Below are 57,671 nucleotides of genomic sequence, written 5' to 3' on the forward strand. Positions count from 1 at the left end.
TCATTTCATCTTATTCACAGCGAGCGGAAAGATGGATTCCTAATATCCCAAACTCCCATTAATAAAATTTATCTTCCCAGTCAGGGTTCAAACTTTCAATAAACTCCATTATCTTTTTTCGGCTCCATCCTTTAGTCTGCTTCTCTCTTTGTATAGCATATCCAACATCGTCCGTCCAGTCGGAATACACCAATAAATGAAGGTATCTCATTACTTTCTTTTCATGGCTTCTGCCTTTTCTTCGAACTCTTCGGTAAACACAATTTCCCACGGGCGGTAACGGATCGTCCACCCTTTCTTCCCTAATCTGTTATGAGATAGCATCCGTTGTTCTAAATTGGAGGTGTACCCGATATAGATTTTTTCATGACTTGGTGAGTAGAGCACATAAACCGTAAACATAAATCCCCTTTTTTCCCTGAAAATAAAAAAGCCCTCTGAGAAAATCTCAGAGGGCTTTAAATAGTGGCGGGGGTAGGATTCGAACCTACGTCCGCCAGCCAGCGGATAGGAGCCCGACGAGCTACCCATATTTTTTGTCAACACAATTCCACACATACTCACGACCTTTGGATGATTTCAACTGCTTTTCTCTTTGCATGGCCTCCGCCTTAGTTTCAAACTCCTCAGTAAACACAATTTCCCATGGGCGGTACCGAATCGTCCACCCCTTTTTACCCAACTTGTTATGAGATAGCATCCGTTGTTCTATATTGGAGGTGTACCCGATATAGATTTTTTCATGACTTGGTGAGTAGAGCACATAAACCGTAAACATAAATCCCCTTTTTTCCCTGAAAATAAAAAAGCCCTCCGAAAAAATCTCAGAGGGCTATAAATAGTGGCGGGGGTAGGATTCGAACCTACGACCTTCGGGTTATGAGCCCGACGAGCTACCAGCTGCTCCACCCCGCGATGAAGACTTTAAATATACGACTAATTTCAACCCGATATCAACATTAATTTCATAATTCTTACTAATCTTTAACCGTATGATTTAGTAATTTGAAAAGAAAAATCAGCCTTAACTATTGTTTATGATCTCAACTGAAAAAGCCATTGAATTAGAAGATAAATTTGGAGCCCATAATTATCACCCTTTGCCTGTGGTATTGGCAAAAGGAGAAGGAGTTTTTGTTTGGGATCCTGAGGGAAATAAATACTATGATTTTCTCTCCGCATACTCTGCCGTCAATCAAGGGCATTGCCACCCAAAAATAACAGAAGCCTTAACGAATCAAGCTTCTACCCTTTGCCTCACCTCGCGTGCCTTTTATAATAATGTATTGGGTGAGTATGAGCAATACATAACTGAATATTTTGGATTTGACAAAGTGCTTCCCATGAATACCGGAGCCGAAGGTGTTGAAACAGCAATAAAGATTTGCCGAAAGTGGGCTTACGAAAAGAAAGGTATCCCAGAACAAGAAGCAAAAATCATCGTTCTTGAAAATAACTTCCATGGCCGTACTACCACCGTCATTTCTTTTTCCAACGATCCGGACGCCCGTAAAAATTTTGGCCCATACACTCCCGGTTTTATAAAAATTCCTTACAACGATATTGATGCGCTTCAGGAAGCCCTCAAAGATCCAAATGTTGCCGGTGTTCTTGCCGAACCAATTCAGGGCGAAGCCGGGGTTGTGGTCCCGGATGATGACTACATCCCAAAAATGGCCGAGTTATGTCGAGCCAAAAACGTGCTTTTTATGGCTGATGAAATTCAAACCGGTATTGCCCGTACCGGAAGTCTTTTAGCTGTATGCGGAAATTGCAGCTGCAAAGGAAATTGTGAAAGACAACAAAGCTATACCAAACCTGATATCCTGATTTTGGGGAAAGCTTTATCAGGCGGCGCCTATCCTGTTTCTGCTGTATTAGCAGATGAGCATATAATGGAAGTTATAAAACCCGGGCAGCATGGCTCAACCTATGGCGGTAATCCACTGGCTTGTAAAGTGGCTATTTCAGCCCTCAAAGTAGTTCGGGATGAAAAACTTGCTCAGAACGCCCGAACACTTGGTGAACTCTTTCGCTCAGAGATGGAGAAACTGGTTGAAAAATTTGACCTGTTTGTTAAAGTGAGAGGCAAAGGACTTTTAAATGCAGTAGTAATCAATGACACTTCTGAAAGTGAAACGGCCTGGAAATTTTGTGTGGCTCTAAAAGATAACGGTCTTCTGGCTAAACCAACTCATGGTAACATCATCCGGTTTGCGCCGCCCTTAGTTATGACTGAGAATCAATTAATGGAATGTGTAGAAATCATCAAAATGACTGTTTTAGAATACTAATTAGCCCGATAAATTTTTATATCTGGTTTTTAAAATCACATTTTACCTATGCTACATTGTTCTTCTTTTGAAATAACCTTTTAATGAGGCCGTTGGAGAAAAGAAATAAACTCTTTCATCAAATTATTATATGAAGTCGGTTAGTCGTTACCTCTTTTTTTCACTTCTTATTATTCTAATTACTGGATGTAATAATGAGTATGTCGATAACATTGATCGGGGATTGGGATATAATTATCGCCCCGGCACTCCTGAGATTCGGCTTTCCTCTACTGGCATCATTGATCCTGACAAGGGAGAACTCATTATTGTAAACGTTGATGCCGTTCAGGGTAGTTTTATTTACAAGTCCAAAAATGATTCGTTAACAGCAAATTTCTATTTAGAAATTACAATACTTGAAGCTAATAATAATGAAGTCATACACCGTTCAGCAGAAAAAAAAGTTATTCAATCGATGGAAAATTCCATCGTTAACAGCCAAAAAGTTATAAGTTTTGCTAAAGAGTTTGAGGTAGCACCGGGCGATTATAAAATACATGTCTTGGCATCTGATGAAGTTTCAGGAAAAGAAACATTCCGAGAAACGACGGCTTCAATCCCCGATAAAAAAGAAGAAACAAGTTATATAACGGAGATTAGAATACTTGGTAAAAACTCTGCTGACACTGACAATGAATTTAATGCTCTTACGCTTTTCTATATCCCGGCGAAATATGATTCCCTAAGGTTTGAATTTCAGGTGACCAATAATAAAGCCGATGAACCTGCTGATATTGAAACCAGGTTAATGAAATTCAAATATGATACCACCGTTGCAAAACCAATGCATTTCAATAATTACCACTCTTCTGATATATCTTACGAGGGTATAGATTATGATGAATATGACATTGTACAATCTTCTGTTCGAATGTTATCTCAAACTGGCACCGTAAATTTAGAGTATAATTACGATTCTTTAGAAAAAGGTAATTACAGATTAGAAGCCGTTTTAAATAAAGGAACCGATCGAGAAGTATTTAAGGCAAGAGATTTTAGTATTAAATCATATTCTTATCCAAGTATTTCCAAAGCAGATGAACTCGCAAGACCATTAGTTTATATAATGACAACAAGTGAATATGAAAACCTAATGAGTCTTACCACCAACAAAGAAATCAAAAAAGCGGTTGATCGGTTTTGGTTGAATAACATAGGAAACAGTAACCTTGCCAAAGATGTAATTAATCTCTATTACAACAGGGTCGAGGAAGCAAATAAGCAGTTCTCGAATTTCAAGGAAGGATGGAAAACTGATCTCGGAATGGTTTATATATTATTTGGCCCACCTTGGTACGTTAATAAAAGTTTGAATGAAATGGTATGGTCTTACACCTATAACACTTCAGATCCTGAGAAGAACTTTGCTTTTGAGGCCCCAAAAATGAACAGCAAATTTTACCCTTTCTACAACTACTTACTTCAAAGGCATTCGTACTATTATGAAATTCAGTATCAGCAAATCCAAAATTGGAGAAGTGGGAATATTTTGCGTTCCAGGTTATAGTTTAACTTTAAGTGTCTCCCACTAAATTTTACCTATAAAAAAACCCCACACTGTTCTGTGTGAGGTTTTTTAAACAACTATAAGTGTTTTTAATACTAGTTACTGACTTTAGTCAAGGAATAGGAATATGTGCCAAACGTTCCTGCTGAAACGGTATGTTCAGCTTCTCCGTTGATGACTTTGTTTTCAGCATCAAAGGACCCTGTCCCTTCTACTCGAACATTCCCATAAGTTCCAGAAACCCATGCGGGTTCCTCTGCAAAACTTACATTAAAGTTCAATGGATCTGAGTCATCGAATAAAAACTCGAAATCAACTCCTGTTCCAATAAAGTTTTCGAAAATAACAATATTTTCATTTTCTGAAGATGCAACTGCACTTACTGTTCTGGGTTCTGAATCTCCAAACCACCATGGGTATACTAACTCATAGGTTCCTTCCCATTCTGATTGCTCATAAGGAAAAAATTGACGTAGAGTAATTGAAATTGTAGAGTTAAATGATGCTACATTTTCAGATGTTATTCTAAATGTCAAAGTTGGTGCTTCAGCTACACCTGCTTTAATTACAGTAACTGGAAATGATCCTAAAACTTCATTATTTGAAATAGTAAATGAATTAGAATCAAGCCTGTAATCTTCTCCCTCAACAGCAGTTGTTAGGCTGTCAACAACTTCAAATGTGAAAGATCGATCTCCGTTGGCTGGTGAGAGTAAAGATACACCAACCTCAAATGTTTCTTCTTCCTCTTCAGCAAATAAAGTTGTTTCATCAGTATTAAACTTTACAAGGTTTTCACCATCGTAAAAACTTCGTTCTTCCTCGGTATCGAGTACATCACAAGAAATACCTATGATTGTGATACCAAGTATAAGTGTAAATAATTTTAGTGCTTTCATTATTCTGAATACCCTGGGTTTTGAATCATATTATCGTTCGCAAATATCTCATTCTGTGGTATTGGTAATACAAAGAATGGACTTGATGCTTCGAATCCATCACTGGCTGTGGCGTTATCGATATCATCTTCTATACGAGTTACAGGCAATCCTGCTCGCTTGAGGTCGTAATATCTGTGACCTTCGTAAGCCAATTCTAATCTATACTCTAATCGAATATCATCTAAAGCTTCATTACTTGAATTATAAGTCACTGTAGGTGCATTTGAAGCGTATCGATTAGCTCTCAGTGTATTGATATCAGCTGCAGCTGCGCCAAGATCTTGCTGAGCACCGTCCTGTGCATATGCTTCAGCACGAATTAAGTACATTTCTGCAACACGCATCATCTTTATATCAGCTACATTCTTCTGTCCGGATATTTTGTTGTACTTCTGAACTTTCACAAACCCTTCTTCAACTACTTCAAAGTAACTCGCAAAGCGAACGTCATTATCAGTATCGTAAAGACCTGTGAGCTCATTAGATGCATAGAAAAATACATCTGAGTTTGTAGCTCGTTCAAAAATACTAATGGTACCATCAGATGATGTTAGACGAGGCAGTTTGAAAATAACTTCACCTTCAACAGAATCATCCCATAAGCTTGGGAACGTACTTGCATCTGTTAGTTGCACATTGTTGATCACTTCAGTAGCATAGTCAATAGCATCTTGCCATTGTTCTGTGTACTGAGCAACTCGTGCACGCAGGCCTTTTAGTGCCCAGGCGTTCAATCTTTCATTGGAAATATTTCCAGATCCGCTTCCATATCCATAACCTTCGAGAATAGCTTCAGCTTCGTTGAGATCTTCGTTAAGAAGAGTAAAGAAATCCTGCTTGGTATCTCTGGCAGGTTGGCTTATCTGTGACTCTAACATATAAGGCACAGCCAATCCTGCGTTATCAGGATAGTCATAATCTGCGAAGTTCCTGTAAAGCTCAAAGTGCTGGTATGCTCTTAAAGCTAACATCTCTCCACGGACTCTGTTCAGGATATCTTCTTCATTAGCCGTTGCTGCTTCTATATTTTCAGCAGCAGCTAATACTCTGTTAACACGGTCAATAATTGCATACGAATTTGACCACAGTCCGGAAACGGTACCGTCACCGGGAATAATGTTGTGGTTAAAAATCTGCATACCCTGACCTGTATTGGTAGAGGCACGTCTCAAATTATCTGTGATCAATGCATTTAATGCATAAATATTTTGACCACTGATTGCAGCATAGGCACCTAAAGCACCTTGCTCAATATCATTCACTGTACTAAATGCATTCTCTGCACTTAGTTGGTCATATGGTGAAGTCGCCAACTCATCCTCGCAAGAAACGAAGAACAGCGCCAACACCAATACTGTTATATTGATTTTAAAAATCTTCATTATAAATAATTATTTAAAAGTTTATGTCAATACCAGTTGTGAAAATCCTTGGGGTAGGATATTCATACTGTGCAATGTTATTGCTGTCTTCAGGGTCAAAGCCTGTAAATTTCGTCCAGGTATATAGGTTCTGACCTTGAACAAATAATCTTACTCCAGAAACCTGGTTGTTAAATACGCTTCCAGGTATTCTGTAAGAAACCATTAAGTTTCTGAATCTTAGATAGGATGCATCTTCGAGGTCTTTTGAGCTAAACTGACGGGCATACTGATTTGACTGAATATCAGTAATATCACCCGGTTCTTGCCAGATATCCAACATCACGGTGCGCTGATTAAATCCGGCAAAACCATGATTTTCATTAAAGAACGACTGATTATTGAATCGTGTGTAACCTGAAGCAAAAGTGAATTGTGATCTAAGCGAGAAGTTCTTGTAAGATGCATCTACACCAAATCCACCGGTTCTTGGAGGTAACCATGTTCCGAAGGTAGCTTGAGAAAAGTCACCGGAAAATTGTGTGGTTACATTTCCTTCTCCATCATAATACAATGGTGCTCCGGTAGCAGGGTCAACACCGGCCCAGCCTACAACATAATGAGTTCCCAAAGGAAGACCTTCTTTAATAATAGATGTTCCCAGTTCGAACTCATCTACCTGTCCAAGATCCGTGATCTCGTTCTGGTTGTATGAATAGTTACCATTTACAGAAATAATTGCATTCGTTGAGCGGTACACATCTGCTTGTAGGCTAAGTTCAACTCCTCTGTTTCTCATTGAACCTGCATTCACTTCAAGAGATGTAAATCCTGATGTTCTTGAAAGTGACTGGTTAATGAAGAGGTCTTCAGTAGCTTCGTTATATAAATCTACAGTACCTGTTACACGGTTATCTAAAACGGCGAAATCAAAACCAAGATTTGCTTTCTTGGTGGTTTCCCATTTCAGATCATCATTTCCTGGAGAGGAAGGTACAATGGTAGAGTTACCTACATAACTTCCAATACTGAAAGTAGCAACTCTTTGGTAGTTACCAATACCAAGCTGGTTTCCTGTTTTTCCGTAACTGGCACGAACAACCAAGCGATCTAAATAATCGATATCGCTCATGAAATCTTCGTTAGTAGCTACCCAAGACCCACCAAGTGACCAAAGAAGTGCATACTGATTTGCCTCACCGAATCTTGAAGATCCATCACGACGTACAGAGGCTTTAAGATTGTATTTGTTGTCATATGAATAGTCAATAATTCCGAATAGTGACCATAGTGCACTGTCCGAAATTCCACCACCAACACCAGGAATTAATCCATTGTCCGGAGATCCAGGGGTAATACTGGCCGGAGTACTGCCAAGTTTATCACTCAGGCCATATCCTGTGTATCCAAATGAATCGAAATACTGCTTAATGAATTCATTACCTAAGAAAACATTAACAGTATGAATATCATCAAAGGTATTAATGTATTCCGCAGTTGTTAAAGAAACAATTCGGGTAGCACGGTTGTTGGACTTTGATAAAAGTCCTGAACCACCCTGAGAAACAAGCTGACCTGCATATGAAGTTGGATTAATCCAACGGTCAAAATCTCTTTCACGGTAATCTAAAGATAGGTTTGTGCCAAAACGGAAATCACTGATGTCATAATTGATAAAACCTTTACCAACAAATTTGATTTCATTTCTGCGATTTTCGTCATTCTGAGTACGGTCATATGCATTAGCTCCGGTTTTACCACCGCCAGATAATATATTTCCATCCTCGTCAAATAATTTCTCATAAGGATTAGCAAGATAAACAGCAGCAAAAGGGTTAGATAAAGCTACGCCATTTTCAGATTCGATAAATGTTGACTCACTGTAACCACCCTGCCCGTTAAACCCTACGGTAATGTTATCTGAAACATTAGCATCCAAGTTTAATCGAAGTGTATATCTTTCCAATGCAGAACGTAAACCAACACCTTGTTGATCAAACATACTTCCTGAAACATAGTATCGAGTACGATCATTACCACCGGCAAAACTTAACTGATGATTTTGAGTAATTCCGTTTCTAAAAAAGACATCCTCCCAATCAGTTGATTGAGCAATAAGTTCCTGCCGTTGCTCCTCAAGAACAGCAGGGTCAACACCGGCATTTGCAGGGTTATCTGGAGAAATTGCCCAACCTGTGAAACCACGCAGAATCTCTTCAAATTCAAGTTTCTGCTCTGTATTCATCATGTCAAAGTTTGGCTCACCTACGGTACTTACACCATATTGGCCACTGTATGTAATTTCACTTTGATTTGACTGACCCCTTTTTGTTGTAACAACAATTACACCGTTGGAACCACGAGAGCCGTAAACAGCAGTAGCACTCGCATCTTTAAGTACTGAAACAGACTCAAAATCACTTGGGTTTAAGGTTGCAAAGTCAGAGGAGTTAATAGGTACTCCATCGACTACATATAAAGGAGTACTGCTACCTGTAATAGAAGCAGAACCCCGAATTCTTACCGTTGCGGCAGAACCAGGTTGTCCCGATCCACTTGTGATATAAAGCCCGGGACTTTTACCTTGTAATATCTGGTCAAAAGAAGCGAGCGGTACACTTTCAAGCGATTGGTTAGTAATGGTTGAAATGGAACCGGTTATTTTGTCCCTGCTTTCAGTGGTGTAACCTGTAACGACTACATCCTCGAGCATTTGGACATCCGGTGCTAATTGCACATCAATAGTATTTTGATCTGCAACAGTTACTCTTTTAGGTATATATCCTAAAAATGAGAATATTAATACATCTCCGGTTGAAGCCTCGAGTGAGTATTCACCGTCAATATTGGTAGTAGTTCCTCTTGTCGTGCCTTCTATCTGAATGGAGGCAGCTACAATAGCTTCTCCAGTCTCTGCATCACTCACAACTCCTTCTATAGTACGGGATTGCGCGAATACACTTGATGAATAGATTAGACTCAACAAAAGGACAAATTGTAGCTTTCTAAACATTATTTTGCCTTTTGTTTTTGTTAAAGTTTTATAATACTTGTTTTTTTTATCTATAAATTTATAGAAAATCAATAGGTTCATATTAAATACATTCTTGATAAAAAGTCAATCGGATTTTTTACAATTGGCTTTTTGATGAATTTTATATGCATTTAATTTATTAAAATTTTAAAGCCATACTGAATTAAACTAAAACCAAGCAATTTTAATATGGACGCTATATGGTATAACCATATCATTTATAACTAAGTTTCCGGCTTTTTATTTTAAATTAATTCTATACCATAAAAGTGACTGGTAAATATAAATCGGCTTTTAGATGTAAACCTATGTGTCTCATACTAAATTTTTAATTTTATTAAACATAGTATTTGCTATGACATTTAGAATAAAACTGCTTTTAATCTTCTTTATCATAAGCTCCTGTTCAGACTTGAGTGTTGAGAACCTTAATGAACCTAATTCTGAAAATGCTTTAAAATCAGAAGCGAAACTAACGGAAGAGTTAAATGATACTTTCCGGATTTGGTACAATCAAATTTACAGTTTTGTTCAACTGAGGCCTAAATACTATAACGAAGGAACAGTACTCATAAACTCCTGAACAAGATTAACGCCCGAAAAAAAAAGATTCTGTTCCTCATACGGAACAGGAAATAAGTGATGCTTTTCATCATAAACGTATGATTGAGCTATATGCTGCTACATTAAATTATTCCTTATCACTTTGAGTACCGGTATGCTCAAATCCAACCCCTAATAGCCTCTATTTTAACTTTAGTGAATTTAAACGCTATTGAGGCACTCGGCCTGATTTGGTAGCTTCTGAAAAAAGAAACATAGAGAAAATTTATATGCGAGATAAAATGACAATCACCCCCGATCAGGTTCGATCCGTTTTAAGTAAACACATGCTCACCGATGGTTATGAGATGGTGCTGGATCTTGAAGAAAGTGAAGGTCCTTATTTATACGATTCCAAATCCGGGAAACGTTATCTCGACTTCTTTACATTTTTTGCTTCTAATCCGTTGGGGATGAATCATCCTAAATTGGCCCAGGATGAGGATTTTGTTCAGAAACTGGCTCGCGTGGCCATTAACAAGCCATCTAATTCAGATATCTACACCAAGGATATGGCGGAGTTTATGGAGTCTTTTGATCGGGTAGGTATTCCTGATTATATGCCCTACTCCTTTTTTATATCAGGCGGGGCGCTGGCCGTTGAAAATGCTATGAAAGTGGCCTTCGACTGGAAGGTGCAGAAAAACTTCCAAAAGGGATATAGAGAAGAAAAGGGACATAAAATTCTTCATTTTGAAAAAGCCTTTCATGGCCGTTCAGGATATACCCTTTCTGTCACTAATACCGTGCCCAACAAAGTAAAATACTTTCCTAAATTTGACTGGCCACGTGTTATAAGTCCCGCTATGACCTTCCCTGCCACCAAAGAGAATATCGCTGAAACTGAAGCACAGGAAAAGCTCGCAATTGCTCAGGCTGAACGGTTTTTCGAAATCCACAAAGATGATATTGCAGGGATTCTTATCGAACCTATCCAGGGTGAAGGAGGTGACCGCCATTTTCGACTCGAGTTCCACCAGGCATTACGAGATTTAGCTGACAAACACGAAGCTCTTCTCATTTATGATGAGGTGCAAACCGGAGTCGGTATGACTGGTAAATTTTGGGCACACGAGCATTTCGTTAAGCCTGATATTTTGGCCTTTGGCAAAAAAGCGCAAGTCTGTGGAATATTAGCCAATAAACGCGTAGATGAAGTCAAAACCAATTGCTTTCATGTCTCCTCCCGTATCAACTCTACCTGGGGTGGGAACTTGGTAGATATGGTTCGCTTTGGGCGAATTCTGGATATCATCGAAGAAGAGAATTTGGTAGAAAATGCTGCCGAAGTAGGACAGTATCTGCAAACCAGATTGAATGAACTTGCTGATCAGCATGAATATTTCACCAACCCGCGTGGCAAAGGATTGTTCTGTGCTATTGATCTGCCGGATGGCCATTCCCGTGATGCCGTAATCAAAGAATGTATCAACAACGGGTTAATAATCCTTTCCTGTGGCCCCAATACCGTTCGCTTCCGGCCTCCATTAACCATTACTACCGAGCAAATTGATGAGGGTCTCAACATCCTCGAAAAAGCATATAAAAAATGCTTGGATGATTGTCCGGTGGCGAGCTAATTGTTTGCTTAATTAATGCTCTATAATCTTGGACCACACTTTCCTCTCCAAAGAGGGGCAATTCTTGCTACTGCGTGCTTTCTTATCGAAAGCAAACTTTGTTGCCATGGGCAAGATACCTGTGTCCCTTTGGAGGGACAGGAAGAATGAGCCTGCTCATTACTTCCGGGGAGGATAGTAATGACTACTCAAAATGTAGGCCAGACAACACTTATACCAGCTGATGACTTTCCGGCTGAATTACAACTTCATTCATAACGGAACCTGAGGGCTGATTTACAGCATTATATACTACTTGAGCAACTTCTTCAGTTGTTAGCATCATGTCTTTTTTCACGCGCATATTCACCCGCTCATCATCCCAAAAAGGAGTATGCACGCCACCTAAATACAGCAGAGAAAATTTAGTTTTCCCTCTTCGCTGCTCCTCAATTAACGCTTTGGTAAATCCCTGGATAGCAAATTTTGAAGCCGCATACACGGATGCATTTTTCATCACATATTTACCCATCGTCCCGGGAAACATGACCACTGAAGTGGGTTGATCTTCTTTCATATGCTTCATCACTGTTTGAGTTACTAAGAAAGTGCCATACACATTTACGTCAATAATTTCTTTGGCATCGGCCGGATCAATGTCCATAAAGGGCTGGATTAAACCTTGCCCAAAGGCGTTGATAAGCACATCAATTTTCCCTAATTGATTTTCGATTTCGGAAGCCATCTTCTTAACAGCAGCAGAATCAGTGGCGTCGGTTTCTATTGCGAAAGCCTCTCCTCCATTGTCGTTGATTTCTTTAGCTATTTCTTCTGCTTTGGCTTTATTGCGTGCCGCTAAAACAACTTTAGCACCCTCTTTACCAAATCTCTTTGCTGTCGCTGAACCAATTCCGCCGGAGCCTCCGACTATGAGTACAATTTTATTTTTCATGATGTGAATATTTTTGATGAATAGTCACACATTAAAATCACAACTCTATTTTATTCGTTCCGTTTAGTCTAATTTTCGATAATTAATTCGCCAATTTAAAGCCCACGTTTTACCCCCATCAATCGAAGATTCCCAATCCCACTTCAGCGAATCGGGGGTGATATCGTAAAACACCATCCGTTGGGTAAATAAAGTATCCGAGCCCATTTCCTGAATATCCGTTTGAAAAATACGGTTATCTCCCTCCACTTTTCCGGTGAAGTCAAAATATCCTCCCTGATTATCGGCCCATGCTTGTTTCCAGGTATTGGTTCTGGGATTATAGACCGAAATACTTGTTCCTTTATACCCTTCCATTTGTCCCTCATCTACTTGAAAATGTTCCTGTATCACAGTGCAGTCAAGGGTTTTTTCAATGAAATTGGAACCTCGCCCCATGGTGCCATCTGCTTCTTCCCAACTCACTTCCCATTTTCCGACCCAAAAATCGAAATATTCTTCCGATTGAAGTTCAGCTATACTGGTTTGTGCCGAACACGTGAAACTTATACATAGTACAAATAATAGAGTGGAAAGAAACCTCATAATACATGCCTCTGCTCTAGTTTGAATTCACCATTGAAGCCTAATAAACGAGTTAAGACGTACAATTGCTATGTATTACTATAACCTTTCTTTATGTTCATATAGGCTTAAAAGACAAATATTTTATTGTCTTCCCCTTTTCTAAATGCATCTCTTCGTAATACGTTATAATGCCTATTTTTGGGTCATTCGGCCTGTTTTTATGAACATTCGGCTCGTCATCAATCAGCTCCAATCCCTCTTCCTCAATCACATCTTTAGTGTATTCATACAACACATCGCTGTCCGTTTTTAGATGTATGACGGCGCCGGGCTTCATTACTTTACGATAGTGCTTCAAAAATTTGGGGTGAGTCAGGCGTTTTCTCTCTTTTTTAAGATACGGATCAGAAAATACAATCCAGGCTTCATCCACTTCATTTTCCCCAAAAAATTGATCCAGATGATCTATATAGCACCTTAAGTATCTTACATTGTCCAGATTTTTTTCAAGCGCTTCAGTGGCTCCTACCCACAATCGGTTCCCCTTGATATCAAGCCCCACATAATTTTTGTGAGGTTCCAATTCTGCAAGACCCACTGAATATTCTCCCTTTCCACAAGCAAGTTCCAATACTATGGGTTGATCGTTTTCAAAAACTTCGGTATTCCATTTTCCTTTCGGGGCAGGATTATCGTCATCAAACTCTGTATAGATGAGCGTATTATCGAGCTTGGGGAGCTCTTCCATCCGTTTTTCTTTAATCTTGGGCATGCAAAAATGTCAGTTTATCTCAAATTTATAACGGGAAAATTAAGGGTTATTCAGCTTCTTTTTATTGAAATACCCTATTATTTACTCCCCTTAGGACTTTGCAACTATGGAGAAAGTCGTTTTATATCCCATTTGTTACCTACCTTTTCATACCTGATGCGGTCATGAAGCCGACTTCTTCGTCCTTGCCAAAATTCAAAATATTCGGGAGTAACTTTGTACCCACCCCAACTTTTCGGCTTAGGAACTTCTCCCTCATTGTATTTCTCTCTCATTTCTTCAAAACGATCTTCCAAAAATTCCCGGTTAGGTACTACTGAACTTTGATTTGAAGCTAAAGCTCCAAGCTGACTTTTGTACGGTCTTTCTTTAAAATATCCTTCGCTTTCCTCGGTAGATATTTTCTCAACTGTGCCTTCTACCCGCACTTGCCTTTCCAGTTCCAGCCACAAAAAGCATAAAGCAACGTGTTTATTAGATTCTATCTCTCTTCCTTTGTCGCTTTCGTAATTGGTGTAGAAAATAAAATTATCATCCTCGATGCCTTTCAACAATACCACTCTGGAATGAGGTTTATTCTGCATATCCACTGTCGATAAGGTCATTGCATTGGGTTCAGGAACCTTAGCATCCGCGGCTTCTTCCATCCAAACTTCAAATTGTTTGACCGGATTAGCATCAACTTCCGACTCATTCAACGCATTCTTTGAATAATCTTCCCGAAGCTTCTGAAGTTCTTCTGTATTCATTCACTTATCCAAAATATTCCGGTTCGTTGCCGGGTTTCCATTTGATATTACAGCCAATACTTGGAGTTTGTTTATCTTCAGGAATAGTTCTGCCATCAAGAACAGCATCAAGGGCATTCCTAAGATTCTTTCCGGTAACCGGCTTATCATTTTTGGGACGGCTGTCATCAAACTGTCCACGATAAACCAGTTTTCGGTTTTCATCGAATACAAAGAAGTCGGGAGTGCATGCAGCTTTATAAGCTTTTGCTACTTCCTGATCTTCATCATATAAATATGGGAAGGGATAATCTTTCTCAGCCATTTTTTCCGGACTGTCTTCCGGGTATTTATCTACATCATTAGAACTGATGGCTATAAATCCAATTCCTTTACCGATATATTCGTTCGCGACGCTTAAAAGTTCATCTTCAATATGCATTACATATGGGCAGTGATTACAGATAAACATCACCACAAATCCTTTACTTTGGTCGGCATAATTCAGTGAAAGTTTGCCGCCATTCACACTCTCCAGAGTAAAGTCCGGTGCTTCCGTTCCTAATTCAAGCATTGTTGATGGTGTTGCAGACATAATGCTCCTGACTTTTTACAATTAATGGTTTTAACTTAAGTACATGGATACTGTTACAAAGATATTGAATGATCGAGACAAAATTTTGTTCGAAAAAGCACTAAAGTTTTACTTCTATGCCAGACAACAAGATATACGCAAGCTTAATTCACAACTCCGAGAGCGATTTAATTACGCAGGACAGGTAGCTTACTCGCTTATTGTCACATACCTGCGGGAAGATAGCCTAAAGTTGGAATACATGGATTTTTTGAATGAGGAACTAAAAACCATGCGAGCTTTAGATAATAGATTATTGGAGCCGCTAATGATTAAACCTCACGAAATTGATGAAATTGAATTTAACCAGGAAGTCTCAATCAAAGTTTTTGATGAAGATAACGGGAGAAATCTTCAGATCCGCTACAACCCTAATACATCCACAGCTGTCTTAGAACCTTTGCAATAGCAGTAAATTTCACTTTTACTCTCCGGTCGGTCCGGCGACTGATGCTTCATCCCAAATAATTCCTCTTTTCTTCAATTCGGTGAGAATAAGTTCGGTCACATCACTTTGAAAAGGAAACTCATAACGAATATCAAGAACATAGGCTTTAACATTTAGCTTTAAGATAAACCTGCGTTGATGCATCTCATTTTGTGTCATGATGCTAATTGGCTTTTTCAGAAATACAAATCGCGAAGACACTACCGCTTTGTAAGCAATCTCTTTCACTTCTTCTACAGGTGCATCAGCCGGTAAAAATATCTCGGTGATAACCTGGCAGTCAAGAGCCCCTGAGTTTGCATTAGATACAGAAGTACGGATCAATTCTCCGTTAGGAATGGTAACTACAGAATCTCCCGGAGTCACAATTCGGCTGGACCGGAGCCCAATTTGTTGCACTTCTCCGTAATGCTCTGCAAACTGGATTTTATCACCAACCTGGAAAGGGCGGTCTAAGATCAACATCACCCCGCCAAATAAATTCTTGAGTACATCTTGGGAAGCCAAACCCACTGCTATACCTACCGATGCCATTACGGTAACTATGGTTGCGTAAGGCGGCTGTATGATTCCCGCTATAGCTATATAAATAGCAAATGACCATAACAGCACCCTCAGAATGGGAATCATGCGCTTAATGCGCAGTCGATAACGGGAAACTTTCTCTGAAAGATTATCCAACACCTTACTAATGAAGATCGTAACGTAGTACGTTGCAATAAAAAAGAAAATAATAAAGACTACTTTTTCCCATGAAATCAGTTCTTCAATCTGGGCTAAAGCTTGTTCTGTTTCTCCAAGCTGTGCGGTATCGGCTGAGGCAGATTCACTACTTTGATTTTGAGAGAAAAATTGAGCTAAAGAATCCAACCTGACAAAGCGCTGATCCAAAAGGGAGTCAATTTTTTGTATGAGCAAGGAATCACTGTATTGGGCAACGTTTTCCGGCGAATCGGAATCCTGCACATTTCCACTATCAGTTTGGGCGAATACTCCTGAAGGACTGGCTGCAATTAAAGCAGCCAAAAATAATAAATAGGATATGTTTTTAAAGTTACGCTTCATGATCAATGAATATAATTCGATTTCTTCAATACCCGAACAACTTGCCGGTATATAAGGTGATTGAGCAAATACCCGTGTTCTGTTTTATAGATAATGGAACGAGAAGCTAACCTGGACATCGTTAGTTTGCTCTCTCTCAATGGCTGATGAAGAATTTTGGAAAGTTCTTTTGGCATTAGCAAATCGTGAACCACAAAGGCAGCCAAAGCAAATAAATCTCCGCTTTCTAATTCTTCAATTCTGCTAATTGTCCCAAAATTGAAAGGTTTTATATAAAAGTGAGTATCGTCAAACTCATCAATTGATCTAATCCAATAAATTAAAGCGACCGATGAATTGCCTTCACTCAGTTTGGCAAGTCTCTCAAAATATTTGTCCCGAAGATACTCCTGTGTCTTCTCTTCATTATCCATCAGCTTTCGGTAACTTCGGCTTTTTTTAGTGGTTTCATCCGTTAAGAATTTAAGCTGATACCCACTCGACATGTGTCTCTTTAAGATAAGGTCCTGTATTTGGTTGGGTGAAAGATTATCGGCTTCTGCGGTATGGGTAAAATAGTCTCCTATATTCAACACTTTATCCAGGAAAAGCCATCCATACCGCGTACTTGTTGTGATCCATAAAATATTCTTATTGGTCTCTGATATCAGAAATAGCAGGTGCTCCATCGCTTCAAACCCGGAAATATTTCTTATAAAACAATTCTGCATGTTTTCAAGAATCACAACAATTCGTTTTTTCTTCCTCCCTATAGCCTCAATAAGTTCTTCTACGTTAGAGGTATCATCTATCTTAAGAGCTTTACTTATTTTTTGAATTATCTTATGAGCCTCCCAAATTGTTTCTTCAAAATTGATGGTAATAACCTCGTTCTTTGTCAGGACTTCGTTAGCCAGCATTTTAACAAACAAGGTTTTACCGCTCCCTTTTTCTCCCACTACCGCAAATGTGGATGGAAAGTTATTTTGCCAAAGTTCATATCCTTTTTTAAATCGATCAAACTGTTCCGGCCGGCGAATAAAAAACCGCTCATCTACTTCTTTATGGAAATCAAAAAGCCGACGATAAATAAAAGGCAGCTCAGCTATTTTCTCATCGGTCTCAGAAAGAAAAGTAGCCAGGTCTGTCTTGTCACTCTCCAGCTTTTCTTTTTCAACGAAGCCTAAAAACTTCTGAACAACCGCAGCATATTTCTTTGTCTTTTTCCAAATGAAGCGAGTGAAAAGTTCTATTTTCTCTGCAAATGCAGCCCACTTGGACTGTAATTTAGTTTTCCAGTCGGTAGCAGTTTCTTTTGCTTTATACTGGGCGCCGGCAATTCGTACTTCATTAACATCCTGCTTATCAAGCAAGTTGGCCAGTTTTGTTAACGCAAAATCCGTCTTCTCAGATAACTTGTGCTCTAATTCATGTTTTTTCTTTTGAACAGTCTCAATAGACTCATCCAATTTATTTCCAGCTCGCTGAAGACCTTCCTTTGCCACTTCCAAAGGATCTTCTTCATCCGTTTTTTTTACTTCATCGACTATCTCAAGGTTGGTAAAAATAATTTCTGAAATTTCCTTGAGCTGCTGATAAACCTCTGACAGAAATTCTTCCGGCTTTATATTTTTTGGTAAAAACTCTTTGGCCACATAATTATTGATAACACGCTGCACCAATGTTTGCCATTCAACTTTATTGAATTCATATTTTGGAGGAAATTGTGTCATATCCAGCCTTTCGACAAGCACAGCCTGCCCGGGTTGATCTTTGGTCCACTCCGGTATAGCAGATGTAAATCGATCCAATTTAGTTCCCAATACCGCATCGTGCATTAATTCACTGATGGGTTTCAGTAAAATTGCCTCGCAATGTTCTTTCATCCCTTGTTGATGCTTTTCACTCAGCTCGCGGACTTCTTTGGAAGTTTGCTCTTCCGACCTGTCAAATATGCCAACTGCATCCTCTAATAGTTCTTTTAACTTTAACTGGCCCTGCTCAATATTAGAGTTAAAAAACTCATTTAATGACGAACTAAATCCATTTACCCGTTCCATTACCTGTTTGCATAAACGGGTAAACCCAATCGAAAGTAACAATCGGTTTACGGTAGCTGATTTTAATTCATTCCATGTCTCTTCATTTTTTTGAAAATCTGTGGCAACTTGATTTTGATGTTCTTTAATTTCCTGATCCGAGTAATTATCCATCGACCATTCAAAAGTACCTGTCTTGGATAATGATTTTTTTATGTCTTCCGAAATGGATTGAAGCCTCTCGTCCAACAATCTATCGTATTTCTTTTGTAGCCTTTCCAACTGATTAATGGCCTGTTTAAGAAATATTATTACATCTTCTTGGCTGGGGTTGATGTAGCGCTCATTAATCTCTCCTTCACTTTCTTGATCTTCAGTGTTTCTAACTAAACCCGTGGAATGAAGTATGTACGCATCAGCTTCCAGTGCAATCTCTACTTCAAGCCTGTGCAGTTCATTATTCCACTCCCTGATCCATTCTTCTACACTATAAAACTCTTTGCGAATCAGGTTTTTTAAAGGGATTTCCTGCTTCCAAGGACTTGGCGCTTTAGCCTCACCACCAAATAATTTCCTGATTCCACCCCCAATTCCCGTCACTGTATTCTGCCCGACACGAATACCCCTTTTCAGTAATTTCCCAGACTTAACATACAGTGAATCGTCTTCGCCCCCCTTAAAGCGCTCCTCCTCCTGAACTAAACTTATTTCTTCCTCAATATCTTTTGTTATTTCTGATATCTGAGAAATCCAGGAGACTTCGGCTTTTTCAATGGATTCATTTTCTTTCTTATTCTCCGAAAGATCTGCCATCAAATTATCCGCATAATATTTGATGGCTTCTTCTGTATTTCCTTCTTCAACTTTTTGCAAGGTTTGGCTAATGTATTGCTTTGTTTTTTTAGCGTCCTCATTAAGCAGATCTACTAATACCAATCGAAGTTCTCCCAACCAAACTTCATGGAGCTTATTGAAAATATTTCCCCTTTTATCGTCCACCTGCATATAAATTACTCGTTTGTATGATATCTTTTTTTTGTAGGACTCAACATCGATAATGTCAAATTACTAATTATTTAGGCTAACCTTTTTATAAAAATTTCAGCATTACTTTATCCTTTTTTTTGAACTCTTTCAATGGTTTACAGAATATCTTACATTAAACATATCATCTATACAGACATATGAGTCATTTGAACCAATACTACAGGTAAATTATGCGCATTAATTCCATTTCTAAAGCGCTCGCTTTGTTATTTATCTCGTTATTTGTTTGTACAAGCATACAGGCTCAAACTCAGCTTCAGCGCATTTCCAATACAGCCCGAAGCGATGGTATGGGCTATGTAGTTCGCTATCACATGACGGCTCCTGTTGATTCTTTTGAAATAACTCAGCCATCTCATGATCTCATCCAATTGGTTTTATATTCCCAGGAAATTGATACTTCAGGAATTAAACTGCCCACAGAAAGTGAAAAGCTAAAGGAAGTTCGCCTTTATGATTTAGATTATGGTTACGGCGTAGATATCTACCTTGATACCGAAGAATATTTCAAATCGAATGCTTATTTAGACCAAAATGGTAAAGATCTTCTTGTTCCACTTACAAGAACTACGGAAGAAGAAATTAACCAATACACACAGCAATTCGTGACCCGAAACTGGTACGAAGAAATTGTATCCGAGGACGCTTTTGATGTTTCAGCCCCGGCAAGCAGTGCCAGCGATGAGACTTACAATAATGTGGCAGATAAACTTCGATTTGATAAAATTGTTATTGACCCCGGACATGGTGGCTGGGACCCAGGCTCTATTGGATACAAAGGGGTAAAAGAAAAGGATATCACATTGGCGGTTGCCAAAAAACTCGGGGCATACATCGAAGAAAAAATTCCGGATATAGAAGTTGTTTATACCCGAGAAGATGACAGCTACTTAGGACTCGAAAAGCTTGGCCATTTTGCAAACCTTGCTGAAGCAGATCTCTTTATCTCCATTCACTGTAATTCATTCCACAACCAATATGCCAGCGGAGCTGAAGTGTACTTTTTAGGACTTCACAAAAGTGATGCTGCTTTTGAAGTAATGAAAAGGGAGAACAGCGTATTTAAAGAAGAAGTGGATCAGGAGCTTTCTGAAGAAGATCTTTTAGTTTATGAGTTAGCACACAGTGGATTCATAGCCACCAGTGAAAAAATTGCTTATATGATTGAAGATCAGTTCAAGAACAGAGCACAAAGGAAATCAAGAGGGGTAAAACAAGCCGGATTCCAGGTACTTTTTGAAGCTTCTATGCCGGCTGTATTGGTTGAACTGGGTTTCATTACCAATCCCGCCGAACAACGATTTTTAACCAGCGACTGGGGACAAACCATCATGGCTTCTGCCCTGTTCCGTGCTATTCGAAATTACAAAGAGGAATATGAGAAAAAGCAGGCGTATAACGTCTCCTCAAACTAAATTTCATGTCTAAACCATTAGTAATCGGTGTTGCCGGAGGAAGCGGATCAGGAAAAACCACGGTTGTAAACTACATCTGTAAGGAATTTTCTAAAGACAATATTTTACGGCTGGAACATGATTCCTACTATCGCGATTTAAAACACCTTCCCTTTGAAGAACGCATCAAACAAAACTTTGATCACCCGGCCTCTCTCGAAACAGAATTAATGATTCGCCATATTGAAGCACTGATGGAGGGTTATCCCGTTGAGGTTCCTATTTACGATTTTGAAGCTCATACGCGTAAAGATGAAACGCTCACTGTTAATCCGTCTAATGTTATATTAATCGACGGTATTCTCATCTTCTCCGAACCTGACCTCTTGAAACTGATGGATGTAAAAATCTTCGTAGATACCGATGATGATGTTCGTCTGCTCAGGCGTCTCCAACGTGATATTCAGGAACGTGGGCGCAGCGTTGAAGGGGTTCTTGCACAATATGAAAAATTCGTACGCCCCATGCATCTTGAGTTTGTTGAACCCAGTAAACGGTATGCTGACATCATCATTCCCCGTGGCGGTAAGAATAAAATAGCTTTAGAAATGGTCTCCGCCCTCATCCGTGGAAAGATGGATAGTTAGCCTTCTAATTATAAGAACTGTAAAAAGGCAGGCTTTTTATCTCTGAATTCCCTTTTTTAATGCTCCCTCTTAAAGGTGAAAACTAACTACGCCCTTTTTAATCAAAATAGCTTGCATTATGAATAAAGTAACTACTACAATTTTGTCATTTTCTATGCTGATGATTTTATTCATCGGTACTGCGGATATGACAAAAGCCCAAAACCCAACCGATCTTCGGGAACAATATTTAACACCGCCTGATGAAATAGCAGAAGAGGTGTTGGCTCCACGTCATGAGAATGTAATCTTGTATAACCTGGATCCTTCCCGGGAATATTTTTTAAATACCACACAGGACCGTGCTCTATCACCCCTTTCTGCATTTGCAAAAAACTATTACAATCTTGGTGGATTACAGTTCAACCCCGATGCCAATCGAAGCCGGTACTTTACTACTACCTCTACGAGTGGTCTTGAACTAATTGATGCCCGGACCGGTGAAACCGTATTAATTGATACCCCGGATGACGCTCTCATTAGTAGTACGGAATGGTCGCCCGACGGTTCTAAAGTTGCATACTTTGCTCACTTTAATGACGCTACACACATTTATGTGGCAAATCTTGATAACGGAAATTCTAAAAAACTAACACGCCGGCCCGTCTTGGCTACATTGAATACTTCCTTTGAATGGTCAGGAAATGGAGAATTTATTTTTACCGTGTTGGTTCCCGAAAACAGAGGAGCTGAGCCTCAGAAACCTGCAACTCCAACAGCGCTTCAGGTAAAAATGACTACTGACAAAGAAAACAGGCTCCGCACCTATCAAGATCTGCTGGGAGGAAAATTTGAAGCCGAACTTCTACAGTATCATGTAACCGGACAACTTGCACGCATAAATGTTGACAATAGAAGAGTGCGTCAAATTGGGGAACCGTCCATGATCAGAGATATTGAAGTAGCTCCCAATGGGCAGCATATAATTGTTGAAACACTGTCTGTTCCTTTCTCTTACATCGTGCCGGTATATAGTTTTGGCTGGACCGAAGAAGTTTGGGATCTCGACGGAAACATGTTAGTGGAACTTAGAAATAGTGAAATTCGGAAAGGAGTCCCCGGGTATGATGAAGTTGAGAACTATGGCCGAAGAGACATAAAATGGCGGCCGGATGGTGAAGGACTCAGCCTTCTTGCCAAAACCGGAGAAGGAATGGAACCTACACGCGATAATAGCGACAACCAAGATGATGCAGACGATACCGATGATTCTGATGACACTGAAGAAGGAAGCTCGGAAGACGAAGAAGAAAAGAAAATGGATCGTGTCATTCAGTGGTTACCTCCTTTTGGTGAAGATGATATGAATACCGTTTATGAGACCGAAAAAGAAATGGAGTCGGTTTCATACACAGCTAATTCAGACCTGCTGGTTATTGAAGAATCAGGTCAGGGTTCTGAACATATTTATGCTGTGTACCTGGATAACCCGGAAGAAACATTTACCATTGTCGACCATGATAATGATGACTTTTATGATGATCCGGGCAACCTGAGATATGTGCAGGGAGAAATGGGTGGTTCTATCGTTCAGCTATCTACAGACCAAAATCATGTATTTCTTGATGGAACGCAGTACTATGAAAACCCGGAAGATAATGCACCGCGTCCATTTTTGGATAAAGTAGAAATCCGTACCGGTGAAAAAGAACGAATTTTTCAAAGTTCAGAAATGGTCTATGAAAATGTACTCGCTGTACTCGACGATGAAATAAATGATATTGTTATCTCTCGAGAATCACCGGAGATGCATCCTGATTCCTGGTTAGTTAATCTTGAAAGTGGCGATGAAACCAAGCTCACCTCAAACGTAGATTATAATGCTGCCGTTACTCAGGCTCAACGAGAACGCTTCAAAGTTAAAAGAGCAGATGGATTTGAGTTTTGGGTTGAAGTAACGCTTCCTGCCGACTGGGATGGAACACCTCTTCCGGGAATTATTTGGCATTATCCCTCTGAATACGATGATCAGGAAGATTATAATGAAGGATTGCGTTATCACAATAAAAATGACTTCCCCGGAGTGTACACACGCTCTCCTGATATTTTAGTAAAACGCGGTTATGCTGTCATTGATGCAGACTGGCCTATCGCCGCTGAACGAGGCGGCCCAAATGATGGCTTTGTATGGAGTATCGTCCAAAACAGTACGGTTGTCATAGACAGCGCGGCCAAACGCGGATATATCGACCGAGACAGAATGGCTATTGGAGGACACAGCTACGGTGCCTTTGGTACGGCTAATGCCATGATTCATACTTCATTCTTTAAAGCCGGTATTGCCGGTGATGGAAATTACAACCGAACTCTGACTCCTTTAGGATTTCAGCGTGAACCGCGGGATCTGTGGCGCGGATTAGAGCGTTATGTCCAAATGACCCCCATCTTTTGGGCAGATCGTTTAGACGGTGCTTTACTGATGTACCATGGAGCTGCGGATCAAAATGTGGGAACCTGGCCAACGCATTCCCGACGCATGTTTCATGCCTTAAATGGAATAGGGAAAACGGCTGCTATGTATATGTATCCATATGAAGCACACGGCCCTGCAGCTGAAGAAACGTTATTGGATCTGTGGACAAGATGGGTCAACTGGCTCGATCATTACGTAAAAGATGCCGGAGATCATATACCAGAAGCAGAACTTGGTGACGATTAAAATATTTAAAGCTTTTACCGGTTGAAAACATCTTACAGAGAACCTGCGAGCGTCCGTAGGTCCTCGCAGCGTTCGGCACTTCAGCCATGCGCTCGAAGGACCTTCGGACGATGCGAGGTTACTTTGCTCAAAGATTGCCTTAGGCTCATTTTTAACTGGTAAACGCGTAATATTTGCCTAAGCTTTAAAAGATATAAGAGAAGAGCCCGCTTAAAAACGGGCTCTTTTTTTTATGGCTTCCTATACAGCCTTTCCATACCATCAAAAACTAAAAACGGTCTTACTTTTCCCTCTCGTTTTGTCATTGCTTGAATAGTATCCGCATTCCCGCCTGTGATAAACAGTTCGTAATCACCAAATTCAGCCTTATATTTATCAAGCATACCTTCGATTGCCATTTTATAAAATCCTGCCTGCCCCCATCTCAGGGAATCAATGGTACTTTTGCCGGGCCACTTTTTAGGAATTACCAGATCTACCTCAGGCAGCGAAGGAGCTTTTTTATGTAATACCTCTCCAAATCCTGCAAAGCCGGGAGCTATAACCCCACCATGATAGGTGTCATCTCTATCCATATAATCGACCGTTATAGCTGTTCCGGCATCAATTACTACTACAGGATTCGGGGTTTGGGCTGAAGCACCGTAACAAGACAGGAATCGATCTATACCCAGCGTATCAATGGTTTCATAGTCTAACAAATCTCTGGGAATATCCTGCAAGCTAAGTTCTGAAACCGGGATATTTTTCAGCTGCTGACGGATGGCCTTTAGCACATCCATACGCACGCTCGATATTACTACCTCAGAAAATGACTGTGGGTGATTATCAATCCACTCGATTAACTCGAGAGCCGTACCTGATCTTTTATTATTCAGGGGTTCCCATTGAGTCTTTTTTTTATAAGCTCCTTTGATGGATGAATTACCAACATCCAGATATAAAATATTATTTATAGCTTTCGAATCGATTTTGCTCCTCTTTTTGTATTACTTTTACACAAAGAATTTAAACAAAATACAGTTTTAATAATGAATCTCGATTCAAAAATAGCCATCGTCACCGGAGCCAGCAGCGGAATTGGCGCAGAATTCAGTAAAATGCTGGTTGAAAATGGGACCGAGGTGTACGGACTTGCTCGCAGTGAAGGCAAATTGCAGGGTTTACAACAAAAGCTCGGAGATAAATTTCACCCTGTTAAAATGGATATTACTAAGTCTGAAGATCTTGAGAAATGGGTGCAAAAAACATTTAGCAGAAACCATCGGCCCGATATCCTGATAAACAATGCCGGAGTAATGTATTCTGCCAACGTGGATGATCTTACAAAAGACGAATGGCATACCATGATTGACGTAAACCTGAATGGTATCTTCTACCTTACCCGGCTTATTGTCCCCTTAATGAAGGAAAATGAACAAGTGTGCCACATCATCAATATAGCTTCTATCGCGGGATTATTGGGGAATCCGACTATTTCAGGATATAATGCCAGTAAATTTGCGGTTCGTGGGTTTAGTGAAGCTCTTTTTAAAGAACTACGATATGACGGGATTAAAGTAACTTGCGTATTTCCCGGCTCCATCAACACAGACCTTTTTGATAAAATTGATGGCATTGAAAATCATCCCAATATGATGAAAACTACGGACGTATCTGATACCGTTAAATTCCTGTTACAAACAGACGAAAATCACCTTATAAATGAGATTACAATGCGTCCCTTAAATCCCAAAGATCCAACTTCATAATTTAACTATGCCCGGTATCCCCCTAACATTCAGGTTAATTTTGAGCGGGTTAGTTGTAATAGTGTTAGTTACAGCCTGCAAGTATAATAACACACAACCCAAACCTGATGATTTAATTGGTGAAGACACCTATATCGACCTTATGGTTGAGATGCAGCACATTACCACTTTCAAAAATGCTGAACCGGACAGTGTAAATGCTGATTCTCTGAAAAATTTGGTTTACGAGCAATATGGAGTCACTGATGAACAATACCTTCGTTCTCACCAGTATTACCAATCTCAGTTACAGGATCAAATTGCCAGGATAGACTCGGTAATTTTACGCCTGGAAAATGAACAGCAAATGATGCAATCATATATTGATTCACTCAGACAGGGCAATAGGGCAGAAAATGATAGCACCAGAATGCTCGAACCTGATTTTAATAACACACAGCTACAATAATCCATAAAAACCCGGTTTAGACGGTATCGTGGTTATTTTTTCTTCCCGAATTAAAAATTGAATAGCGGCTACAACTTTTTGTTTTGAAAATCCGGTTTGGGCCGAAAGTTCTTCTACACTTTGGAGCTCTTTTTTAAGTAATTCAAAAACATCAGATATTTCATCGGAAGTAATTCCGGCTACTTCTGCTTTATTATTCTTCAGACAATTATCGCAATGCCCACAGGGTTTAGCTGAGGTATCACCAAAATAATTTCTTATGTACACCTCCCTGCAGGTTTCGGTTAATATATACCCATGCATTTGCTCAAGCTTTCGAAACATATTGTTTCGATGACCTTCAACCTGTTTTTTGGTTAGGGGCAATTTACGTGACCTGGCCTCAAGCACTTTTACCAAACTCCGTTCTTTGTGCATTTCAAATACCAGGATTTGATCATTCTGCATAAGCACATTTAAGGCCTTAACCAATCCATTTCTTCTGATCTTCAGCTTTTCCAATACATACTCTTCATCAAGCTGAATCATGTCATGGTAGGCATAGGCCCCAAATAATCGCTCAAGTTTATCTACAAATTCTGCCTTCTCCGGGTTATTACATTTCTCTCTGAATGTTTTAAGTCCTTGCGAGCTAATTGTGAACTGAAGGCTCACGGCCGGCTTCACGTCTTCCTGCATGGCTATGATATCAAACTGATTCAATAACCGTATTGCTGAACGTGCTTTGCCGTAAGAAAGCTGTCCTCTTTTTTTGATTTGTCTAATTTCAAAAGGCCTGGATTCTTCCATCTCTGAACCGACCGCCAAATTAAAACTATCACATAACACTTGGTAAACGTGGTTCAGCTCATCCAGTGTCGGATATCCCCGGTCAATTCGTTCATCGGCTTTGGTGTAGTCAGATTGCCTGTACAGTAAAATTGGAAAACTTTCTTTTCCATCCCTCCCTGCTCTACCTGCTTCTTGGTAATATGCTTCCAGGGAATATGGCATTTCTTCATGAATTACATACCGGCAATCCGGTTTATCGATGCCCATACCAAATGCATTTGTTGCTGCCACCAATGGGGTTTCACCTGAAATCCACCGTTCCTGAATAGCCTTTCTTTTCTCCGGCTCAACACCGGCATGATAGGCTTCAGTTTCGATACCCAACCCGGTAAACCAATCTGCCAGATATTCACAGTTTTTTCTGGTTCCGGCATAGATAAGTCCATTTCCCTTTTTAGCTCCCCTTGTGACTGCGTCCTTAAGTTTCTTTTTCTTATTTGGAGAAATGGTGACCCACCACTTTAAATTTGGACGAGAAAACCCCTGAGATATCACATTCTGATTTTCAAAACCCAAAGATTCTACGATGTCTTTTTGAACTTCAGGAGTAGCAGTTGCTGTGAGGGCTATCCAACGGGTATCATTCGCAATTGATTCGAGAGACGTTCTTATTTCTCTATATGAAGGCCTGAAGTCATGCCCCCATTCACTTATACAATGGGCTTCATCAATGGCCACCAAGTCAATATTGAGCTTTGGCAGTTCAGCTTCCCAAAGTGTGGTTTTTAACCGCTCGGGAGCACAGTATAACAGCTTATACATTCCATTCCTGGCATTTACCATTCTCTGCTCCACCTCATACGATGGAATGGTACTGTTAATAAATGTTGCTGAAATGCCTCTGTCTTTTAGTTGTTGAACCTGATCTTGCATCAGTGCTACCAAAGGTGAGATAACCAGCGTCATTCCCTCAAAAACCGTAGCCGGGACTTGGTAACACAACGATTTACCCCCGCCTGTTGGGAATAGAACCAAAGTGTCAGTACCTTCAAACACGGATTGAACAACTTCATCCTGCCCTGGCCTAAAAGTTTCAAAGCCCCAAAACTCTTTTAAATTTGATTCCGCTTTTTTAAAAAAATCCTGCAATTTATACTCTATATTTTAATGCCATCTACATTCTAAAATACAAAGCAATGCGAACAAATCTGACTTTCATCTTATTAATTTTGATTACCCTGTTTTCTTGCGGAAATATACTAAACGGAGGGGATGAAATTGATTACCGGCAAGAAATACGTTCTTTTGTACAAAGTATTTCAGAAAACGCTAAATCACAGAACTCTGAATTTTATATCATTCCTCAAAACGGGCATGGTTTACTACTAAAGAACGGTGAAGTTGATCGAACGTATTTATCAGCTTTAGATGGACTTGCACGAGAGAACTTATTTTTCGGATACACCGACGATGACCAACCCACCCCTGCTGCGGTTACCAATACCATGCTGCAGCGCTTAAACATAGGGAAGCAAGCCGGTAAAACTATCTTGGTCACCGATTACTGTTATACTCCTTTTAAAATGAGTCAATCTTATTCTCAAAATCAAGCTCTGGGATACCTCTCTTTTGCGGCCCCCGATCGGGACCTGAAGGTTATTCCCTCTTTTCCTTCTACCCTTCCTGGATTAAACAGTAATGTAATCACGCAACTTTCAGAGGCCAGAAATTTCCTCTACCTACTGAATAAATCAGAATTTGAAACCCGGGAAGCCTTTATAGAAGCCATTCAAAACACCAATTATGATGTGCTAATTACTGACGCTTTCTATGACAGTGAAATCTTTACTGCTGAGGAAGTAAACCAGTTGCGCCAAAAGGCAAACGGTGGCCAACGGTTGGTCATAAGTTACATGAGTATTGGGGAGGCTGAAGATTACCGTTTTTATTGGCAAGATGAGTGGGATGAAAATGAGCCTGAGTGGTTGGTAGAAGAAAACCCGGAATAGGAAGGTAATTTTAAAGTCCAATATTGGCATCAGGACTGGCAATCTGTGATCTACGGAAATGAAGACTCATATTTGCAGCGTATCATAAATTCCAATTTTGACGGGGTGTATCTCGATATCGTGGATGGATATCAATATTTCGAAAACTTATAATCCATAAAAAAAGCCGAAATCAAGTGATTTCGGCTTTGGCTTTATATAAAGTCTGACTTAAAATTTACCAGTCTTCGTCAGTACTTTCTTCTTCTCCATTTGAAGCTAATGCTTCTTTGATGCTTGGTGGTAAGATTACTGCATCAATTACATGAACTACACCATTCGACGCCTCAATATCAGCTGCGGCAAAAGTAGCATTATCAACCATTACATTGCCGTAACCAATTTTGATGGTCGCTTCACTTCCCTCTACGGTAGCTGCTTTCATTCCATCTTCCAAGTCACCGGACATCACTTTTCCAGAAACAACATGATAAGTCAGTACTGAAACAAGCATTTCTTTATTTTCCGGTTTCAGAAGCATATCGAGCACACCTTCCGGCAATGCTTCAAAGGCTTCATTTGTTGGAGCAAATACGGTAAAAGGACCTTCGCTCTGTAGCGTCTCTACTAAATCCGCGGCTTGGACAGCTGTAACAAGTGTAGAAAGTTGTTCTGTATCAACAGCTAACTCTACAATATCACTGTCTTGTGCCATTACATTCGTCGAAAAAAGCATTGCGAATACAAGCGCAAATACTCCTGTTATTTTATTAAGCGTTCTCATGATATTTGATTTTATTTTATTGATGAATAGTTGACTGTATAAAACAAAAACCTAAACTTTCATTCCAAATTGAAAGTTTTTTACAATCTGCTACAACTCCTTCACCATCATCGCTACACCTTTTGCGCCCTTTTCTGTAACCAGTTTTGCCACCTGCTTGAATCCCAATGATTTATGGAATTTCATCGAATTTACATTCGGTGGTTTTATATTTATTTCACAAGTGATCTGTTTTTTATCAGAGTGGTTGAAAAGGTATTTATACAGTGCCGTTCCTAATTTTTTACCCCTAAAATGTTCTGATATTACAATCCGATCTACATAATCAAAGTCGTAATAATTATTGCAGAAAAATTTGTAATTCAAACTATCATAGTCCAGCCCTTTTTGCAGTACAATTATAAATCCGGCGATAGTACCATCCATTTCAATTACTATAAAAGGATTAGCTACCTTTAAAAATTCCTCCAACTCTGAAAGCTCAATACTATTCACATGGGGCAATGCGCTTTGATTGATTGAAAGGATAGTCGATAAATCTTTTTTTTCTGCCTCTCGGATATTCATCTTAAAAACGTTGGGATTTGTACTATGAAATTTAGAGTTTCCCTGACAAATCAGATTAACCTATTATAGTGAACTCATGGATTGTAAAAAATCACATTTTCAGCTCGATCATTCCTTTACTTACCTGAATTGTGCGTATATGTCGCCATTACTTAAAAAGGTTGAACAAGCAGGTATTGAAGGTATCAAGCGCAAACGAAATCCTTTCAAAATTTCGCCGGATGAATTTTTTGGAGAAACTGACAAGCTCAGGAACGAATACGCTAAACTTATCAATGCAAAAGATCCCAAGCGAATTGTGGTTATCCCTTCTGTTTCATACGGGATGGCAAATGTGGCTAAAAATTTATCTCTTTCAAAAGGGGACAATATTATTTTGGTGGGAGAACAATTCCCAAGCAACGTCTATCCATGGAGATCTATAGCTTCTGAAAGTGGTGCCGAGATCGTAACCATCACTCCACCTGATTCAAAAGAACGAGGCAAAGACTGGAATGAGAAAATTATGAATGCCATCAACTCCAAAACAAAACTGGTGGCATTGGGTAATGTGCATTGGGCCGATGGAACTCGTTTCAACTTGCAGGCTATTCGTAAACTGACCCGGGAAGTCGGAGCTTGGCTAGCTATTGACGGAACGCAGTCGGTTGGTGCACTTCCATTTGATGTAATAGAAATTAAGCCTGACGCCCTGATTTGCGCCGGCTACAAATGGCTGATGGGGCCTTACAGCATTGGATTGGCTTATTATGGACCAGCCTTGGATAAGGGATCGCCTGTGGAAGAAAACTGGATCAACCGCTATGAAAGTGAAAATTTTGCAAACTTGGTAAACTACAACGATGATTATCAGCCGGGAGCTCTTCGGTATGAAGTGGGCGAACACAGTAACTTCATTTTAGTGCCCATGATGCTGGAAGCCGTTAAGCAACTGAATAAATGGGGAGTGAAAAACATCCAGCAGTACTGCAAAAACTTAATTGAAGAACCTGTTGCTAAACTACGAAAAGCCGGGTTTCGAATTGAAGATGAAAGCTTTCGTTCCTCTCACCTCTTTGGCATTCGTTTAGCAGAGCATCATAAAATGGAAAAGATTAAAGCTGCTTTTGATAAGCATAACATTCTTGTTTCCTTTAGGGGAGATTCTATTCGGGTTTCGCCAAATGTGTATAATACAGTGGACGACTTTACTCAACTAACTCAATCATTACTTGCATGAATTCTCCCCAAAATACACTCCTGATTGACTGTTCTGATGCAAAGGGACTTATTCACAAGATCACGGATATTATTTACCAACATGATCTTAACATTGTGTTGAACCGGGAATTTGTTGAACACAACAGTAAGCATTTTTTTATGCGCACTATTGTAAAAGGGGATTTTGACAAAGAACAGTTGGTTAAGAAACTAAGGTCATCATTACCTGATAAAGCTAATATTCGAGTGAGTACAAATCAGAACAAAAAAGTGGTGATCATGGCGACTAAAGAACACCATGTGCTTGGAGATCTTTTGATACGCAATGAATTTGATGATAACAGGGCCAATATTCAGTGCGTTATAAGCAATCATGAATACCTGCGAAATTTAGTCGAACGTTTTGATATTCCCTTTTATGTGATCCCACATGAGAGTAAGGAGCGAACTGAACACGAGAAGGAGATCCTTGCACTGCTTGCCAACTTCAATCCCGATTATATCATCTTGGCTAAATACATGCGTATATTCTCCCCGGAATTTATTGAGGTGTACAAAAATAAGCTCATTAATATCCATCACTCCTTCTTACCTGCTTTTGTGGGAGCAAGACCCTATCATCAAGCTTATCAGCGTGGTGTTAAGATTATTGGAGCAACTGCACATTATGTAACCGATGATCTGGATCAGGGGCCTATTATTTATCAAAGTACATCACCCATTGACCATCGTTATGACGCCGAAGAAATGGCACAAGCTGGAAGAGAAATCGAAACCAAAGTAATGGCAGAAGCTACCAAACTCGTTTTAGATGATAAAGTATTTATCTATGGGAATAAGACGGTGATATTAGATTAAACAAAAAAGACGCAATCGTTAAATGCGCCTTTTCAAATCATTTATATAGATCAGAGAAAAAATTAATCCCCACTCATCACCGCTTTCATATAATCTCTTCTCATTTCAGCAATAGCCGAAATGGAAATTCCTACCGGGCAAACGGCTTCACATTCTGCAAAGTTAGAGCAGTCTCCAAAACCCTCTTCGGCCATTTGATCAACCATTGCCACTACACGGTCTTTCCGCTCAACTTCACCTTGTGGGAGTTTGTTGAGGTGGGCGATTTTAGCACCGGTGAATAGCGAAGCTGAGGCATTAGGACAAGCAGCTGCACAAGCTCCGCAACCTATACAAGTTGCATAATCAAAGGCTGCATCTGCTTTTTCTTTTTCTACGGGGATGGCATTCGCTTCAGCAGCAGAACCTGTTTTCACAGATACATATCCGCCCGCTTCAATAATCCGGTCAAAAGCAGAACGATCAACCACTAAATCTTTAATCACCGGAAATGCAGTTGCTCTTGGCGGTTCAATCGTAATATGGTCGCCATCGCTATAATTCCGCATATGCAACTGACAAGCTGCTACTTTTTGTTTAGGCCCATGTGCCTGTCCGTTGATTACTAAATTACAGGAACCGCAAATACCTTCGCGGCAGTCGTAATCGAATTCTACAGGCTCTTTGTCTTGCAGCATCAACTCTTCGTTGAGCACGTCCAGCATTTCTAGGAACGACATGTGCTCGTTCACATTGTCGAGCGTGTACTCCTCAAAATGGCCGGTATCATTAGGTCCATTTTGTTTCCAGTATTTCAGATGAATGGTCATTTCTTTGCTCATAATTTTTTCCTTTTTTTGATCTGCCTAAGCTATGCTCCGACGCAGAGCGTCAGGAGCGAGGTTTAAGAAGAAATAATATCTCCCTTGCTCCGCACGCTCTGCGTCAGAGCAAATACTTTCGGCTATATCATTTATAACTGCGTTGTTTTAGCTCAACGAATTCAAATTCTAAATTTTCTTTGTGAAGAGTTTCTTCGAGTTTTCCGTTCATGCCTTTGTATTCCCAAGCGGCTACATAGGAATAATCCTCATCATTTCGGAGGGCTTCTCCCTCATCGGTTTGATATTCTTCCCGGAGGTGGCACCCGGCAGATTCTTCTCTGTCCAGCGCATCCTCGGCCATTAGTTCTGCCAACTCAAAGAAATCGGCAACACGACCTGCAAACTCCAGGTATTTATTGTAATTATTTTTCTCGCCCGGCACTTTCACATTCTGCCAGAATTCTTCTCGTAACTCACGAATCTCTTCAATGGCTTGCTTCAACCCTTCTTCGTTACGGGCAATTCCGATTTTATCCCACACAATTTTTCCAAGCGAACGATGGAAGTCGATAATGGTGCGGTTACCATCCACATTTAAAAGCTTGTCGATCTGTTCCTGCGCTGAATTTTCAGCTTCTTTAAAAGCCTCATGATCGGTTCCATATCGTTTACCGGGTTCTTGTTTGGCGAGGTAATCACCAATAGTGTACGGAAGTACGAAATAGCCATCTGACAGTCCCTGCATCAACGCACTTGCGCCGAGTCGGTTTGCTCCGTGGTCAGAGAAGTTTGCTTCTCCGGCTGCATAAAGACCAGGTATTGTAGTTTGAAGATTGTAATCAACCCAAAGACCACCCATTGTATAGTGGACAGCAGGATAAATCCTCATCGGACGTTTATATGGATTTTCGCCTGTGATATTCTCATACATATCAAAGAGGTTACCATACTTGGCTGAAATCGCCTCTTCGCCGTCGCGTTTAATAGCATCACGGAAATCGAGGTAAACAGCCAAACCGGTTTCGCCTACACCGAGACCGTCATCACACACCATCTTGGCATTTCGGGAAGCCACATCCCGAGGGACTAAGTTTCCGAAAGCAGGATAGCGTTCTTCCAGATAATAATATCGTTCGTCTTCAGGAATTTCATTTGGATGACGCTCATCCCCTTTCTTGCGAGGAACCCAAACACGGCCATCGTTTCTCAAACTCTCTGACATAAGCGTCAACTTAGACTGATAATCTCCGGAAACCGGAATACAAGTGGGGTGAACCTGAACGTAGCAGGGATTGGCAAAAGCAGCACCACGCTTGTGTGCTCTCCATGCTGCCGTTACGTTTGAGTTTTTGGCATTTGTGGAAAGATAGAAAACGTTTCCATATCCACCGGTTGCAAGTACAACGGCATCAGCTTCATATCGGTTCAGTTCACCGGAAACCAAATCCCTGGTAATAATTCCACGAGCCTGACCGTCAATAACTACCACATCCAGCATCTCATGACGTGGATGATATTTGATATTTCCATTGTGGACCTGACGCATCATGGCCTGATAAGCGCCGAGCAATAATTGTTGACCGGTTTGTCCACGGGCATAAAACGTTCGCGATACCTGTGCTCCGCCAAATGACCTATTCGCTAAGTTTCCGCCATATTCACGGGCAAAAGGAACGCCCTGCGCTACGGCCTGATCAATAATTTCGTTCGATACCTGTGCCAGGCGATACACATTAGACTCACGCGAACGATAGTCGCCACCTTTAATCGTATCATAGAAAAGACGCCAGATGCTATCGCCATCATTGGGATAATTTTTAGCTGCATTTATCCCCCCCTGGGCCGCGATACTGTGGGCACGTCGGGCTGAATCCTGAATGCAGAAACTTCTCACGTTGTAGCCAAGCTCTGCAAAACTTGCAGCAGCTGCACCACCGGCTAATCCGGTTCCCACAACTATAATTTCATATTTCCGCTTGTTATTGGGCGACACCAGGTTGATGTCTTTCAGGTGTTTATCCCATTTCTCTTCTAACGGTCCGCCGGGTACTTTTGAATCTAATTTCATAGTTGTTTAATTCGCCACGAAAGCACTAAAACACTAAAGTTAATATGAACAATACGTTGCCTTCGTTTTAGGCTTCATTTTTTGTGATTTAGATTTTTCTACGTTCTGGATTTTAATCTCAATTACAGTACAAATCGTTTAATTCCTTTTCCAATGTTTCTGACATTAAAATTAATCAAATATCCAAGCCGATTTTTAGTGAGTTTCAGATGACTGATGATTTGAGCTTCCCAAACCGGATTCATCTTATCCACTGCTTTGAGTTCACAAATCACTTTATCTTCAACCAAAACATCTAACTTTAATCCTTCATCAAAAGTCAGATCATCATAAACAATCGGCACCTTAACCTGCCGCTCAGCTTTCAAGTTTCTTTTTATTATTTCATGCACAAGACAAACTTCATAAATGTGTTCGAGTAATCCGGGGCCCAACTTCCTATGAACAGTATAGGCCGCATCTACAATTTTCTCCCCGACCACTTCAAGGCGATCAGGAATTTCTTCGTAAATATCTGTTTGCCAATTCATTTAAAAAAATTTCGTGTTTTAGTGCTTTCGTGGCCCATCTTTAATAGCTAATTAAACTACCTTCTCCGCCTGTAAGGTAGATATACAGCGGTATGAAGATGAAGCCTAACATCAGCACTATTGCAAAGATATAAGCTCCGATCTGAACTTTTTTTGAAGTTTGATTGTGCTTCATTCCCAATGATGTGAACGCACTCCATGCTCCATGGGCGAGGTGCAAAATAGCCAGTGAAAGTACAAAGATATACCCAAAAGCAACCAATGGCTTTTGAAATTCAGCGATAACTAAAGCTCTCAAATCACGCGCTTCTGTAGTTCCCACCGACTCAAGTGCTATAGTTTCAGTTGGCCCAAATTTAAAGTGCCAAATGTGGAATACAAGAAATACAAGAATCACAATTCCTGAAATGATCATGCTTCTGGAAGCAAGCGACTGATGGCTTGGTCCACCTTTTGATTGGTAGGTATCATATCCTTGAGAACGAGCTTTCTTTTTCTGTCTCCAGATTGATATTCCCAAAAAAGCATGATAGAGGAAAAAGAAGGCAAGACCGGCTTCAATCACATACAACAATGGACCTAAACTTTCGAGTGTGTAGGTGTACACATTAAAAGCCTGGCTTTCTCCAAATATGGTAAGGTTTCCGGCCAGGTGACCAATTAGAAAAAGCATGAGACCGATACCTGTGATTCCGGTCATAAATTTTCGGCCAACCTGAGAATTCAGAGCTTTGATAAGAGAAGGCATATTCTACGTCTTAGATAATTTCAATTTTTAATAATAACAATGACTGTGAATTCTAAGTTTCAAAATAAATTGAAAACTCTTCCACTAATGCACTGCGAGGAGAAAATCGCTTTTTCCGCTCTGAATAACAAGGCAGAATAGGTCTAAATATGATTGCAGGTTTGTGGGATTTCTATTTCGGGCATTTATTCTTTTCAGGTGATGAGTTCATATTCTTTCCACACTATGCTCCGTTAAAGTAGTTGAGTTTGGAGTGATTTTATCGAAATCAATTATTCTCTTTCAAAAATTTATTTTTCATCTACACTTTGATCTGCACGAACAGTGAATCTCTATGATTCATTTACATTATGCATTGATTTTTCATAAAAAATAAAAGTAGTTGCTTTATTCATTATTTTTTTTAGAATTTTCAAAGCAATAAAAAATCATGAGAAATTGAGTGATCGTATAAAATATTCGGTGAGTACAATATTGCTGATTTTATCAGTAATTATTTACTTCAGTTACAACTTTAAAGGAACAAATATACCTTCTGACCAAGATTCGGGAAATAACTTTACAACCTCAATTAGTATCGTTAATTCCGATATTGAAAAGCTTTTCGAAAAAATTGACCCCGACTCTTCAGGAAAAATCAATCCGGTTATAATCCTAACTATTGAAGCTTGTTATCTTTGCTTAAACAATGTTACTGAGTTCTCAGATTTACTAAGAAAAGATTCTACTTTTACAGATCCAATACTTCTTTTTATTGATGAAAATGATAATGAAGTCAACAAGTTTATTAGACTGACAGAATTGAATATTCCTTATAAAAACCTGCCTTCTTCAAAAATTAATAACCTCTTCAGTAATTTAGAACAAAACTTAATCTTTGTTGATAAATTTGAAAAGTTGGTTTTCTATAATTTCCCTATTCCCAATTCGATAATGTTACCTGAAAGTAAACTTAGGATTATAGAGCAGGCAAAAGAAACCTGGAAGTAACACTCCACTCGCTCAAAATCAATGAAACCAAATCTTAACAAAAAGATCGTGCCATGAAAAACATAAAGAAAAGTACCTTCACTCTCTTTTTTTCTATCATAGCATTTGCTCTTACAAGTGCATTTACTTTAACTCCAGATAATCTAAATTATGTAGAATCTGACTGTTGGTGTTGTACATGTAGAGCAGAGGGGAATTGCCTTGAAGCAATTTTCTGTGGAATGACTATCTGCCCAGATCCAGCTAGTTGCGATTTATCAGGAGATTTATGTGGTCCTGATTGTGGTCCTGATTATCATTAGTAACGGTAATTGAAAATCACAAATAATTACAAGGTTTTATTAATTCAATAAAGCCTTGTAGTTACATCTTAGTAATCACAATAACTTAATTATGCTACGTGATCAAATTATAGTCTCTTTAATTCTTCTACTATTTACAGCGTGTAATAACAAGCAGTCAAAAACAAAAACAGTTGAAAGAGCACGAACCATAGATATTGAAAGAGAACTTGTCATCGGCCTTGAAAATGAAGCAGATTCAGCTGCTCAAATTTTAGGGCAACCTGTAGGAGTAGTAACCGATAAAGAAGAAAACATATACATCGGCGATAAAGCAAGCCTGACCATCAAGGTATTTGACAAAGACGGGAACTATCTCAAAAGCTTGGGCGGACGTGGTAGAGGTCCTAATGAATTCCATGATATTAATTTTATGGGAGTTACGCCGGAAAATAACATCCTTGTACTTGACAGGGGCAATTTTAGATATACCACCATCACAAAAGAAGGAGAATATGTATCTAATTACGTTATTAAATTTGAAAATCAGTTTTATTTCAAAGATGCTGATTTTATTGATAATAAAATTATTGGATTGGCCTACTCTCAAGCATCTGCTATAGAATCCGACTATTCAGATCTTCCGAAACGAGAATTTCTCAAGATTATGAGTACAGATCTTGATGAAATAGAATATGAATTTGCCCCCTTAAGTGACCTTGAAATAGATGATACTTTTAGCTGGGTTTATACTCTTCTTTACCAGGGCAGCTTCACTTTGAATAAAGAATCAGAGATAATTTATTTCTCACCGGGGATATATACTGGTAGTATTTATTCATATAAAAAAGTGAACGATGTAGAATGGGAGTTGAATAACAAAATTGAAGGCACCTCTCCGTATTCTAATCCTTATATCCTCTATCATTCGACAGCTGAATACGAAGAAAATAGTGAGTATCCTAGTGCCCGTATGATTGGCTATTCCGGAGACTCTCACAAAGGACGTGTACATAGCATTGATGCCGGGATCCATTTTCTTCCCCAAAGAAGACAAGTTGTTCACTTTTATGGCGAATGGCGAGAAGGAGATGTTTCCATGGAAGACGGAAACCTGTTGGACCTAAGCGTACAGATATTTGATCTTGATGGAAATATAGTTGATCAGAGTTTTTTGTATTCCTTACCATACGACCGCCAACCATACTATCCTATTGTAAACTGGGTGGATGAAGAGGAAAACTTCTACATGATCGATTTTATTGATTCGACACCAGTGGTACGCCGGTTTGCTTTAGACTTATAAAAAGCTAAACAGGAATGACTTTTACCGGTGCCATTTTTACCTTGACGTAAAATAACGGGAGGTAATTGTATACCATACATAAAACATACGAATCCTCTTTCCGAGAGCGCGGCTCCAAATTCCTGGGCTATCTTTTCCCGGCTGAATCTGAGGAAGAGTTTCAGGAACAGCTCAATCAGCTTAAATCAAAATACCCTGATGCCACCCACCACTGTTGGGCGTGGCGACTGAATCCGGCTCAACCCAAAGAATTCAGCTCTGATGATGGGGAACCTTCCGGCTCGGCCGGCCTTCCGATTCTTAATCAGCTAAAATCATATGAAGTAGTGAATGTCGGAGTTGTGGTAGTCCGATATTATGGCGGTACTAAGTTGGGAAAATCAGGTTTGATAGAGGCTTATGGTCGAGGTACTCAGCTTTGTTTGGAATCAGCCCGTTTAGTCACTATTTGGCCTGTAAAAATATTCGAGATCTGCTATCCTTATCCACAGGAAAATACCATCCAAAAGCTAAAGAATGATTTTGACCTGTCAGTAATCGACTCCGATTACTTGCAAGATATACGATTGCGCGTAGCATGTGCTTTGGATAAAGCCGATGCATTTGAGCAGAATCTTTCAGGACTGGAACATCTTCATATTTCGTATGAATTTATTGAGGAATCTTTTATTTGATTGAACGGTTTTTTTGTCGCGACTTTGCACATATGCACCTTACCCATCAAACCCCTATTTTCTAAAAAAACCTTGACTATGAAAATTTATACTAAAAAAGGCGACAGCGGTAATACTTCTCTCTTTGGCGGACAACGAGTATCCAAAAGCTCCAAGCGAATTGATGCCTATGGAACTGTGGATGAATTGAATTCTATATTGGGAATGGCTACTTCATTTGGCCTCTCGGAGAAAGGATCCGAGTTACTGGAAACCATTCAGCAGCAACTGTTTGTGTTGGGTGCCGATCTTGCAACTCCGGCCTCCAAAGATGTACGGATCGAGCGAATTGGTCATAGTGAAGTAGAGTTTCTGGAGAAGGCCATTGATGAAATGGAAGAAGATCTGGAACCCCTCAAAAACTTCATTTTACCCGGTGGAGCTCAAGCCGGAGCGACACTTCATTTCGCACGCACGGTATGTAGGCGAGCTGAAAGAATTACCGTTGAATGCCGGCACGAAGAAGAAATTTCAGAAGTAGCCATCATGTATATCAATCGGCTGTCTGATTTCTTATTTGTGTTAGCTCGGTATGAGAATAAGCAAGCCGGAACAAAAGAAACCACCTGGGCACCGGACCGTTCTAAATAATTAACTAACTAAATAAAGACGAATAAAATGGCATTAATGATTTCCATATCGGGTATTCGGGGCATTTTCGGGACCGACCTCACCCCTCAGAATCTTTCAAAATTTACCGCCGCCTACGGAACATGGCTCGAAGGAGGAACAGTAGTAGTTGGTCGGGATTCTCGCGTAACCGGACAGCTTTGTGAAGATATCGTAGCTGCTACGCTGGCAAGTGTTGGATGTGATGTTGTTAAAGTTGGGATTGTCCCAACACCTACTGTAGCTATGGGGGTTTTAAAACATAAAGCAGCGGGAGGAATTATTATCTCTGCCAGCCATAATCCTGCCGAATGGAATGCCCTGAAATTATTGAACGAAAAGAGTGAGTTTTTGGATGCAGATCAAGGCAAAAAAGTAATTGAGATTTCAGAATCCGGTGAATTTGCTTATCAGTCTTTTGATAAAATAGGAACCATTACCGAAGATCCGGAAATGTTGGATGACCATATCCGGAAGATTTTGGATCTGCCCTACATCAACAAAGAAGAAATTGCTGCCAAGAATTTTTCTGTAGCTGTAGATGCTGTTAATGGAGCCGGTTCAGAAGCTTTACCAAGGCTCCTGGGAAAACTTGGAGTCAAAACAGTCCACAAATTGCATTGCACCCCAAATGGAATCTTTCCTCACAATCCCGAACCACTCCCCGAACACCTCGCCGAGATTTGTGAACTGGTAAAAGAAAAGAAGGTAGACCTGGGCGTCGTCACCGATCCGGATGCAGACCGATTGGCTTTAGTAGACGATACCGGAAAACTATTTGGTGAGGAGTACACCCAAGCCACTGCTTTTGATTTCATTCTGGGAAAGAAAGAGGGCGCTTGCGCTACCAACCTCTCTTCCTCTCGTGTTTCCGATGATGTGGCTCGTGAGCACGGACAGAAATGCTATCGCTCGGCCGTAGGAGAAATCAATGTGGTTAAAGTTATGCAGGAACAAGATGCAGTTATAGGCGGTGAAGGAAACGGCGGTGTAATCTGTCCCGATCTTCACTACGGTCGCGATGCTTTAGTTGGAACGGCTATGGTGCTTCAACATCTTGCTGAAAAAGATATGAGTGCTTCGGAATACCGAGCTTCTCTCCCGGATTACTTCATGAGTAAGAACAAAATTCAGCTTGATGAATTAGAAAAAGATGCCGATGAAGTCCTGGAAATGGTCAAAAAGCATTTTTCAAGCCTTGAACCCAACATCGTTGATGGCGTAAAAATTGATTTTGCTGAGGGATGGGTTCACCTGCGGAAATCAAATACGGAGCCTATTATTCGTATTTATTCTGAAGGTCGCTCTCCTGAAGCTGCTAAAGCTTTTGCCGGAAAAATCTTTGACTTGCTGAAATAGCTTCAGCATTATTTTTAAAGCTAAAAAAATAGCCTGCTCACTTTATCTTTAATTCGTAGATAATTAAAGAAACTAAATCGCCCTGTTTCTATGTTTTAGTTGATGTATTTAAGAGTACTTCGGTAATATTTAATTACAAAAACTTAGTTTTGCCTGAAGAAAAAAATAAACAGCAAAAACAAAACAGGAATAAGAAACTGGGCAAATGGTCCGGTAACAAAAGACCAAATTTTGGTTGGACAAGTGCACTTATCTGGCTGATACTCATCGCCCTCTTCTATAATTGGTATATGTCTTCTGGAGATGTCTTTGTAGGAGGAACTCCTGAAATTGAATATTCAGAATTTCGTTCACATCTCAATCAAGGAAATGTAGAGCGGGTTCATGTACAGGGAGATCAAATTCAGGGAGAATTTAAATCTGAACAAATTCTACAAGTTGCCGGGGATACTCTTCGGGCTGAAAGTTTTTCAACCTACATCCCTTCTTTTGGCGATGAAGATCTTTACCAACGCCTTGAAGAACAAGATGTAACCATTTCGGCTCAACCGGAATCAGAATACAGTTGGTGGTATATCCTACTTATCATACTACCTATCATTTTCTTCGTGTTTATAGGAATCATGTTCTATCAGCGGATGCGATCGCAAAGCCAGGGATTCTTCAATATTGGAAAGAGCAAAGCCAAGCTTCAGGAACCCGAAAAACAGGATACTAAATTTGACGATGTAGCCGGTCTTGATAACGCCAAAAAAGAATTGCAAGAGATCATTGAATTTCTGAAAGAACCTGATCGGTTTGAAAAAATTGGAGCAAAACTACCCAAAGGGTTATTGATGGTAGGCCCTCCCGGCACCGGGAAAACCCTTATGGCAAAAGCAGCAGCAGGAGAAGCCGATGTTCCCTTTTTCAGTATTTCGGGCTCCGACTTTATGGAAATGTTTGTGGGTGTGGGTGCAAAACGAGTCCGCGATATGTTTGATAAGGCTAAGAAGGTTGCCCCAAGCATCATTTTCATTGATGAAATTGATTCTATCGGCCGCAGGCGGGGAGCCGGTTTAGGTGGTGGTCACGACGAACGAGAACAAACCTTGAATCAATTGCTTTCGGAACTTGATGGTTTTGAACCTACCGAAAGTGTGGTAGTTATGGCAGCGACAAACCGTCCCGATATTCTGGATAAAGCCCTTTTGCGTCCCGGCCGTTTTGATCGCCAAATCACCGTTAACCTTCCCAAGCAAAAGGCGCGGCATGAAATTCTGAAAATCCATGCCCGGAATAAAAAATTACAGGATGATGTGGACCTGGAAAAAATTGCCCGCAGTACTCCCGGTTTCAGCGGCGCTGACCTTGAAAATCTATTAAATGAAGCTTCATTGTATGCAGGAAGAAACAAACGAAATAAAATTGCGATGCAAGATATTGACAAAGCGCGTGATAAAGTACTGATGGGGCTTGAAAGGGACGGTATCACCATCGATGACGATGAGAAAAAATTACTGGCTTACCATGAAGCAGGACACGCTTTAGTCGCCGCAGTATTACCCCATTCCGATCCGATACATAAAGTTACTATTATCCCTCGCGGTAAAGCTATGGGAGTAACACAGCAGCTTCCTGAAAAAGAAAAATACATCTATAAACGTGAATATTTGCTGGACCGGCTGGCTGTAATTATGGGGGGACGTGCTGCAGAGGATCTTATCTTTGAGACTTCCACCAGCGGTGCGCAAGATGACCTCAAACAAGTTGCCAAACTGTCCCGGAAAATGGTGCTGGATCTTGGGATGACCGACCGGTTTGGCCACGTTTCATTTGGAAGCGAAGAACAAGAAATTTTTCTTGGCCGCGATATGAGCCGGCAGCGGGAGTACAGCGATTCTACCGCCCGGGAAATTGATGAAGAAGTTCAGAAAATATCGAAAGAAGCATTTGAACGAGCGATTAATACACTCAAAGAAAATCGTGAAGTCTTAGATAAAGTAGCAGAATTGTTGCTCGAAAAAGAAGAACTTTCTGGTGAAGAAGTAAACGAATTACTGAAGAAAAAAGAATCAAATTGATCTCTACCTTTGAGAACGCATATAGAAAGCGATTACTTCATAGAGTATGATCACAAACAAATTTTATTGAATATGTTAACCTGGAAAGACCTAAAAAACTTTGCCAAAAACGGAAATCCCGAACCAGAAATACGCGTTGAGAAACCTGATGAAGAGTGGAAAAAAGAGCTCTCCGATGAAGAATATGCTATAACGCGATTAAAAGGAACCGAACGACCCGGCTCAAGCGATATGTGCTATAAATTTGATCCGGGCCTATATGAATGCGTTTGCTGCGGAACCACATTATTCGATGCTACCACTAAATTTGAAAGCAGCTCCGGATGGCCTTCATTCACACAACCTGTGAAAGAAAATGCTGTGAAGTACAAGATGGATACTTCTCACGGTATGGTGCGCATTGAGGCCTTATGCAATACCTGTGATGCCCACCTTGGCCATGTATTTCCAGACGGCCCGGAACCTTCCGGATTGCGCTATTGTGTTAATGCAAAGAGCTTAAGTAAAGTAGAAGAGGAGTAATATTTAATGCTTAATTTCTTATCCCACCTATACTTTCGTATTTTCTCGCTCAATTTTCATCAGCAGTAGGAATATGATTGTATCAATGACCGGCTTCGGACGTGGCGAAGCTACTGAACATGACATCAACGCAACCGTTGAGATAAAATCTCTAAACAGTCGCTACTTGGATGTAAGCACTCGATTACCGCAGCAACTTCAAGACAAAGAGCTGAAGGTTAAGGAACTGGCTCAAAAAACAATTAATCGGGGAAAGCTGAATATCACGGTTTATATATCTGAAGCAGAATCTGCAGGTCCTTCAATTTCAGTTAATGAAGAGAAAGTGAAGGGATATTCGAGAATCTTGTATAATCTTCGCTCTGTTGCCGGTATTGAAGAACCCATTACAGTACGAGACATCACACAATTCAGTGATGTATTTGTGAATAAAGAAGAGGATGAAAAAATTATAGAGCAAAAATGGGAAGTTGCTCAAAAGGCACTCAATGAAGCCCTGGAATCTTTGTTGGTGATGCGTACGCAAGAAGGAGATCAGCTTAAAAATGATCTTGTAGATCGTATCAAATTCATTGAATCAAACATGGAGATCATAACTACAAAAACAGAAGGCCGGGCTGAGGAAACACGGGACAAACTTCGCGAACGCATCAATAACTTACTGGAGGACGATTCGCTTGATCCTGAAAGATTGGAGATGGAAGTGGCTGTTTTGGTTGACAAAATGGATGTCACCGAAGAAATAGTACGATTACGTTCTCACCTTAAATTTTTCTTAGAAGCGGTAGAACAACCCGAACCCGCCGGAAGAAGGCTGAATTTCCTAACTCAGGAAATTAACCGGGAACTCAACACCATCGGTTCAAAAGCTAACGATTCTGAGATTGCCCAGTACGTTGTAAAATGCAAAGAAGCCCTTGAACAAATCCGCGAACAAGTACAAAACGTTGAATAGAATAATTCAAAATGAAAAATTTAAAATTCAAAATTCTCTTTACAATTTTGAATTTTTAATCTTGAATTTTTAATTCCAGAATGGATAGAAAAGGTAAAGTAATCATCTTAGTGGCACCCAGCGGAGGCGGAAAAACGACATTGGCACGCCGGCTTTTCAAGGAATTTGAAGACCTTAAATTTTCCGTTTCGGCAACTACACGTCCACCTCGGGAAGGCGAAGAAGACGGAAAACACTATTACTTCCTTGAAGAGGCCGATTTCAACCAAAAAATTAAAGAAAATGCTTTTCTGGAGTGGGAAGAATTCTATGGAGGAAAGAAGTATGGTACCTTGCGTTCAGAAGTTGATAAAAAACTAAATTCAGGGTATTTTGTTCTGCTTGATATTGAAGTAAAAGGTGCCGTTAACATCAAAGAGATATACGGCGATGAATGTTTGAGTTTATTCATCAAACCCCCTTCAATTGATGTATTGAAGCAGCGCTTAACGAATCGCGGAACTGAAGACAATGAAACACTTGCTCTGCGACTCCAACGTGCAAAAGAAGAACTTACTTACGCTGATCAATTTGATCAGGTAATCATTAATGATGATCTTGACACGGCCTATGAAGAAGTTAGAGAAGCCGTTCTCAAATTCATGAATAAAAACTGAGACCACATATGTCAGTAAAAACATTAGACATTGAAAAGCTAAAATTTAAAACAGGTAACAAATACGAGTTGCTTGTAATCCTTTCCAAAAGAGCCCGACAAATTGCTGCTCAGGAAAAACTGGAGCTGGATGAGAAGCTTCAATATTTCGAAGGCTTTGAAGAAGAAGACGAGTTTTCTTTTAACGAAGAGCAAGAAAACATTTCAAAAGCTTTTGAAAAATTACCACATGCCACACAACGTGCTATTGTGGAAATGGAAAATGACGATATCTACTATCGTCACCCTGATAAAGAAGACTAAATATGCTCTCCGGTAAGCGCATCATTTTAGGTGTTACCGGAGGAATTGCAGCCTATAAAGCTGCTTTCTTATTGAGAGAATTTCAAAAAGCGGGAGCTGAAGTCCGCGTCACCATGACGCCCTCGGCCACCCGCTTTGTTGGTTTAGAAACTTTTGCTTCTCTTTCCGGTCATGAGGTGGCAGTTGAAATATTTCCCGACAAACCAAATTCTGGCGACTGGACCCGTCACATAAACTGGGGCGAATGGGCTGATCTTTTTGTGATTGCTCCATGCACGGCAAACACCCTTGCCAAAATAACCACCGGCATTTCGGATAACATGCTTACCAGTACCGTGCTTGCAGCCCGGTGTCCCGTACTCCTCTGCCCTACTATGGATGGGGAAATGTATGACTCCCCCGGAGTGTCCCGAAACCTGGACAAGGTTAAAGAATTCGGATATCACATTCTGGAACCTGAATCAGGATATTTAGCAAGTGGGCTTGAGGGCAAAGGCCGTTTGCCTGAGATTGATAAAATTTTAGAGAAAGCTTCTGAGATTATTGGTTCTGTGAAAGGACCACTGGAAGGCAAAAAAGTAGTAGTTACGGCCGGTCCAACCCGTGAACATATTGACCCGGTTCGGTTTATTTCAAATCCAAGCTCCGGTAAAATGGGAGTTGCAATTGCAGAGGCGGCTCAAAGTTTGGGGGCGGATGTCACCCTGATTCACGGCCCACTTTCAATAGCCAAACCTGACGGCATTCATTCTGTTTCTATCACCAGTACCGGCGATCTTTTTGAAGTCGTAAAGGAACATGCAGATGCTGATGTCATCATTATGGCCGCTGCCGTTTCAGATTTCACCCCTGTAGAGATTCATAAAAATAAGGTGAAGAAAACCGACGCCGTGAATTCTATAGAACTTGAAAGAACGCAAGATATACTTGCTTGGCTTGGTGAACATAGAAAAGAGGGGCAAATGCTCATCGGATTTGCCATGGAAACGGAAAACCTGATCGAAAATGCGACTTCAAAACTGGAAAAGAAGAATGCTGATTACATTATAGCTAACTTACTAAATGACAAAGAGTCCGGATTTGAGGGAGATACCAACACCGTTCATTTGTTAAGCAAAGATTCTGATCAAAAATTTCAGGGCACTAAGAAGGATATTGCCATCGAGATTCTAAATTCGATATTTAGGTAGGTTTTAGAGTTGAAAGTTGAGAGTTGATAGGGTGACAGATTTAGTTCCTGCAGTACAGCCCTTCACTTCATTTTGATGAAGCCCAAATATTTGATTTGACACCTATCACTTTATCAACTCTCAACTTTCAACCCTCAATCAACCATCCACTTATACACGCGATAAGTTTTGGCAATCTCACAGCCAAAAGCTTCCAAACTTCGACGCATAATCCAATTTTTTTCACTTACGAAGCCGCCTTCCAATACTTTCAGATTCGGGTAATGCTTTCGAGTCCATTGCGCTCCTTCAATAAAAACTAAGGCCTCTAAGCCCCTCCCTCTATATTTTGGGTCGGTGCCGAACGCCAAGGGACGGAATTTTTCAGCTCTCTTTTTAAAGCCTACCATTTTTGGGAGTTGCCACCATTTCAATTTTCCGTTCGTTTTTGCAGAAATTTCATGTAAATCCGGAACACTCACCAAAAAAGAAGCAGGCTCCCCATCCACAAAAACAATGGGTGAAGTTTCGGGCATGAGTACCGGTTTCAACTTTTTAATCATTTGCTGAATGGTTTGCTCTGAAATTCCAATGAACTCTTCTTCCCTTTCTTCAATAATTTGATCACTGAATGCCCGGTTATAAACCTGGCGAATAAGCTCCCCATCCCGATATAAATTTTTCTTATCGATAGGCCGAACTTCTACATTTTCTCTGGATTTGAGCCGGTCCGTTATTTTCACCAATCGCTCCGGCAGTGGCTGATCCATTTGAAGCTGATACATGTATAAATCATCGAACTTTTCCGGGGAGGTGGATTCCATCAAATCCTCGTAATAGGTGTGGTGATAGAGCATTCCATACACATTGTGGTTATTAAAGCCATCAATTAAAATTCCCCAAAAATTATCGTTTTCCCCAAAATTAATGGGACCTCTAAATCCTGCATATCCCCTTTTTTGATGCCACTGTTTTGCAAAATCAACAATTGTTTCTGCAATTCCTGTACGGTTTTCCATCTCGATAAATCCAATCCCGCCTAATTTCGGATCATACCGCTCGTCTTTTTCGGGATCGGTAAACAGCGCAAATCTACCTACTACATGATCTTTAAATGAAACCAAAAAACGCTCGCATTCCCCGCCTTTTTCAAACCGCTCATTTTTTTTTGGATCAAAAACATTCTCAACTTCAAACCTGAATGGGGGTCGGTACCATGCATTATCTTTATACAGCCGCTCTGGAAGGCGATGAAATGCTTCTATCTGTTTTTTAGTCTTAATTTTTTGAACCTGAAAAGACATATCCTTTTTGTACAGAAGTTTATAGATTCAGGATGAAGGTAAATTTCTGAATTCAAGTTACCAAGCAATAATTATGTTCAGCAAGAAAAACGGGAAAAAAGCAATTACGGTCCTCTTGGTTTTGTCATGTGTGGTAAGCGGATTTATTCTTGCATCATCACCGGCTGAAAAACAGTATGTACTTCGATCACACAGCCAGATTGATTCTTTGATTAATCTACACTTTCAGGAGTCGCTCATTGAACCTTCACAAATCCAGACCTCTACCATTCAGATTGATACTATTTTCACCCGTAAAAATTACCAGGTTCGTGTTCCTTCCTCGTTTTCAAAAACGGTGTTTCATATTTATTTGAACAAAGATATGAGCCTGTATGAAATTGATACTCCGGCCAAAGTTCGGTTTCCATCCCGCGATATGCATATCCATTTGTACAAGCACAATACCATTTTACGGACCATTCACCTGACTACCGACACTGACCTCGACTCTCTATCCACAACCGAATAACCATGGCTTTACCCGACCGATCTACCTTACTAAAAAGATTTGAATTAAGTGAATATCCACAGCCGGATCTGCTGAAATTGAAGTACCCGGTTTTTTTGTGTCATGGGTATGGGGCCATCGGTTCGGTGATTAAATCAGGTCCTTTGCACGATCCCTGCATGGAAATTCGCGGTCACGGCGTGGTTGCTATCGCCCCGAATACCGTCCCCTATGCCCGTATCGAAACCCGTGCTGAAAACTGGGTGCGGCTCATTCACAAATTTTGTGAAGAGCATGACTATGAAAAAGTAAATGTTATTGCTCACAGTATGGGCGGACTCGATATGCGATGCGCCCTCACTAAAATGGATGTTTCAGACCGTGTTGAAAGCCTTACCACTGTTGCCACCCCGCATCACGGATCCAGTTTAGCCGATCTTGTGCTGAAAGTGCCCGAATTACTAACTGAAAAACTCAGCCTCGTTTTCGATTGGTTTGGAAACAACATGTATCCCAAAACAAAAAGTGACGCCTTGGGCTCGCTCGAACAGCTCACATGCTCTTATTTGAAAGAAATCTTTAATCCCGAACACCCCGATGTAGATGATGTGGCCTATTATTCATACAGCGCTGCAGTAGGCAAAGGCACCGAATATTCTATAAACCCAGTTTTGCGATTTCAGAATAATCACATTTTTGAAGAAGAGGGAGAAAATGATGCCTTTGTTTCCGTAGATAGCGCGAAATGGGGAAACCATCTGGAAACCGTACGACTTTCACATTTATCACAAATGCATCTTCAGATGAATAAGGAAAGTAAAAAAATCTACAACCGTTTTTGGCAAGATGTTTTAATTCGATTGGCAGATAACGGGCATTAATATTAAAAAAAACAAGGCAGTGGGTGAAAACTCATGGGGAGATAGTAGTTCTATAATTGTCATGCCGAGTGGATAAAAAGTAACAAAGGGCAGTAGTGTTCAACACGAGGCATCACAGTGGTAGATACTACTTGCCAGATCAGACTTTGAGACACTTCGCGTTATACAAGAAAACCCGATACAAACTCATTTGCTGCTCAGTGTGACAACTACAGAGTGGGGATTTATGGAATTAGTTGTCATCCCCGGAGACGTTTAATAACTCAATCTTCCTCGTTCAAACTTCTCTCATCTACATTTTCGAGCAGGTGATAAGCTGTTAAATCATATTGAATGGGAGTTACGGTGGCTTTTCCGTCATTTAACGCATGGATATCCGAATCTTTACCTTCATCCAGTAACTCAAATTTTCCGGTCAGCCAGTAATAGGCTCGGTCAAATGGATCTTTGCGGCTCTCATATTCTTCTACGTACCTACTGTCGGCCTGACGAGTCCACTTAATACTGGTAAATTCACCGGCAGGAGCGTTCACATTCAGGGTGATTCCTCGAGGGAGACCATTCTTTAATACGAACCTTATAACACGACGTGCTGCCTCCTGACATCCCCTGAGGTTGGCATCTTCATTAAAATCTGTACAACTAACCGCAATTGAGGGATATCCCAAAATAGTTCCTTCTGTTGCAGCGCTCACCGTTCCGGAATACATAATATTGATACCCGCGTTACTGCCGTGATTAATACCGCTGACTACCAAATCCGGTTTGCGATCCAATAGCTGTCCGTGCGCTAATTTCACGCAATCGGCAGGTGTTCCGTTTACAGCTTCACCCTCAAATTTATCCGCCACCGTGAATTTACTGGCGCGTAAAGGAACCTGAATGGTAATAGAATGCCCCACTGCGCTCTGTTCTTTATCCGGAGCTACGATATAAACGTCGCCAAATTCGGCGGCTACTTCTGCAAGTGCTTTGATACCGGGTGAGAAAATTCCATCGTCATTACTAACTAAAATAAAAGGTCTTTCTGATTTACTCATCCGCCGTACTGCTCGTCTTTATTAGGAAAATCTTTGTCTTTTACGTCTTTGATATAATTTTGAACTGCATTCGTCATCTCAGCATTCAGATCTGCATAGCGACGTAAAAACCGTGGGTTAAATTCTTTATTCAACCCCAACATATCGTGCGTTACTAAAACCTGACCATCACAAGAGGGACCTGCACCAATACCAATGGTAGGAATCGAAATTTCGTTGGTAACTTTTTCAGCAAGATCTGCGGGAATTTTTTCTAATACCAATGAGAAACACCCGGCTTCTTCCAGAAGTTTGGCATCGCGAATCAGATCTTCTGCTTCCTGATCTTCGGTAGCCCGAACTTTGTAGGTTCCGAATTTATAAATGCTTTGCGGGGTGAGTCCCAAGTGCCCCATTACCGGGATTCCGGCATCCACAATACGCTTGACGGTGTCAACGATATATTGTCCGCCCTCAAGTTTTACAGCATGAGCGCCGGCTTCCTTCATCATCCGTCCCGCACTGATAAGCGCCTCTTTGGTGGTAACCTGGTAACTCATGAAAGGTAAGTCTGCAATTACTAAAGCTCTGTCCACTCCTCGTACTACACAAGAGGTATGATAAATCATATGATCGAGCGTCATTGGGATGGTAGTTTCATGTCCGGCCATTACATTGCTGGCTGAATCTCCCACCAAGATAATCTCAATTCCGGCCTGATCAATAATTTGCGCCATGGTAAAATCATAAGCCGTCAGCATGGCGATTTTCTCGCCTTTGGCTTTCATATCCACCACGGTTTGGGTCGTTACTTTTACGGGTTTACCGGAAGGTTTTTGGGTACTCATATCTTCTCCCGTGGCACCAATGCCGCTGTAGCCTCAAGCTCGCAAGCTACTTTCCCCTCAACGGTAGCCTTCCCGGTCATGGTTACAAAATTTCGCTTTTTAGCGCCCAGCTCAACTTCCAGCATCAGCTGATCTCCGGGAACTACTTGTCTTCTGAACTTACACTTGTTGATCCCCGAAAAAACCATCAGGGTTTCCTGCGGATCATCAACTTGCTGGGTCATCAACATGATGGCCCCGGCTTGTGCAAGTGCTTCTACCTGTAGTACCCCGGGCATAATCGGCTGACCGGGAAAGTGGCCATTAAAAAATTCTTCGTTAGCTGTGACGTTTTTGTACGCCTTAATGCTTGCTTCTTCCACTTCCAGCACACGGTCAACCAGCAAAAACGGGTAACGGTGTGGAATAACTTTTTTGATATCTTCTATATTCATAAAACTATTTATTTGTTAGACCGATGAATATAACATTATTGAACCACTCCTACATAAACGTATGCGATTCCCGCTGTTAACTTAACGGCCCGTCTACTTTCATACGCTTTAGACTCATCCATCAACGCCAAAAATTTATCACCTGCGGGAAATTTAGCGCTGGTTCTGGGGAGATAGGTATATGCTTCTCGGTTACCGCTCAACAATCCGCCAATGGCCGGCATGATGTGTTGACTGTAAAGTTCATAGGGAAATTTCATCAATCCTTTGGGTTGACCAAATTCCAGCACTACCACCCTGCCACCCGGTTTTACCACACGAGCCATCTCCTTAAGCGCTACTACCGGATCATCCACATTTCTGATTCCAAAAGCGATGCTGGCGATGTCAAATTTGTCATCGTCATACGGAAGGTTCATGGCATCGGCCACTTCGAAATCGATTTTGAGTCCTTCTTTTTCTGCCTTGGCCGGGGCGGGTTCTATCATAGGGGCGCAGAAATCAGTGCCCATCACATAGCCTGAATCTCCCACTGCTTTTTTAAATTCAATGGCAAGGTCGCCGGTACCCGTAGCACAATCCAATACATGATCGCCTTCATGAGCTCCGCTTTCCAATACCGCCTTTTTCCTCCATGCATGATGCACGCCAAACGATAACACGCTGTTAATGCGATCGTAATCATCGGCAATATCAGCAAACATGGATCTTACTTTTTCACTCATAACACTGGGTTGTTTTCACTTTGAATTATAAAACCCAAAGCAGGCTAAAATGGTTCTTTTTTGATGGATGGAAAGGTAAGGAATAAATGGAAGAGTGATAACTATTTTCGGGTTGAGGTATGGCATGTTTAGAATTTTCTATGCCACGAAATCTCGAAAACACAAAAGGGAATGGGAAGATGTTGCAGCTTATTCGGTGATGAGGAAGCAATTCCTTACAGATTTTATCAGGAATTTTTTACCCTTTAATTCCTGATAACATACCTTAATACATATCAAGGGTTTGTGAACAGAGGGATTGGGAATTTATAATGAGTTTTTACACCTTCCTTCGTTACATATAATTATATGTTATATAGCGGAAAGATAAATTAAAATGAATTGCGTATGGAAATAATATGGAGTATTACTCAAAATGATATTCGAAAGGTAAAAGAAGTGATTAGTAGTAATCAAAATGCCTTTTTACAAGCTCGAAAAGAGCGAAATGTTCATCGGCTTAATTTACAAATAAATAAAGACGCTATAATTCGGGCGTTACTAATGTGTCTTTTGACATCACAACAACGTTCAGGTCCTGATTCAGTTGTAGGTAATTTTTTAGGACAGTCACCATTTCCAGTTACCTATGAAAAGATTCAGCAATCCGATAATATTGAATTTTTTGTAAAAGACACGCTTACCGACCATGACTTAACCAGATTTCTAAATCGGATTAGTAAGTTTTTTACTTCGAATATCAAGAAGTTTCAAGAGAATAATTGGGCTATTATTTCAGAATTAAAAAACTTGGCGGAAATTGATTCAAAAACAGAAGAACGTAGAATCGCTGACAAATATAATGATGAACTTAAAGGACTTGGACCAAAGCAAGCGAGAAATTTTCTACAGGCACTTGGTTTAACGAAATATGAGATACCAATTGACTCTCGGATTACAAACTGGTTGAATGAATTTGGATTTCCTGTCTCCTTAAGTTCTTCTCCACTTGGAGATGTTGGCTATTATCATTTTGTATTAGATGGAATTCAAGAACTATGTAAAAAAGCACAAGTTTATCCATGTTTGCTCGATGCTGCAATTTTTTCCAGTTTTGACAACAACGGTTGGACTAAAGAAAAAGTCAGATTTTAATTTCTATTCATGTAATTTACACCGCTATATAATCGAGTAGACAGCCGTGAACCATAAGTCCACGGTGCGCCTTTCACACCACCGTACACAGGCACCCATGCCGGGTACACACAATGCGTGTCAACGTGGACTTGGTCGCTGTTTGCCCTTTTAGAATTTGTTTGCTAAAAGATGTTCCCAGTATTATTTACATTACCAGCCAATAAGGCCAAGCCGGTTAACCCGAAAGCCGTTATAATCCTCACCAGGTAAGAACTTTTATTCACTTTTTGGTATATTAAAGGTATGAAATCAAAGAAAAATATCGAATCTATTTCCCGTGGAGCTATGAAATCACAGCGGGCATCTTTTCGTATTGAAGGGATTGATATATCCAAAAAAAGAGCTGAGCAAATCCGCCGGGAAGTGGTTCAGGAGTTTCAAGAAAAGGTTACTTCTCCAACATCCTGAAAAGCTGTATCATCGGTTGGTAATTCTTTTCTGCCGCTGATTGAACGGCTTTTATATATTCAGACATTCCCTTTTCTGTAATTTTCTCGAACCTGAATTTATCGAAGTCAAACTTTACCGTAATTAAATCTGAGAAAAGTCGTGCTGTACGTCCATTTCCTTCTCTAAATGGGTGAATGAATAACAATTCAGCATGCATCGGAGCAACATATTGTACCAGCACCTCATAACTTTCTATCTGTTTAGGAAGCTCATTAAGAAATTCTGTTTCAAATTCCTGAATAATGGTTGGTAGAAATTTGGCTGTTGGAAAAGTGAATCCACCTTTGGACATATTTACTTGCCTAAGTTCTCCTGCAAACTCGTACAAATGACGTAGGGCGATTTGATGAATTTCTGAGATCAGGTTCCAATCGAAAGCATCCGTTTTATCTAATTCGGATTCAATTTTAATTTCAGCCCTAAGAAATCCACGATATTCTTCATCTGCAACCTTATCTGGATCGATTAATCCAAGTTTGTTGGGAAGGATCTCATCTTCTGATTTTGGCGTATGATATTTTATGATATTTCATGTCTTAAAGATAAGCCGTAATGAAGTAAAGCGCATTATAATCGAGCAAACGACCGTCAGCCATAAACTCACGGTGCGCCTCTCACACCACCGTCTAATCTACCTTAACGCCAACGGTGCTATATTTATGAAAATTAGTTGACGTTAGTAACACTGTTGTTAACAAATCCATATATCATGATTACAAGAGAGAAAGTAAAAAAGAAATAGATCGACTCTCTAACACGGAATTGGAAAAAATTATACCTGCATTTGTCTTCTCTTAATAAGACTAAAAAACAAATCATAATCCCGAGAACACTTAAACCCTTGGCCTTCCTTCATCACACCTCAAACCAACTCCACCAAATGATCCGTCTTATTTAGCTCCACGGGCTCAAATTTTCCACTCTCCCAGGTCAGTCGGTTAATGGCACCGTTTTGATGTTCGATCTTATGCATGTTTTTCAGTCCGTGTCCCAGCCATTCGGAAAGCAATATCCGGGTCAACCTGCCATGGATCATAAACACTATGTTTTCTTCTGAAGAGGTGGATAATACGTCCTGCACTTTTCCATTGGCCCTTTCAAAAGTTTGGCGAGGCGATGCTCCTTTTTCGGGAGCAAAATCCACATTTCCTCCTTTCCACTGTTCGTGTACGGCCATTACCTGATCTTTGATTTCTGTATAAACTTGCCCCTCCAATACCCCAAAATTGATCTCATCCAGTTCCGAATATTTTTCAACCTTTAGTTGACGCTGTTCAGCTAAGGGTTGTACGGTTTCGTGGGTGCGGCGTAATCCACTGGCTATTATTCGTTGGATTTCAAAAGACTCGAGTGCTTTACAAATGGCTTTGGCCTGTAATCTACCAGTCTCATTGATGGAGGCATCTATACTTCTGCCTTGTATAATACTTGCTTTGTTATTGTCCGTCTCTCCGTGGCGGATGAAAAATAATTCCTTCCTCATAGGGTGCCTGAAATCTTTAATCTTTGTTTTTCTTCTCTTTGTGATAGTTTATAATTCGAATCAATTCTTTTTCCATTTCATTCACCTGTCCGGTGAGTTTGCCTAACTTCAACCCATACCGGATAAGCAGCATATTTAAAACCCGGTCTTCTTTAGAAACATCCGGTAATACAAAAAACTTCTTTTGCAGAAACTGAATGAGCAGACGTAGTAATCCTACTTTATACAAAAAGAAAAGTCCCAGGCCGTACCAAATGGCATTAAAACTCACGTCGAGATCCAGCCCTGAAATAGCATCCTGTAGGGAAACACCAATCAAAAATAGCACTGAAATGGTATAAATCACTCCATCTCTGCTAAGCATTTTAATAATCGGAGTGGTCATAATGTTCACAAATACACCGGTATTGAAATACCATAAAAAGTATCCCACCAAAGATATCAAGGCAGCTAACCAGGGGGTGACTCCAAAAACGGCAAGCACAAAGAAGAACATTAGGGAAATACCATCGGCACTTTTAACCCAAGCATCAGCTTCTTCGATAATTTTTTCGAGTGGGTGCTGTTCCAATAATCCCGGAACATATTTTTTAATTCCTTCCCTTGTGATATGATACCAATTCCCGTTTGAGGTAGTTATACCATCAGGGAGTTCAAGCATTTGCCAATTAAAACGACCTCTTTGAAAATTTTCCATATCGTAAATATAGGTACTTAAATACACTGATTCAGGCTTGAGCCACTGTCGCAATAATCATTTGGTTGCATCCCGACTTTTTTAATTCTGAAGCCAACTCAAAAGTTGTAGAACCGGTGGTAAATACATCATCCACTAAAATAATTAGACAGTTTTTAACTGCATCTTTATGCCCCACTTCAAAGGCTCCTTCTATATTCTTTCTTCTTTTTTCGAGCGAAAAACCGGTTTGGGTGCTGGTGTTTTTAATTCGCTTTACGGCATCTTTGGACAGAATATGCAACTTAGTGACTTTAGCAATTCCGTGGGCTATATGGAATGCTTGGTTATAGCCTCTCATGCGACGCTTTTTGGGATGCAACGGAACCGGTAACAATCTGACTTTATTCTGCTTTATAGCTTGCACAAAAAA

General features: G+C 40.3%; 57 protein-coding genes and 1 tRNA gene (1 of these 58 running past the window's edge). 27 read left to right on the top strand and 31 right to left on the bottom strand.

Annotation, left to right across the window (positions count from 1 at the left end; translation table 11 throughout):
- Positions 1-58 precede the first annotated feature (58 nt).
- The 4 genes from RI561_RS01970 to RI561_RS01985 all read right to left on the bottom strand — a co-directional run bounded on the left by RI561_RS01970 (position 59) and on the right by RI561_RS01985 (position 915).
- Complete coding sequence (locus RI561_RS01970) at positions 59-211, bottom strand: hypothetical protein (RefSeq protein ID WP_395078538.1); 153 nt, start codon at positions 209-211, stop codon at positions 59-61.
- On the bottom strand, positions 211-402 hold the full coding sequence (locus RI561_RS01975) for a GIY-YIG nuclease family protein (RefSeq protein ID WP_395078539.1): 192 nt from the start codon (positions 400-402) through the stop codon (positions 211-213). Before RI561_RS01975 ends, RI561_RS01970 begins: the two co-directional genes overlap by 1 nt.
- 121 nt (positions 403-523) lie before the next feature.
- A complete protein-coding gene (locus tag RI561_RS01980; RefSeq protein ID WP_395078540.1) occupies positions 524-778 on the bottom strand; it encodes a GIY-YIG nuclease family protein in 255 nt (84 codons plus the stop codon).
- A 64-nt stretch (positions 779-842) separates the two neighbouring features.
- A tRNA-Met gene (locus tag RI561_RS01985) sits at positions 843-915 on the bottom strand.
- A gap of 122 nt (positions 916-1,037) precedes the next feature.
- On the opposite strand from RI561_RS01985, the gene rocD reads away from it, so the two are divergent.
- The gene (gene rocD / locus RI561_RS01990; protein WP_395078541.1) at positions 1,038-2,294 is read left to right on the top strand and encodes an ornithine--oxo-acid transaminase; all 1,257 of its coding nucleotides are present in this window, start codon (positions 1,038-1,040) and stop codon (positions 2,292-2,294) included.
- A gap of 130 nt (positions 2,295-2,424) precedes the next feature.
- On the top strand, positions 2,425-3,843 hold the full coding sequence (locus RI561_RS01995; RefSeq protein ID WP_395078542.1) for a GWxTD domain-containing protein: 1,419 nt from the start codon (positions 2,425-2,427) through the stop codon (positions 3,841-3,843).
- A gap of 95 nt (positions 3,844-3,938) precedes the next feature.
- Here RI561_RS01995 and RI561_RS02000 read toward each other — a convergent pair whose 3' ends face one another.
- From RI561_RS02000 to RI561_RS02010, 3 genes are read right to left on the bottom strand one after another with little or no spacing between them, the layout of a single operon-like run.
- Positions 3,939-4,742 (bottom strand): hypothetical protein, encoded by an 804-nt coding sequence (locus tag RI561_RS02000; RefSeq protein ID WP_395078543.1) that lies wholly within the window; start codon positions 4,740-4,742, stop codon positions 3,939-3,941.
- Positions 4,742-6,166 (bottom strand): RagB/SusD family nutrient uptake outer membrane protein, encoded by a 1,425-nt coding sequence (locus RI561_RS02005; RefSeq protein ID WP_395078544.1) that lies wholly within the window; start codon positions 6,164-6,166, stop codon positions 4,742-4,744. Before RI561_RS02005 ends, RI561_RS02000 begins: the two co-directional genes overlap by 1 nt.
- Before the next feature lie 13 nt (positions 6,167-6,179).
- Positions 6,180-9,158, bottom strand: coding sequence for a SusC/RagA family TonB-linked outer membrane protein (locus tag RI561_RS02010; RefSeq protein WP_395078545.1), 2,979 nt, complete (start codon positions 9,156-9,158; stop codon positions 6,180-6,182).
- 854 nt (positions 9,159-10,012) lie between these two features.
- Between RI561_RS02010 and lat the strand changes: the two genes are divergently transcribed.
- A complete protein-coding gene (lat, locus tag RI561_RS02015; protein ID WP_395078546.1) occupies positions 10,013-11,362 on the top strand; it encodes an L-lysine 6-transaminase in 1,350 nt (449 codons plus the stop codon).
- Positions 11,363-11,573: 211 nt separating this feature from the next.
- Here lat and RI561_RS02020 read toward each other — a convergent pair whose 3' ends face one another.
- The 5 genes from RI561_RS02020 to RI561_RS02040 form a co-directional block, all read right to left on the bottom strand.
- The gene (locus RI561_RS02020; RefSeq protein WP_395078547.1) at positions 11,574-12,293 is read right to left on the bottom strand and encodes an SDR family oxidoreductase; all 720 of its coding nucleotides are present in this window, start codon (positions 12,291-12,293) and stop codon (positions 11,574-11,576) included.
- Positions 12,294-12,356: 63 nt separating this feature from the next.
- Positions 12,357-12,878: a hypothetical protein gene (locus RI561_RS02025; protein ID WP_395078548.1), complete on the bottom strand. Its 522-nt coding sequence runs from the start codon at positions 12,876-12,878 to the stop codon at positions 12,357-12,359.
- Positions 12,879-12,975: 97 nt separating this feature from the next.
- Positions 12,976-13,632 (bottom strand): tRNA (guanosine(46)-N7)-methyltransferase TrmB, encoded by a 657-nt coding sequence (trmB, locus tag RI561_RS02030; RefSeq protein WP_395078549.1) that lies wholly within the window; start codon positions 13,630-13,632, stop codon positions 12,976-12,978.
- Between the two features lie 104 nt (positions 13,633-13,736).
- Positions 13,737-14,381, bottom strand: coding sequence for a pyridoxamine 5'-phosphate oxidase (pdxH, locus tag RI561_RS02035; protein ID WP_395078550.1), 645 nt, complete (start codon positions 14,379-14,381; stop codon positions 13,737-13,739).
- Between the two features lie 4 nt (positions 14,382-14,385).
- Complete coding sequence (locus tag RI561_RS02040) at positions 14,386-14,955, bottom strand: thioredoxin family protein (RefSeq protein WP_395078551.1); 570 nt, start codon at positions 14,953-14,955, stop codon at positions 14,386-14,388.
- Between the two features lie 43 nt (positions 14,956-14,998).
- Here RI561_RS02040 and RI561_RS02045 point away from each other — a divergent pair, with 43 nt between their 5' ends.
- Positions 14,999-15,403 carry a hypothetical protein gene (locus RI561_RS02045; RefSeq protein WP_395078552.1) on the top strand — a complete coding sequence of 135 codons (405 nt, stop codon included), beginning with the start codon at positions 14,999-15,001 and terminating at the stop codon, positions 15,401-15,403.
- 15 nt (positions 15,404-15,418) lie between these two features.
- Here RI561_RS02045 and RI561_RS02050 read toward each other — a convergent pair whose 3' ends face one another.
- Positions 15,419-16,507, bottom strand: coding sequence for a mechanosensitive ion channel family protein (locus RI561_RS02050; RefSeq protein ID WP_395078553.1), 1,089 nt, complete (start codon positions 16,505-16,507; stop codon positions 15,419-15,421).
- 2 nt (positions 16,508-16,509) lie between these two features.
- A complete protein-coding gene (locus RI561_RS02055; protein WP_395078554.1) occupies positions 16,510-19,524 on the bottom strand; it encodes an AAA family ATPase in 3,015 nt (1,004 codons plus the stop codon).
- A 218-nt stretch (positions 19,525-19,742) separates the two neighbouring features.
- Here RI561_RS02055 and RI561_RS02060 point away from each other — a divergent pair, with 218 nt between their 5' ends.
- The 3 genes from RI561_RS02060 (at position 19,743) to RI561_RS02070 (ending at position 24,311) form a co-directional block, all read left to right on the top strand.
- A complete protein-coding gene (locus RI561_RS02060; protein ID WP_395078555.1) occupies positions 19,743-20,987 on the top strand; it encodes an N-acetylmuramoyl-L-alanine amidase in 1,245 nt (414 codons plus the stop codon).
- 5 nt (positions 20,988-20,992) lie between these two features.
- Positions 20,993-21,613 carry a uridine kinase gene (gene udk, locus RI561_RS02065; RefSeq protein ID WP_395078556.1) on the top strand — a complete coding sequence of 207 codons (621 nt, stop codon included), beginning with the start codon at positions 20,993-20,995 and terminating at the stop codon, positions 21,611-21,613.
- Between the two features lie 118 nt (positions 21,614-21,731).
- Positions 21,732-24,311, top strand: a complete 2,580-nt coding sequence (locus tag RI561_RS02070; RefSeq protein ID WP_395078557.1) for a S9 family peptidase — start codon at positions 21,732-21,734, stop codon at positions 24,309-24,311.
- A gap of 230 nt (positions 24,312-24,541) precedes the next feature.
- Here RI561_RS02070 and RI561_RS02075 read toward each other — a convergent pair whose 3' ends face one another.
- Positions 24,542-25,282 (bottom strand): type III pantothenate kinase, encoded by a 741-nt coding sequence (locus tag RI561_RS02075; RefSeq protein ID WP_395078659.1) that lies wholly within the window; start codon positions 25,280-25,282, stop codon positions 24,542-24,544.
- A 60-nt stretch (positions 25,283-25,342) separates the two neighbouring features.
- Between RI561_RS02075 and RI561_RS02080 the strand changes: the two genes are divergently transcribed.
- Positions 25,343-26,062, top strand: coding sequence for an SDR family oxidoreductase (locus RI561_RS02080; RefSeq protein WP_395078558.1), 720 nt, complete (start codon positions 25,343-25,345; stop codon positions 26,060-26,062).
- Between the two features lie 40 nt (positions 26,063-26,102).
- Positions 26,103-26,510 (top strand): DUF4296 domain-containing protein, encoded by a 408-nt coding sequence (locus tag RI561_RS02085; protein ID WP_395078559.1) that lies wholly within the window; start codon positions 26,103-26,105, stop codon positions 26,508-26,510.
- Here RI561_RS02085 and RI561_RS02090 read toward each other — a convergent pair.
- A complete protein-coding gene (locus tag RI561_RS02090) occupies positions 26,502-28,430 on the bottom strand; it encodes an ATP-dependent DNA helicase RecQ (RefSeq protein WP_395078560.1) in 1,929 nt (642 codons plus the stop codon). The genes RI561_RS02085 and RI561_RS02090 overlap by 9 nt on opposite strands.
- Positions 28,431-28,477: 47 nt before the next feature.
- On the opposite strand from RI561_RS02090, the gene RI561_RS02095 reads away from it, so the two are divergent.
- Positions 28,478-29,290 carry a hypothetical protein gene (locus tag RI561_RS02095; RefSeq protein ID WP_395078561.1) on the top strand — a complete coding sequence of 271 codons (813 nt, stop codon included), beginning with the start codon at positions 28,478-28,480 and terminating at the stop codon, positions 29,288-29,290.
- Positions 29,291-29,507: 217 nt separating this feature from the next.
- Here RI561_RS02095 and RI561_RS02100 read toward each other — a convergent pair whose 3' ends face one another.
- Entirely contained in the window at positions 29,508-30,053 is a 546-nt protein-coding gene (locus RI561_RS02100; protein ID WP_395078562.1) for a fasciclin domain-containing protein, read from the bottom strand.
- 90 nt (positions 30,054-30,143) lie between these two features.
- Complete coding sequence (locus tag RI561_RS02105; RefSeq protein WP_395078563.1) at positions 30,144-30,620, bottom strand: GNAT family N-acetyltransferase; 477 nt, start codon at positions 30,618-30,620, stop codon at positions 30,144-30,146.
- A 76-nt stretch (positions 30,621-30,696) separates the two neighbouring features.
- On the opposite strand from RI561_RS02105, the gene RI561_RS02110 reads away from it, so the two are divergent.
- Both RI561_RS02110 and purU read left to right on the top strand, forming a co-directional pair.
- Positions 30,697-31,839: an aminotransferase class V-fold PLP-dependent enzyme gene (locus tag RI561_RS02110; RefSeq protein ID WP_395078564.1), complete on the top strand. Its 1,143-nt coding sequence runs from the start codon at positions 30,697-30,699 to the stop codon at positions 31,837-31,839.
- Positions 31,836-32,678, top strand: coding sequence for a formyltetrahydrofolate deformylase (gene purU / locus RI561_RS02115; RefSeq protein ID WP_395078565.1), 843 nt, complete (start codon positions 31,836-31,838; stop codon positions 32,676-32,678). Before RI561_RS02110 ends, purU begins: the two co-directional genes overlap by 4 nt.
- A 62-nt stretch (positions 32,679-32,740) precedes the next feature.
- Here purU and RI561_RS02120 read toward each other — a convergent pair whose 3' ends face one another.
- The 4 genes from RI561_RS02120 to RI561_RS02135 all read right to left on the bottom strand — a co-directional run bounded on the left by RI561_RS02120 (position 32,741) and on the right by RI561_RS02135 (position 36,827).
- Positions 32,741-33,499 carry a succinate dehydrogenase/fumarate reductase iron-sulfur subunit gene (locus RI561_RS02120; RefSeq protein ID WP_395078566.1) on the bottom strand — a complete coding sequence of 253 codons (759 nt, stop codon included), beginning with the start codon at positions 33,497-33,499 and terminating at the stop codon, positions 32,741-32,743.
- A gap of 127 nt (positions 33,500-33,626) precedes the next feature.
- A complete protein-coding gene (locus tag RI561_RS02125) occupies positions 33,627-35,549 on the bottom strand; it encodes a fumarate reductase/succinate dehydrogenase flavoprotein subunit (RefSeq protein ID WP_395078567.1) in 1,923 nt (640 codons plus the stop codon).
- 122 nt (positions 35,550-35,671) lie between these two features.
- Positions 35,672-36,079, bottom strand: coding sequence for a GxxExxY protein (locus RI561_RS02130; RefSeq protein ID WP_395078568.1), 408 nt, complete (start codon positions 36,077-36,079; stop codon positions 35,672-35,674).
- A gap of 40 nt (positions 36,080-36,119) precedes the next feature.
- Positions 36,120-36,827: a succinate dehydrogenase cytochrome b subunit gene (locus RI561_RS02135; protein WP_395078569.1), complete on the bottom strand. Its 708-nt coding sequence runs from the start codon at positions 36,825-36,827 to the stop codon at positions 36,120-36,122.
- A gap of 438 nt (positions 36,828-37,265) precedes the next feature.
- Here RI561_RS02135 and RI561_RS02140 point away from each other — a divergent pair, with 438 nt between their 5' ends.
- From RI561_RS02140 to coaBC, 11 genes are all read left to right on the top strand, one after another.
- Positions 37,266-37,817: a hypothetical protein gene (locus tag RI561_RS02140; protein WP_395078570.1), complete on the top strand. Its 552-nt coding sequence runs from the start codon at positions 37,266-37,268 to the stop codon at positions 37,815-37,817.
- A 393-nt stretch (positions 37,818-38,210) separates the two neighbouring features.
- Positions 38,211-39,404 carry a 6-bladed beta-propeller gene (locus tag RI561_RS02145; RefSeq protein WP_395078571.1) on the top strand — a complete coding sequence of 398 codons (1,194 nt, stop codon included), beginning with the start codon at positions 38,211-38,213 and terminating at the stop codon, positions 39,402-39,404.
- Between the two features lie 65 nt (positions 39,405-39,469).
- Positions 39,470-40,078 carry an IMPACT family protein gene (locus RI561_RS02150; protein WP_395078572.1) on the top strand — a complete coding sequence of 203 codons (609 nt, stop codon included), beginning with the start codon at positions 39,470-39,472 and terminating at the stop codon, positions 40,076-40,078.
- A gap of 78 nt (positions 40,079-40,156) precedes the next feature.
- Positions 40,157-40,708 (top strand): cob(I)yrinic acid a,c-diamide adenosyltransferase, encoded by a 552-nt coding sequence (locus RI561_RS02155; protein WP_395078573.1) that lies wholly within the window; start codon positions 40,157-40,159, stop codon positions 40,706-40,708.
- 27 nt (positions 40,709-40,735) lie between these two features.
- Positions 40,736-42,085 carry a phosphoglucosamine mutase gene (glmM, locus tag RI561_RS02160; protein ID WP_395078574.1) on the top strand — a complete coding sequence of 450 codons (1,350 nt, stop codon included), beginning with the start codon at positions 40,736-40,738 and terminating at the stop codon, positions 42,083-42,085.
- A 149-nt stretch (positions 42,086-42,234) separates the two neighbouring features.
- On the top strand, positions 42,235-44,148 hold the full coding sequence (ftsH, locus tag RI561_RS02165; protein WP_395078575.1) for an ATP-dependent zinc metalloprotease FtsH: 1,914 nt from the start codon (positions 42,235-42,237) through the stop codon (positions 44,146-44,148).
- Positions 44,149-44,220: 72 nt separating this feature from the next.
- Positions 44,221-44,670, top strand: coding sequence for a peptide-methionine (R)-S-oxide reductase MsrB (gene msrB / locus RI561_RS02170; RefSeq protein WP_395078660.1), 450 nt, complete (start codon positions 44,221-44,223; stop codon positions 44,668-44,670).
- Positions 44,671-44,743: 73 nt separating this feature from the next.
- Positions 44,744-45,625 carry a YicC/YloC family endoribonuclease gene (locus RI561_RS02175; RefSeq protein WP_395078576.1) on the top strand — a complete coding sequence of 294 codons (882 nt, stop codon included), beginning with the start codon at positions 44,744-44,746 and terminating at the stop codon, positions 45,623-45,625.
- Positions 45,626-45,705: 80 nt separating this feature from the next.
- Positions 45,706-46,281, top strand: a complete 576-nt coding sequence (gene gmk / locus RI561_RS02180) for a guanylate kinase (protein ID WP_395078577.1) — start codon at positions 45,706-45,708, stop codon at positions 46,279-46,281.
- A gap of 8 nt (positions 46,282-46,289) precedes the next feature.
- On the top strand, positions 46,290-46,583 hold the full coding sequence (locus RI561_RS02185; RefSeq protein WP_395078578.1) for a DNA-directed RNA polymerase subunit omega: 294 nt from the start codon (positions 46,290-46,292) through the stop codon (positions 46,581-46,583).
- Positions 46,584-46,585: 2 nt separating this feature from the next.
- Positions 46,586-47,773 carry a bifunctional phosphopantothenoylcysteine decarboxylase/phosphopantothenate--cysteine ligase CoaBC gene (coaBC, locus tag RI561_RS02190; protein WP_395078579.1) on the top strand — a complete coding sequence of 396 codons (1,188 nt, stop codon included), beginning with the start codon at positions 46,586-46,588 and terminating at the stop codon, positions 47,771-47,773.
- Positions 47,774-47,907: 134 nt separating this feature from the next.
- Here coaBC and RI561_RS02195 read toward each other — a convergent pair whose 3' ends face one another.
- Positions 47,908-49,056, bottom strand: a complete 1,149-nt coding sequence (locus tag RI561_RS02195) for a hypothetical protein (protein WP_395078580.1) — start codon at positions 49,054-49,056, stop codon at positions 47,908-47,910.
- 73 nt (positions 49,057-49,129) lie between these two features.
- Here RI561_RS02195 and RI561_RS02200 point away from each other — a divergent pair, with 73 nt between their 5' ends.
- The gene (locus RI561_RS02200; RefSeq protein ID WP_395078581.1) at positions 49,130-49,567 is read left to right on the top strand and encodes a hypothetical protein; all 438 of its coding nucleotides are present in this window, start codon (positions 49,130-49,132) and stop codon (positions 49,565-49,567) included.
- A 2-nt stretch (positions 49,568-49,569) separates the two neighbouring features.
- Positions 49,570-50,427, top strand: coding sequence for an esterase/lipase family protein (locus RI561_RS02205; protein ID WP_395078582.1), 858 nt, complete (start codon positions 49,570-49,572; stop codon positions 50,425-50,427).
- Between the two features lie 263 nt (positions 50,428-50,690).
- Here RI561_RS02205 and surE read toward each other — a convergent pair whose 3' ends face one another.
- The 4 genes from surE to ubiE are packed head-to-tail and all read right to left on the bottom strand — an operon-like array spanning position 50,691 to position 53,453.
- The gene (surE, locus tag RI561_RS02210) at positions 50,691-51,467 is read right to left on the bottom strand and encodes a 5'/3'-nucleotidase SurE (RefSeq protein ID WP_395078583.1); all 777 of its coding nucleotides are present in this window, start codon (positions 51,465-51,467) and stop codon (positions 50,691-50,693) included.
- Positions 51,464-52,294, bottom strand: a complete 831-nt coding sequence (gene panB, locus RI561_RS02215) for a 3-methyl-2-oxobutanoate hydroxymethyltransferase (protein WP_395078584.1) — start codon at positions 52,292-52,294, stop codon at positions 51,464-51,466. The genes surE and panB overlap by 4 nt, the downstream gene beginning before the upstream one ends.
- A complete protein-coding gene (gene fabZ / locus RI561_RS02220) occupies positions 52,291-52,728 on the bottom strand; it encodes a 3-hydroxyacyl-ACP dehydratase FabZ (RefSeq protein ID WP_395078585.1) in 438 nt (145 codons plus the stop codon). Before fabZ ends, panB begins: the two co-directional genes overlap by 4 nt.
- Positions 52,729-52,763: 35 nt before the next feature.
- Positions 52,764-53,453 (bottom strand): bifunctional demethylmenaquinone methyltransferase/2-methoxy-6-polyprenyl-1,4-benzoquinol methylase UbiE, encoded by a 690-nt coding sequence (gene ubiE / locus RI561_RS02225; protein WP_395078586.1) that lies wholly within the window; start codon positions 53,451-53,453, stop codon positions 52,764-52,766.
- Positions 53,454-53,840: 387 nt separating this feature from the next.
- Here ubiE and RI561_RS02230 point away from each other — a divergent pair, with 387 nt between their 5' ends.
- Complete coding sequence (locus RI561_RS02230) at positions 53,841-54,587, top strand: hypothetical protein (RefSeq protein ID WP_395078587.1); 747 nt, start codon at positions 53,841-53,843, stop codon at positions 54,585-54,587.
- Positions 54,588-54,872: 285 nt separating this feature from the next.
- Positions 54,873-55,037 (top strand): hypothetical protein, encoded by a 165-nt coding sequence (locus RI561_RS02235; RefSeq protein ID WP_395078588.1) that lies wholly within the window; start codon positions 54,873-54,875, stop codon positions 55,035-55,037.
- Here the strand turns inward: RI561_RS02235 and RI561_RS02240 are convergent.
- The 4 genes from RI561_RS02240 to RI561_RS02255 all read right to left on the bottom strand — a co-directional run.
- On the bottom strand, positions 55,018-55,605 hold the full coding sequence (locus RI561_RS02240) for a Fic/DOC family protein (protein WP_395078661.1): 588 nt from the start codon (positions 55,603-55,605) through the stop codon (positions 55,018-55,020). The genes RI561_RS02235 and RI561_RS02240 overlap by 20 nt on opposite strands.
- Positions 55,606-55,941: 336 nt before the next feature.
- The gene (locus tag RI561_RS02245) at positions 55,942-56,562 is read right to left on the bottom strand and encodes a histidine phosphatase family protein (protein ID WP_395078589.1); all 621 of its coding nucleotides are present in this window, start codon (positions 56,560-56,562) and stop codon (positions 55,942-55,944) included.
- A gap of 16 nt (positions 56,563-56,578) precedes the next feature.
- Positions 56,579-57,259, bottom strand: coding sequence for a hypothetical protein (locus RI561_RS02250; protein WP_395078590.1), 681 nt, complete (start codon positions 57,257-57,259; stop codon positions 56,579-56,581).
- A gap of 31 nt (positions 57,260-57,290) precedes the next feature.
- Positions 57,291-57,671, bottom strand: partial view of a ComF family protein gene (locus tag RI561_RS02255; RefSeq protein WP_395078591.1) — the 3' portion only. 324 nt of this gene lie beyond the right edge of the window; only the last 381 of its 705 coding nucleotides appear in the window; the start codon falls outside the window, past its right edge; it ends in the stop codon at positions 57,291-57,293.

Source organism: Gracilimonas sp., from assembly GCF_031581265.1.
Classification (GTDB): domain Bacteria; phylum Bacteroidota; class Rhodothermia; order Balneolales; family Balneolaceae; genus Gracilimonas.

Excerpts from the sequence above, each read along its gene's own strand:
- purU (WP_395078565.1), top strand. The coding sequence starts at position 31,836 with ATGAATTCTCCCCAAAATACACTCCTGATTGACTGTTCTGATGCAAAG.
- RI561_RS02205 (WP_395078582.1), top strand. The coding sequence starts at position 49,570 with ATGGCTTTACCCGACCGATCTACCTTACTAAAAAGATTTGAATTAAGT.
- coaBC (WP_395078579.1), top strand. The coding sequence starts at position 46,586 with ATGCTCTCCGGTAAGCGCATCATTTTAGGTGTTACCGGAGGAATTGCA.
- RI561_RS02125 (WP_395078567.1), bottom strand. The coding sequence starts at position 35,549 with ATGAAATTAGATTCAAAAGTACCCGGCGGACCGTTAGAAGAGAAATGG.
- RI561_RS02025 (WP_395078548.1), bottom strand. The coding sequence starts at position 12,878 with ATGAGGTTTCTTTCCACTCTATTATTTGTACTATGTATAAGTTTCACG.
- RI561_RS02235 (WP_395078588.1), top strand. The coding sequence starts at position 54,873 with ATGAAATCAAAGAAAAATATCGAATCTATTTCCCGTGGAGCTATGAAA.
- rocD (WP_395078541.1), top strand. The coding sequence starts at position 1,038 with ATGATCTCAACTGAAAAAGCCATTGAATTAGAAGATAAATTTGGAGCC.
- RI561_RS02230 (WP_395078587.1), top strand. The coding sequence starts at position 53,841 with ATGGAAATAATATGGAGTATTACTCAAAATGATATTCGAAAGGTAAAA.
- fabZ (WP_395078585.1), bottom strand. The coding sequence starts at position 52,728 with ATGAATATAGAAGATATCAAAAAAGTTATTCCACACCGTTACCCGTTT.
- RI561_RS02250 (WP_395078590.1), bottom strand. The coding sequence starts at position 57,259 with ATGGAAAATTTTCAAAGAGGTCGTTTTAATTGGCAAATGCTTGAACTC.
- RI561_RS02005 (WP_395078544.1), bottom strand. The coding sequence starts at position 6,166 with ATGAAGATTTTTAAAATCAATATAACAGTATTGGTGTTGGCGCTGTTC.
- RI561_RS02135 (WP_395078569.1), bottom strand. The coding sequence starts at position 36,827 with ATGCCTTCTCTTATCAAAGCTCTGAATTCTCAGGTTGGCCGAAAATTT.
- RI561_RS02130 (WP_395078568.1), bottom strand. The coding sequence starts at position 36,079 with ATGAATTGGCAAACAGATATTTACGAAGAAATTCCTGATCGCCTTGAA.
- RI561_RS02020 (WP_395078547.1), bottom strand. The coding sequence starts at position 12,293 with ATGAAAAATAAAATTGTACTCATAGTCGGAGGCTCCGGCGGAATTGGT.
- surE (WP_395078583.1), bottom strand. The coding sequence starts at position 51,467 with ATGAGTAAATCAGAAAGACCTTTTATTTTAGTTAGTAATGACGATGGA.
- msrB (WP_395078660.1), top strand. The coding sequence starts at position 44,221 with ATGTTAACCTGGAAAGACCTAAAAAACTTTGCCAAAAACGGAAATCCC.
- RI561_RS01995 (WP_395078542.1), top strand. The coding sequence starts at position 2,425 with ATGAAGTCGGTTAGTCGTTACCTCTTTTTTTCACTTCTTATTATTCTA.
- lat (WP_395078546.1), top strand. The coding sequence starts at position 10,013 with ATGCGAGATAAAATGACAATCACCCCCGATCAGGTTCGATCCGTTTTA.
- RI561_RS02185 (WP_395078578.1), top strand. The coding sequence starts at position 46,290 with ATGTCAGTAAAAACATTAGACATTGAAAAGCTAAAATTTAAAACAGGT.
- RI561_RS02110 (WP_395078564.1), top strand. The coding sequence starts at position 30,697 with ATGGATTGTAAAAAATCACATTTTCAGCTCGATCATTCCTTTACTTAC.
- RI561_RS02050 (WP_395078553.1), bottom strand. The coding sequence starts at position 16,507 with ATGAAGCGTAACTTTAAAAACATATCCTATTTATTATTTTTGGCTGCT.
- RI561_RS02100 (WP_395078562.1), bottom strand. The coding sequence starts at position 30,053 with ATGAGAACGCTTAATAAAATAACAGGAGTATTTGCGCTTGTATTCGCA.
- RI561_RS01980 (WP_395078540.1), bottom strand. The coding sequence starts at position 778 with ATGTTTACGGTTTATGTGCTCTACTCACCAAGTCATGAAAAAATCTAT.
- RI561_RS02195 (WP_395078580.1), bottom strand. The coding sequence starts at position 49,056 with ATGTCTTTTCAGGTTCAAAAAATTAAGACTAAAAAACAGATAGAAGCA.
- trmB (WP_395078549.1), bottom strand. The coding sequence starts at position 13,632 with ATGCCCAAGATTAAAGAAAAACGGATGGAAGAGCTCCCCAAGCTCGAT.
- panB (WP_395078584.1), bottom strand. The coding sequence starts at position 52,294 with ATGAGTACCCAAAAACCTTCCGGTAAACCCGTAAAAGTAACGACCCAA.
- RI561_RS02145 (WP_395078571.1), top strand. The coding sequence starts at position 38,211 with ATGCTACGTGATCAAATTATAGTCTCTTTAATTCTTCTACTATTTACA.
- RI561_RS02045 (WP_395078552.1), top strand. The coding sequence starts at position 14,999 with ATGGATACTGTTACAAAGATATTGAATGATCGAGACAAAATTTTGTTC.
- RI561_RS02060 (WP_395078555.1), top strand. The coding sequence starts at position 19,743 with ATGCGCATTAATTCCATTTCTAAAGCGCTCGCTTTGTTATTTATCTCG.
- RI561_RS02000 (WP_395078543.1), bottom strand. The coding sequence starts at position 4,742 with ATGAAAGCACTAAAATTATTTACACTTATACTTGGTATCACAATCATA.
- RI561_RS02245 (WP_395078589.1), bottom strand. The coding sequence starts at position 56,562 with ATGAGGAAGGAATTATTTTTCATCCGCCACGGAGAGACGGACAATAAC.
- RI561_RS02040 (WP_395078551.1), bottom strand. The coding sequence starts at position 14,955 with ATGTCTGCAACACCATCAACAATGCTTGAATTAGGAACGGAAGCACCG.
- RI561_RS02155 (WP_395078573.1), top strand. The coding sequence starts at position 40,157 with ATGAAAATTTATACTAAAAAAGGCGACAGCGGTAATACTTCTCTCTTT.
- RI561_RS02105 (WP_395078563.1), bottom strand. The coding sequence starts at position 30,620 with ATGAATATCCGAGAGGCAGAAAAAAAAGATTTATCGACTATCCTTTCA.
- RI561_RS02010 (WP_395078545.1), bottom strand. The coding sequence starts at position 9,158 with ATGTTTAGAAAGCTACAATTTGTCCTTTTGTTGAGTCTAATCTATTCA.
- RI561_RS02175 (WP_395078576.1), top strand. The coding sequence starts at position 44,744 with ATGATTGTATCAATGACCGGCTTCGGACGTGGCGAAGCTACTGAACAT.
- glmM (WP_395078574.1), top strand. The coding sequence starts at position 40,736 with ATGGCATTAATGATTTCCATATCGGGTATTCGGGGCATTTTCGGGACC.
- RI561_RS02120 (WP_395078566.1), bottom strand. The coding sequence starts at position 33,499 with ATGAGCAAAGAAATGACCATTCATCTGAAATACTGGAAACAAAATGGA.
- RI561_RS01970 (WP_395078538.1), bottom strand. The coding sequence starts at position 211 with ATGAGATACCTTCATTTATTGGTGTATTCCGACTGGACGGACGATGTT.
- RI561_RS01975 (WP_395078539.1), bottom strand. The coding sequence starts at position 402 with ATGTTTACGGTTTATGTGCTCTACTCACCAAGTCATGAAAAAATCTAT.
- pdxH (WP_395078550.1), bottom strand. The coding sequence starts at position 14,381 with ATGAATACAGAAGAACTTCAGAAGCTTCGGGAAGATTATTCAAAGAAT.
- gmk (WP_395078577.1), top strand. The coding sequence starts at position 45,706 with ATGGATAGAAAAGGTAAAGTAATCATCTTAGTGGCACCCAGCGGAGGC.
- RI561_RS02200 (WP_395078581.1), top strand. The coding sequence starts at position 49,130 with ATGTTCAGCAAGAAAAACGGGAAAAAAGCAATTACGGTCCTCTTGGTT.
- RI561_RS02080 (WP_395078558.1), top strand. The coding sequence starts at position 25,343 with ATGAATCTCGATTCAAAAATAGCCATCGTCACCGGAGCCAGCAGCGGA.
- udk (WP_395078556.1), top strand. The coding sequence starts at position 20,993 with ATGTCTAAACCATTAGTAATCGGTGTTGCCGGAGGAAGCGGATCAGGA.
- RI561_RS02095 (WP_395078561.1), top strand. The coding sequence starts at position 28,478 with ATGCGAACAAATCTGACTTTCATCTTATTAATTTTGATTACCCTGTTT.
- RI561_RS02070 (WP_395078557.1), top strand. The coding sequence starts at position 21,732 with ATGAATAAAGTAACTACTACAATTTTGTCATTTTCTATGCTGATGATT.
- ubiE (WP_395078586.1), bottom strand. The coding sequence starts at position 53,453 with ATGAGTGAAAAAGTAAGATCCATGTTTGCTGATATTGCCGATGATTAC.